General features: G+C 68.5%; 59 protein-coding genes (2 of these 59 only partly in view). 36 read left to right on the top strand and 23 right to left on the bottom strand.

Going from position 1 to position 54,911, the window contains the following annotated elements:
• From SFC76_RS15895 to SFC76_RS15845, 11 genes are all read right to left on the bottom strand, one after another.
• A protein-coding gene (locus SFC76_RS15895; RefSeq protein ID WP_322850385.1) for an NADPH:quinone oxidoreductase family protein crosses the window boundary here: on the bottom strand, window positions 1-70 show its start. It extends 929 nt beyond the left edge of the window; the window shows 70 of its 999 coding nt (coding positions 1-70); it begins with the start codon at window positions 68-70; the stop codon falls past the left edge of the window.
• Window positions 33-662, bottom strand: coding sequence for a 3-isopropylmalate dehydratase small subunit (leuD, locus tag SFC76_RS15890; RefSeq protein ID WP_322850384.1), 630 nt, complete (start codon window positions 660-662; stop codon window positions 33-35). Before leuD ends, SFC76_RS15895 begins: the two co-directional genes overlap by 38 nt.
• Window positions 663-780: 118 nt before the next feature.
• Window positions 781-2,220 carry a 3-isopropylmalate dehydratase large subunit gene (leuC, locus tag SFC76_RS15885; RefSeq protein WP_322850383.1) on the bottom strand — a complete coding sequence of 480 codons (1,440 nt, stop codon included), beginning with the start codon at window positions 2,218-2,220 and terminating at the stop codon, window positions 781-783.
• A 67-nt stretch (window positions 2,221-2,287) separates the two neighbouring features.
• The gene (locus SFC76_RS15880) at window positions 2,288-2,974 is read right to left on the bottom strand and encodes a glutathione S-transferase family protein (protein WP_322850382.1); all 687 of its coding nucleotides are present in this window, start codon (window positions 2,972-2,974) and stop codon (window positions 2,288-2,290) included.
• 3 nt (window positions 2,975-2,977) lie between these two features.
• On the bottom strand, window positions 2,978-3,628 hold the full coding sequence (locus SFC76_RS15875) for a CoA transferase subunit B (RefSeq protein WP_322850381.1): 651 nt from the start codon (window positions 3,626-3,628) through the stop codon (window positions 2,978-2,980).
• Window positions 3,628-3,951 carry a DUF5076 domain-containing protein gene (locus SFC76_RS15870; RefSeq protein ID WP_322850380.1) on the bottom strand — a complete coding sequence of 108 codons (324 nt, stop codon included), beginning with the start codon at window positions 3,949-3,951 and terminating at the stop codon, window positions 3,628-3,630. Before SFC76_RS15870 ends, SFC76_RS15875 begins: the two co-directional genes overlap by 1 nt.
• Window positions 3,948-4,895 carry an HAD family acid phosphatase gene (locus tag SFC76_RS15865; RefSeq protein ID WP_416222434.1) on the bottom strand — a complete coding sequence of 316 codons (948 nt, stop codon included), beginning with the start codon at window positions 4,893-4,895 and terminating at the stop codon, window positions 3,948-3,950. The genes SFC76_RS15870 and SFC76_RS15865 overlap by 4 nt, the downstream gene beginning before the upstream one ends.
• Window positions 4,892-5,599 carry a CoA transferase subunit A gene (locus tag SFC76_RS15860; RefSeq protein ID WP_322850378.1) on the bottom strand — a complete coding sequence of 236 codons (708 nt, stop codon included), beginning with the start codon at window positions 5,597-5,599 and terminating at the stop codon, window positions 4,892-4,894. The genes SFC76_RS15865 and SFC76_RS15860 overlap by 4 nt, the downstream gene beginning before the upstream one ends.
• Window positions 5,600-5,786: 187 nt before the next feature.
• Complete coding sequence (gene ppdK, locus SFC76_RS15855; RefSeq protein WP_322850377.1) at window positions 5,787-8,444, bottom strand: pyruvate, phosphate dikinase; 2,658 nt, start codon at window positions 8,442-8,444, stop codon at window positions 5,787-5,789.
• Between the two features lie 75 nt (window positions 8,445-8,519).
• Complete coding sequence (gene glyS, locus SFC76_RS15850; RefSeq protein WP_322850376.1) at window positions 8,520-10,685, bottom strand: glycine--tRNA ligase subunit beta; 2,166 nt, start codon at window positions 10,683-10,685, stop codon at window positions 8,520-8,522.
• Window positions 10,686-10,856: 171 nt separating this feature from the next.
• Complete coding sequence (locus SFC76_RS15845) at window positions 10,857-11,726, bottom strand: glycine--tRNA ligase subunit alpha (RefSeq protein WP_322850375.1); 870 nt, start codon at window positions 11,724-11,726, stop codon at window positions 10,857-10,859.
• A 95-nt stretch (window positions 11,727-11,821) separates the two neighbouring features.
• Between SFC76_RS15845 and SFC76_RS15840 the strand changes: the two genes are divergently transcribed.
• From SFC76_RS15840 to SFC76_RS15805, 8 genes are all read left to right on the top strand, one after another.
• Complete coding sequence (locus SFC76_RS15840) at window positions 11,822-12,742, top strand: TraB/GumN family protein (RefSeq protein ID WP_322850374.1); 921 nt, start codon at window positions 11,822-11,824, stop codon at window positions 12,740-12,742.
• A gap of 389 nt (window positions 12,743-13,131) precedes the next feature.
• A complete protein-coding gene (locus SFC76_RS15835) occupies window positions 13,132-13,815 on the top strand; it encodes a 50S ribosomal protein L25/general stress protein Ctc (RefSeq protein ID WP_322850373.1) in 684 nt (227 codons plus the stop codon).
• A 254-nt stretch (window positions 13,816-14,069) separates the two neighbouring features.
• Window positions 14,070-14,636 (top strand): aminoacyl-tRNA hydrolase, encoded by a 567-nt coding sequence (gene pth, locus SFC76_RS15830; RefSeq protein WP_322850372.1) that lies wholly within the window; start codon window positions 14,070-14,072, stop codon window positions 14,634-14,636.
• A 13-nt stretch (window positions 14,637-14,649) separates the two neighbouring features.
• Window positions 14,650-15,252: a TIGR02466 family protein gene (locus tag SFC76_RS15825; RefSeq protein ID WP_322850371.1), complete on the top strand. Its 603-nt coding sequence runs from the start codon at window positions 14,650-14,652 to the stop codon at window positions 15,250-15,252.
• Between the two features lie 57 nt (window positions 15,253-15,309).
• On the top strand, window positions 15,310-15,636 hold the full coding sequence (locus SFC76_RS15820) for a 5'-nucleotidase (protein ID WP_322850370.1): 327 nt from the start codon (window positions 15,310-15,312) through the stop codon (window positions 15,634-15,636).
• Between the two features lie 58 nt (window positions 15,637-15,694).
• Complete coding sequence (locus SFC76_RS15815; RefSeq protein ID WP_322850369.1) at window positions 15,695-15,847, top strand: hypothetical protein; 153 nt, start codon at window positions 15,695-15,697, stop codon at window positions 15,845-15,847.
• 85 nt (window positions 15,848-15,932) lie between these two features.
• A complete protein-coding gene (locus SFC76_RS15810; RefSeq protein ID WP_038662836.1) occupies window positions 15,933-16,238 on the top strand; it encodes a glycine zipper 2TM domain-containing protein in 306 nt (101 codons plus the stop codon).
• Window positions 16,239-16,336: 98 nt separating this feature from the next.
• Window positions 16,337-16,762, top strand: coding sequence for an OsmC family protein (locus tag SFC76_RS15805; RefSeq protein ID WP_322850463.1), 426 nt, complete (start codon window positions 16,337-16,339; stop codon window positions 16,760-16,762).
• Window positions 16,763-16,825: 63 nt separating this feature from the next.
• Here SFC76_RS15805 and SFC76_RS15800 read toward each other — a convergent pair whose 3' ends face one another.
• Entirely contained in the window at window positions 16,826-17,047 is a 222-nt protein-coding gene (locus SFC76_RS15800; RefSeq protein ID WP_038662840.1) for a hypothetical protein, read from the bottom strand.
• Window positions 17,048-17,156: 109 nt separating this feature from the next.
• Between SFC76_RS15800 and SFC76_RS15795 the strand changes: the two genes are divergently transcribed.
• From SFC76_RS15795 to SFC76_RS15765, 7 genes are all read left to right on the top strand, one after another.
• Window positions 17,157-17,876, top strand: coding sequence for a hypothetical protein (locus SFC76_RS15795; RefSeq protein ID WP_322850368.1), 720 nt, complete (start codon window positions 17,157-17,159; stop codon window positions 17,874-17,876).
• A 253-nt stretch (window positions 17,877-18,129) separates the two neighbouring features.
• Window positions 18,130-19,206 (top strand): PHB depolymerase family esterase, encoded by a 1,077-nt coding sequence (locus SFC76_RS15790; protein WP_322850367.1) that lies wholly within the window; start codon window positions 18,130-18,132, stop codon window positions 19,204-19,206.
• Window positions 19,207-19,284: 78 nt separating this feature from the next.
• Window positions 19,285-19,674 carry a fluoride efflux transporter CrcB gene (gene crcB / locus SFC76_RS15785; protein WP_322850366.1) on the top strand — a complete coding sequence of 130 codons (390 nt, stop codon included), beginning with the start codon at window positions 19,285-19,287 and terminating at the stop codon, window positions 19,672-19,674.
• On the top strand, window positions 19,671-20,798 hold the full coding sequence (locus SFC76_RS15780; protein WP_322850365.1) for an RluA family pseudouridine synthase: 1,128 nt from the start codon (window positions 19,671-19,673) through the stop codon (window positions 20,796-20,798). Before crcB ends, SFC76_RS15780 begins: the two co-directional genes overlap by 4 nt.
• A 438-nt stretch (window positions 20,799-21,236) precedes the next feature.
• Window positions 21,237-21,890 (top strand): HAD-IA family hydrolase, encoded by a 654-nt coding sequence (locus SFC76_RS15775; protein ID WP_322850364.1) that lies wholly within the window; start codon window positions 21,237-21,239, stop codon window positions 21,888-21,890.
• A complete protein-coding gene (locus SFC76_RS15770) occupies window positions 21,887-22,105 on the top strand; it encodes a hypothetical protein (RefSeq protein ID WP_322850363.1) in 219 nt (72 codons plus the stop codon). The genes SFC76_RS15775 and SFC76_RS15770 overlap by 4 nt, the downstream gene beginning before the upstream one ends.
• Window positions 22,102-22,794 (top strand): ATP12 family chaperone protein, encoded by a 693-nt coding sequence (locus tag SFC76_RS15765; protein WP_322850362.1) that lies wholly within the window; start codon window positions 22,102-22,104, stop codon window positions 22,792-22,794. The genes SFC76_RS15770 and SFC76_RS15765 overlap by 4 nt, the downstream gene beginning before the upstream one ends.
• On the opposite strand, the gene gmk is transcribed toward SFC76_RS15765, so the two are convergent.
• From gmk to SFC76_RS15735, 6 genes are all read right to left on the bottom strand, one after another.
• On the bottom strand, window positions 22,778-23,434 hold the full coding sequence (gene gmk, locus SFC76_RS15760) for a guanylate kinase (protein WP_322850361.1): 657 nt from the start codon (window positions 23,432-23,434) through the stop codon (window positions 22,778-22,780). The genes SFC76_RS15765 and gmk overlap by 17 nt on opposite strands.
• A 100-nt stretch (window positions 23,435-23,534) precedes the next feature.
• Complete coding sequence (locus SFC76_RS15755; protein WP_322850360.1) at window positions 23,535-23,732, bottom strand: hypothetical protein; 198 nt, start codon at window positions 23,730-23,732, stop codon at window positions 23,535-23,537.
• A complete protein-coding gene (locus tag SFC76_RS15750; protein ID WP_322850359.1) occupies window positions 23,729-23,944 on the bottom strand; it encodes a hypothetical protein in 216 nt (71 codons plus the stop codon). Before SFC76_RS15750 ends, SFC76_RS15755 begins: the two co-directional genes overlap by 4 nt.
• A 95-nt stretch (window positions 23,945-24,039) precedes the next feature.
• Complete coding sequence (gene fumC / locus SFC76_RS15745; RefSeq protein ID WP_322850358.1) at window positions 24,040-25,428, bottom strand: class II fumarate hydratase; 1,389 nt, start codon at window positions 25,426-25,428, stop codon at window positions 24,040-24,042.
• Window positions 25,429-25,504: 76 nt separating this feature from the next.
• Window positions 25,505-25,918, bottom strand: coding sequence for a GNAT family N-acetyltransferase (locus SFC76_RS15740; protein ID WP_322850357.1), 414 nt, complete (start codon window positions 25,916-25,918; stop codon window positions 25,505-25,507).
• Between the two features lie 2 nt (window positions 25,919-25,920).
• Window positions 25,921-26,406: an SspB family protein gene (locus SFC76_RS15735; RefSeq protein ID WP_322850356.1), complete on the bottom strand. Its 486-nt coding sequence runs from the start codon at window positions 26,404-26,406 to the stop codon at window positions 25,921-25,923.
• Window positions 26,407-26,481: 75 nt separating this feature from the next.
• Here SFC76_RS15735 and hisB point away from each other — a divergent pair, with 75 nt between their 5' ends.
• From hisB to SFC76_RS15690, 9 genes are all read left to right on the top strand, one after another.
• Window positions 26,482-27,069: an imidazoleglycerol-phosphate dehydratase HisB gene (gene hisB, locus SFC76_RS15730; protein WP_137899362.1), complete on the top strand. Its 588-nt coding sequence runs from the start codon at window positions 26,482-26,484 to the stop codon at window positions 27,067-27,069.
• Window positions 27,066-27,383 (top strand): YciI family protein, encoded by a 318-nt coding sequence (locus tag SFC76_RS15725; RefSeq protein WP_322850355.1) that lies wholly within the window; start codon window positions 27,066-27,068, stop codon window positions 27,381-27,383. The genes hisB and SFC76_RS15725 overlap by 4 nt, the downstream gene beginning before the upstream one ends.
• The gene (hisH, locus tag SFC76_RS15720; RefSeq protein ID WP_322850354.1) at window positions 27,380-27,985 is read left to right on the top strand and encodes an imidazole glycerol phosphate synthase subunit HisH; all 606 of its coding nucleotides are present in this window, start codon (window positions 27,380-27,382) and stop codon (window positions 27,983-27,985) included. Before SFC76_RS15725 ends, hisH begins: the two co-directional genes overlap by 4 nt.
• A 147-nt stretch (window positions 27,986-28,132) precedes the next feature.
• The gene (hisA, locus tag SFC76_RS15715; protein WP_322850353.1) at window positions 28,133-28,870 is read left to right on the top strand and encodes a 1-(5-phosphoribosyl)-5-[(5-phosphoribosylamino)methylideneamino]imidazole-4-carboxamide isomerase; all 738 of its coding nucleotides are present in this window, start codon (window positions 28,133-28,135) and stop codon (window positions 28,868-28,870) included.
• Between the two features lie 166 nt (window positions 28,871-29,036).
• On the top strand, window positions 29,037-29,807 hold the full coding sequence (gene hisF, locus SFC76_RS15710; protein ID WP_322850352.1) for an imidazole glycerol phosphate synthase subunit HisF: 771 nt from the start codon (window positions 29,037-29,039) through the stop codon (window positions 29,805-29,807).
• A complete protein-coding gene (locus SFC76_RS15705; protein ID WP_322850351.1) occupies window positions 29,804-29,959 on the top strand; it encodes a hypothetical protein in 156 nt (51 codons plus the stop codon). Before hisF ends, SFC76_RS15705 begins: the two co-directional genes overlap by 4 nt.
• A 32-nt stretch (window positions 29,960-29,991) precedes the next feature.
• On the top strand, window positions 29,992-30,300 hold the full coding sequence (locus SFC76_RS15700; RefSeq protein WP_322850350.1) for a phosphoribosyl-ATP diphosphatase: 309 nt from the start codon (window positions 29,992-29,994) through the stop codon (window positions 30,298-30,300).
• Between the two features lie 8 nt (window positions 30,301-30,308).
• Window positions 30,309-30,686: a histidine triad nucleotide-binding protein gene (locus SFC76_RS15695; protein ID WP_322850349.1), complete on the top strand. Its 378-nt coding sequence runs from the start codon at window positions 30,309-30,311 to the stop codon at window positions 30,684-30,686.
• A gap of 148 nt (window positions 30,687-30,834) precedes the next feature.
• The gene (locus SFC76_RS15690) at window positions 30,835-32,427 is read left to right on the top strand and encodes an amino acid permease (RefSeq protein ID WP_322850348.1); all 1,593 of its coding nucleotides are present in this window, start codon (window positions 30,835-30,837) and stop codon (window positions 32,425-32,427) included.
• Window positions 32,428-32,544: 117 nt separating this feature from the next.
• On the opposite strand, the gene SFC76_RS15685 is transcribed toward SFC76_RS15690, so the two are convergent.
• Complete coding sequence (locus tag SFC76_RS15685) at window positions 32,545-33,543, bottom strand: adenosine kinase (protein ID WP_322850347.1); 999 nt, start codon at window positions 33,541-33,543, stop codon at window positions 32,545-32,547.
• A gap of 106 nt (window positions 33,544-33,649) precedes the next feature.
• Here SFC76_RS15685 and SFC76_RS15680 point away from each other — a divergent pair, with 106 nt between their 5' ends.
• The 3 genes from SFC76_RS15680 to SFC76_RS15670 all read left to right on the top strand — a co-directional run bounded on the left by SFC76_RS15680 (window position 33,650) and on the right by SFC76_RS15670 (window position 35,534).
• Complete coding sequence (locus tag SFC76_RS15680) at window positions 33,650-34,339, top strand: EI24 domain-containing protein (RefSeq protein WP_322850462.1); 690 nt, start codon at window positions 33,650-33,652, stop codon at window positions 34,337-34,339.
• Complete coding sequence (locus SFC76_RS15675) at window positions 34,336-34,701, top strand: hypothetical protein (protein WP_322850346.1); 366 nt, start codon at window positions 34,336-34,338, stop codon at window positions 34,699-34,701. The genes SFC76_RS15680 and SFC76_RS15675 overlap by 4 nt, the downstream gene beginning before the upstream one ends.
• Before the next feature lie 521 nt (window positions 34,702-35,222).
• Window positions 35,223-35,534, top strand: a complete 312-nt coding sequence (locus SFC76_RS15670) for a hypothetical protein (protein WP_322850345.1) — start codon at window positions 35,223-35,225, stop codon at window positions 35,532-35,534.
• Between the two features lie 6 nt (window positions 35,535-35,540).
• On the opposite strand, the gene queG is transcribed toward SFC76_RS15670, so the two are convergent.
• Window positions 35,541-36,599: a tRNA epoxyqueuosine(34) reductase QueG gene (gene queG / locus SFC76_RS15665; protein WP_322850344.1), complete on the bottom strand. Its 1,059-nt coding sequence runs from the start codon at window positions 36,597-36,599 to the stop codon at window positions 35,541-35,543.
• A 49-nt stretch (window positions 36,600-36,648) separates the two neighbouring features.
• Here queG and SFC76_RS15660 point away from each other — a divergent pair, with 49 nt between their 5' ends.
• The 4 genes from SFC76_RS15660 to msrB all read left to right on the top strand — a co-directional run bounded on the left by SFC76_RS15660 (window position 36,649) and on the right by msrB (window position 40,741).
• Complete coding sequence (locus tag SFC76_RS15660; RefSeq protein WP_416222433.1) at window positions 36,649-37,623, top strand: ABC transporter ATP-binding protein; 975 nt, start codon at window positions 36,649-36,651, stop codon at window positions 37,621-37,623.
• Entirely contained in the window at window positions 37,620-38,846 is a 1,227-nt protein-coding gene (locus SFC76_RS15655) for an ABC transporter permease (protein WP_322850342.1), read from the top strand. The genes SFC76_RS15660 and SFC76_RS15655 overlap by 4 nt, the downstream gene beginning before the upstream one ends.
• A gap of 161 nt (window positions 38,847-39,007) precedes the next feature.
• The gene (locus SFC76_RS15650; RefSeq protein ID WP_322850341.1) at window positions 39,008-40,009 is read left to right on the top strand and encodes an endonuclease/exonuclease/phosphatase family protein; all 1,002 of its coding nucleotides are present in this window, start codon (window positions 39,008-39,010) and stop codon (window positions 40,007-40,009) included.
• A 237-nt stretch (window positions 40,010-40,246) separates the two neighbouring features.
• The gene (msrB, locus tag SFC76_RS15645; protein WP_322850340.1) at window positions 40,247-40,741 is read left to right on the top strand and encodes a peptide-methionine (R)-S-oxide reductase MsrB; all 495 of its coding nucleotides are present in this window, start codon (window positions 40,247-40,249) and stop codon (window positions 40,739-40,741) included.
• A 140-nt stretch (window positions 40,742-40,881) separates the two neighbouring features.
• Here the strand turns inward: msrB and SFC76_RS15640 are convergent, their stop codons facing one another.
• On the bottom strand, window positions 40,882-41,442 hold the full coding sequence (locus tag SFC76_RS15640) for a CHAP domain-containing protein (protein WP_322850339.1): 561 nt from the start codon (window positions 41,440-41,442) through the stop codon (window positions 40,882-40,884).
• 509 nt (window positions 41,443-41,951) lie between these two features.
• On the opposite strand from SFC76_RS15640, the gene SFC76_RS15635 reads away from it, so the two are divergent.
• Both SFC76_RS15635 and SFC76_RS15630 read left to right on the top strand, forming a co-directional pair.
• Window positions 41,952-43,097, top strand: a complete 1,146-nt coding sequence (locus SFC76_RS15635; protein WP_322850338.1) for an acyl-CoA dehydrogenase family protein — start codon at window positions 41,952-41,954, stop codon at window positions 43,095-43,097.
• A 51-nt stretch (window positions 43,098-43,148) separates the two neighbouring features.
• Window positions 43,149-43,937: an SDR family oxidoreductase gene (locus SFC76_RS15630; RefSeq protein ID WP_322850337.1), complete on the top strand. Its 789-nt coding sequence runs from the start codon at window positions 43,149-43,151 to the stop codon at window positions 43,935-43,937.
• 123 nt (window positions 43,938-44,060) lie between these two features.
• Here the strand turns inward: SFC76_RS15630 and SFC76_RS15625 are convergent, their stop codons facing one another.
• Complete coding sequence (locus SFC76_RS15625; protein WP_322850336.1) at window positions 44,061-46,319, bottom strand: NADP-dependent malic enzyme; 2,259 nt, start codon at window positions 46,317-46,319, stop codon at window positions 44,061-44,063.
• Between the two features lie 282 nt (window positions 46,320-46,601).
• Here SFC76_RS15625 and SFC76_RS15620 point away from each other — a divergent pair, with 282 nt between their 5' ends.
• From SFC76_RS15620 to SFC76_RS15610, 3 genes are all read left to right on the top strand, one after another.
• The gene (locus tag SFC76_RS15620; protein WP_322850335.1) at window positions 46,602-46,871 is read left to right on the top strand and encodes a type II toxin-antitoxin system RelE/ParE family toxin; all 270 of its coding nucleotides are present in this window, start codon (window positions 46,602-46,604) and stop codon (window positions 46,869-46,871) included.
• A gap of 29 nt (window positions 46,872-46,900) precedes the next feature.
• A complete protein-coding gene (mutS, locus tag SFC76_RS15615; protein WP_322850461.1) occupies window positions 46,901-49,480 on the top strand; it encodes a DNA mismatch repair protein MutS in 2,580 nt (859 codons plus the stop codon).
• A gap of 218 nt (window positions 49,481-49,698) precedes the next feature.
• Complete coding sequence (locus SFC76_RS15610; protein ID WP_322850334.1) at window positions 49,699-52,443, top strand: [protein-PII] uridylyltransferase; 2,745 nt, start codon at window positions 49,699-49,701, stop codon at window positions 52,441-52,443.
• 81 nt (window positions 52,444-52,524) lie between these two features.
• On the opposite strand, the gene SFC76_RS15605 is transcribed toward SFC76_RS15610, so the two are convergent.
• A protein-coding gene (locus SFC76_RS15605; RefSeq protein ID WP_322850333.1) for a TonB-dependent receptor crosses the window boundary here: on the bottom strand, window positions 52,525-54,911 show its 3' portion. Its footprint extends 448 nt past the window's final position; the window shows 2,387 of its 2,835 coding nt (coding positions 449-2,835); the start codon falls outside the window, past its right edge — the gene reads right to left on this strand; it ends in the stop codon at window positions 52,525-52,527.

Here is a 54,911-nt window from a genome sequence, read left to right as displayed (position 1 = left end):
CCGGATCGGGTAGCTCGGTTAGTTCTAGAGTGTCAGGTCCGCCCGGCGCCGTCGATAGCAATGCCCGCATAACCGCTCCTGCTCCCGATCCAGGGGCGATGCTGATCCACCGCACCCTCGAATTTCGAAATCGCGGTATCTCTTGCCATCGTCAGACCGATCTCGTCCAGCCCCTCCATCAGGCACTGGCGGCGGAACGGGTCGAGGTCGAAGGAAAAGCGGTCCTGATACGGCGTCGTCACCGTCATCGTCTCGAGGTCGACGGTGACCGGCTGGTCCTTCGCCACCTCGACCAGCCGGTCCACCGCCTCCTGCGGCAGCACCACCGGCACGATGCCGTTCTTGAACGCGTTCCCCGAGAAGATGTCGGAGAAGCTGGGCGCGATCACCGCGCGCACCCCCATGTCGGCAAGCGCCCAGGCGGCATGTTCGCGGCTCGACCCGCAGCCGAAATTGTCGCCGGCGATCAGGATCGGCGCACCGGCATAGCGCGGGTCGTCGAACACGTTCCCCGGCTGCGCGCGCACCGTCTCGAACGCGCCGCGCGCCAGTCCCGAGCGCGAAATGGTCTTGAGCCAATGCGCCGGGATGATGATATCGGTGTCGATATTCTTGGCGCCCCAGGGATATGCGATCCCGGAGACGGTGGTGACGGCCTGCATGCGATATCGAGCCCTTAGCGTTCGGTCTTGACCGGATGCGCGAGCACGCGCGCCCCCGCCACATAAGCGGCGACGCCGCTCATCATCGCACCGGCCACCAGCAGCACCAGAACCTTCTTCATCGTGTCGCTCCCATCACGTCGCGGACGTCGGCGAGCCGCCCGGTCACCGCCGCTGCCGCCGCCATTGCTGGCGACAGCAAATGTGTGCGTGCGCCAGGCCCCTGTCGACCCACGAAATTCCGGTTCGACGTGGACGCACACCGTTCCCCCGCAGGCACCTTGTCGGGGTTCATCGCCAGGCACATCGAACAGCCCGGCTCGCGCCATTCGAAGCCCGCCTGCACGAACACGCGGTCGAGGCCCTCGGCCTCCGCCTGTCGCTTGACCAGCCCCGATCCGGGCACGACCATCGCGCGCACGCCATCGGCGACATGGCGCCCCTCGGCGACCGCGGCGGCGGCGCGCAGATCCTCGATCCGGCTGTTGGTGCAACTGCCGATGAAGACGTGCTGGACCGCGACGTCCTGCATCGCCGTCCCCGGCGTCAGCCCCATATAATCGAGGCTACGCTGTGCCGCGGCGCGCTTGGCGGGATCGGCGAAACTGTCGGGCTCCGGCACGACGCCGGTGATCGGCACGACGTCTTCGGGGCTCGTCCCCCAGGTCAGCGCCGGCGCGATGTCGGTCGCATCGAGCGCGACGCTCTTGTCATAGGTCGCGGCAGGATCGGTGGCGAGGCTGCGCCACCAGGCGACGGCCTTGTCCCACGCCTCGCCCTGCGGCGCCATCGGCCGCCCCTTCAGATAGGCGAAGGTCAGATCGTCGGGCGCGACCAGCCCGGCGCGCGCGCCGCCCTCGATCGACATGTTGGCGACGGTCATCCGCCCCTCGATCGACATCGCGCGGATCACCTCGCCGGTATATTCGATGACGTGGCCGGTGCCGCCCGCCGCGCCGATCCTGCCCATGATCGCGAGGATCACGTCCTTGGGGCTGACACCGAAACCGAGCGTGCCGTCGACGCGCACCTCCATCGTCTTCGACTGGCTGAGCAGCAGCGTCTGCGTCGCGAGCACATGCTCGACCTCGCTGGTGCCGATGCCGAAGGCCAGCGCGCCCAGCGCGCCGTGCGTCGAGGTATGGCTGTCGCCGCACACCAGGGTCGTGCCGGGCAAGGTGAAGCCCAGTTCCGGCCCGACGACATGGACGATGCCCTGCTCCGCCGCGGTCGCATCGATATAGTCGACGCCGAACTCGGCGGTGTTGCGGCGCAGCGCATCGAGCTGTTGCGCGCTCTCGGGATCGGCGATCGGCAGCATCCGCCCGGCGGCATCGACGCGCGGCGTCGTCGGCAGATTGTGATCGGGCACCGCGAGCGTCAGCTCGGGCCGCCGGACGCGCCGCCCGGCGACGCGAAGCCCCTCGAACGCCTGCGGGCTGGTCACCTCATGGACGAGGTGCCGGTCGATATAGATGAGGCAGGTGCCGTCGTCGCGCCGTTCGACGACATGAGCAGCCCAGATCTTTTCGTACAGCGTTTGCGGTCGGGAAGCCATGATGGCGGCCAGTTAACGCAAATGATGCGCCGGCGAAAGCCTCCACGACAGAATGTTGCCCGCGACGTTAAGTGGCGCGATTGTCTTCGATGATCGTACCACAGGCGCGCATCTCCTCTTCGTGCGCGTCTTCACGCCACGTTTCCGCCAGCGCCGCCGCCTCCCAAGCCTTGATCGCAGGATGCGCGAAAAGGCTTTCGCACCAACGTCTTCCCGCCTCGCCTACGTCGATGCCGAAGGTCCGAACGCGAAACGCGACCGGCGCATAGAAGGCATCGACCGCGGTGAAGCGATCGCCTGCCAGCCATGGACCGCCGAAGCGATCCAGCCCCTCCGCCCACAATTCGGCGATCCTCGCGATATCGCGATCCAGTGCGGTCGACGCCGGATGCGGTGTCGCGCGGACGCCGATGTTCATCATCCGCTCGTTGCGCAGCGCTGCAAATCCCCCGTGCATCTCGGTCACCGCGCACATCGCCCATGCCCGCGCCGCCTCGTCCTGCGGCCAGACGCCCGCATGCCGCTCGGCGAGATACAGTGCGATGCCCAGCGAGTCCCAGATCGTGCGATCGCCATCGATCAGCACCGGCACCTGCCCGCTCGGCGAAAAGGCGCGGAACGCCGTCCAGTTGTTCGCCGCCGTAAAGGGTTCGATCCGGTCCTCGAACGCAATGCCGAGCGCCGTCATCAACGCCCACGGCCGCAGCGACCAACTGGAATAATTGCGATTGGCGGTGATCAGCACGTAACCCATGGCTTACGCCTCGTACGCCGCCGTCGTCTTCGCCGCGACCTCGTCCGCGGTCACGCCCGGCGCCAGCTCGACCAGCCGGAACCGCGACTGGTGATCCGCCCGCTGGAACACCGCGAGGTCGGTGACGATCATGTCGACCACGTTCTTGCCAGTCAGCGGCAGCGTGCAGGACGGGATGAACTTGGGGCTGCCGTCCTTGGCATTGTGGTCCATCACGACGATGATCTGCTTGACCCCGGCGACGAGGTCCATCGCGCCGCCCATGCCCTTGATCATCTTGCCGGGGATCATCCAGTTGGCGATGTCGCCGCCCTCGCTGACCTCCATCGCGCCGAGCACCGTCAGGTCGATATGGCCGCCGCGGATCATCGCGAAGCTCTGTTCGCTGCCGAAATAGGCGCTTTGCGGCAATTCGCTGATCGTCTGCTTGCCGGCGTTGATCAGGTCGGGATCGACCTCGTCGTCATAGGGGAACGGCCCGATGCCGAGCATGCCGTTCTCCGACTGCAAGGTCACCGTGATCCCGGCGGGGATGTTGTTCGCGACCAAGGTCGGGATGCCGATGCCGAGATTGACGTAATAGCCGTCGCGCAGCTCCTGCGCGGCGCGCGCCGCCATCTGGTTGCGATCCCAGCCCTTCATCTGCGTGGCCATCAGTTCAGTCCTCCGGGATGGTTGGCGATCTCAGCGACGGCGTCGGGATCGAGTTCGGGGCGGGCGCCGTCGAGGCCGCGCCAGATCAGCGCCGCCGCTTCCTCTTCGGTCATGCCGAGCGCCTGCGCGTGCGCCTTGGCGGCATGGCCGATCGTGTCGGCCATCAGCACGCCGAACATCTCGGCATCGGCCAGCACGCCGGCATCGATCACCACGGTCGAGCCCGACCGGTCGGTGATCCAAATCCGCGCGACCTCGGCCGATTTGGCGCCGAGATTGGGAATGGCGGACAAAGGGATGGCACGGGGTTTCGACAGCTTCACGGCGTATCGCTCCAGCGTTTGTCGGCGGGGAACACCTCGTCGAACCCGCCCTTCAGCCCGGTGCCGTAGACCGGGTTGGGCAGCACGAACCAGCCATTGCCCCACAGATCGGCGACCGCGCCGCTGTCGGCGACGCGGCGGCGCTCCGCGGCGGAGGGGATCGCGTTGAACAGGTCGCTGAAATCGCCGAGCTGGTCACCCGCCATCGCGACGACGCAATAGCGCGCCGCGATCGCGCTGCGGCGCGCGTCCTTGCCGCTCGGCCCGTCGCGCAGGAACAGGTCGGTGCCGGGCGTGAAATCGCCCAGTCCCACCGCCTTCAGCCCGGCGATCGTACCGGCGGCGGTGGCGGCTCCGCGGTTGCTGTTGATGATGACCGTGATGTCTGCGGCGCGCAGCGCGGCGAACGCCTCGACCGCGCCCGGCACCGGCGCGACCGCCTTGGCGCCGGTCCGCTCCCAGCGCGCCCATTGCGCCGGATCGAACGGCGCGGCGGGATCGCGCGCCGCCAGCGCCTCGATACCGAGGTTGAGCACCACCGTCTCGTCGGCGTCGAATACCGCCGCGCGCGGCTTGCCCTCGCACGACTGCCATTGCGGCGCGGCGAGCGTCGCGCCCGGCCTGAGCACGACACTGTCGCCCGCCGCGCGGCGATAGCTGGCGTAGGACACGAGCGCGCGGAACGCCTGCCGGCTGAGCGCCGCCGCCTCCGCCGAGCCGTAGAGATATTGATATTGCGGCGGCACCGCCCGCGTATCCGCAGCCGCACCAGCAACCGCCCCGCTCGGCGGCGGCAGCGCGGTCAGGCCGGTGATCCGCACCAGCTTGCCGTCGGCGGTATAGGTCTGGCCCGGCGCCGGCAGCGTCGCGACATGCGTCCGCTTGCCGCCGCATCCCGCGAGCAGCGCCGCCGCCGCCAGCGCGAACCCCGCCCGCCGCATCACGCCGCCTCGCGCTCCCGCACCGTGCGGAACTCGATCTTCTTGTCGTAAGGGCTGCCGACGATCATCCGCTTCACATAGATGCCGGGCAGATGGATGTGATCGGGATCGAGGCTGCCGACCGGCACCACCTCCTCGACCTCGGCGACGCAGACCTTGCCCGCGGTCGCCATCGGCTGGTTGAAGTTGCGCGCGGTCTTGCGGAAGATGAGGTTGCCGCTCTCGTCCGCCTTCCAGCCCTTGATGATGCTGAGGTCGGCGCGGATGCCGCGTTCGAGGATATAATCCTCGCCATCGAAGCTCTTCACCTCCTTGCCCTCGGCCACCAACGTGCCGACGCCGGTCTTCGTATAGAAGCCGGGGATGCCCGCGCCGCCGGCGCGGCAGCGCTCGGCGAGCGTCCCCTGCGGGCAGAATTCCACCTCAAGCTCGCCGCTCAGATATTGCCGCTCGAATTCCTTGTTCTCGCCGACATAGCTGGAGATCATCTTCTTGACCTGCCGCGTGCGCAGCAGCTTGCCGAGCCCTTCGCCGTCGATCCCGGCATTGTTGCTGGCGATGGTCAGGCCCGTGACGCCCGATGCCTGGATCGCGTCGATCAGCCGTTCGGGGATGCCGCACAGGCCGAAGCCGCCCGCGCAGATCGTCATGCCGTCGTGCAGCAGGCCGTCGAGCGCCGCCGCCGCATCGGGATAGAGCTTGTTCATCGCCCGTGACTCTCCTGTCTTTGCCGCGGCGATAGCGGGACGGGCGCCGCAGCGTCAAATGGAAGTGCCCCGCCGGTCCGCCCCATCCGCACCGTCACCCCGGACTTGATCCGGGGTCCCGCTTTTACGCGGAATCGACGGGCGGTCAGAGAAGCGGGACCCCGGCTCGAGGCCGGGGTGACGAGCCTTACTTCAGCGCCGCCTGCGCCGCCGCCAGCCGCGCGATCGGCACGCGGTACGGCGAGGCCGAGACGTAATCGAGGCCGACCTTCTCGCAGAAGGCGATGCTCGCGGGATCGCCGCCATGTTCGCCGCAGATGCCGAGCTTGATGTCCGGCCGGGTCGCGCGGCCGCGATCCGCCGCCATCTGCACCAGCTCGCCGACGCCCTCGATATCGAGGCTGACGAACGGGTCCTTGGCGTAGATGCCCTGTTCGACATAGGCGCCCAGGAAGCGCGCCGCATCGTCGCGGCTGACGCCCAAGGTCGTCTGGGTCAGGTCGTTGGTGCCGAACGAGAAGAACTCGCCCGTCTCGGCGATCTCGCCCGCCTTCAGCGCCGCGCGCGGCAGCTCGATCATCGTCCCGACCAGATAGTCGATCGTCTTGCCACGCTCGGCGAACACCACCTGCGCCGCCTTGTCGACCACCGCCTTCATCAGGTCGAGCTCGCGCTTGGTCGCGACCAGCGGGATCATCACCTCGGGGATCGGTGCCTTCCCCGATTTCTCCGCGACGTCGAGCGCCGCCTCGAAGATCGCCCGCGCCTGCGTCTCGTAGATCTCCGGATAGGTCACGCCCAGCCGGCAGCCGCGATGACCCAGCATCGGGTTGAATTCGTGCAGCTCGGTGGCGCGGCGCTTCAATTCGTCGATATCGACCCCCGCCGCCGCGGCGACCTCGGCGAATTCATTCTCCTCGTGCGGCAGGAATTCGTGTAGCGGCGGATCGAGCAGCCGCACCGTCACCGGCAGGCCCGCCATCACCTCGAAGATCGCGGTGAAGTCGCTGCGCTGCGCCGGCAGCAGCTTGTCGAGCGCAGCGCGGCGGCCCTTCTCGTCCTGCGCGAGGATCATCTGGCGCACCGCGGTGATCCGGTCGGCGTCGAAGAACATATGTTCGGTGCGGCACAGGCCGACGCCCTCGGCGCCGAAATCGCGCGCGGTCTGGCAGTCGAGCGGCGTCTCGGCATTGGCGCGGACCTTGAGCCGGCGGACGCCGTCGGCCCATTCCATCAGCACGCCGAAATCGCCGGCGAGCTCGGGCTGCACGGTCGCGACCGATCCGAACATCACCTCGCCGCTGGTGCCGTCGATCGTGATCGTATCGCCCTCGCGCACCTCGCGGCCCGCGACCTTCATCACCTTGTCCTTGGCCGAGATCGACAGCGACCCCGCGCCCGAGACGCACGGCCGGCCCATGCCGCGCGCCACCACCGCGGCGTGGCTGGTCATGCCGCCGCGCGCGGTGAGGATGCCGGTCGCGGCATGCATGCCGTGGATGTCCTCCGGGCTGGTCTCGACGCGGACGAGGATGACCGATTCGCCCGCCGCCTTGCGCTTCTCGGCAGTGTCGGCGTCGAACACGACGGTGCCCGAGGCGGCACCCGGCGAGGCGGGCAGGCCCTTGGCGATGACGTCGCGCGGCGCTTCGGGGTCGAGCGTCGGGTGGAGGAGCTGGTCAAGCGCCATCGGATCGACGCGCAGGATCGCCTCGTTGCGGGTGATGAGCCCCTCGTTCGCCATATCAACCGCGATCTTCAGCGCCGCCTTGGCGGTCCGCTTGCCCGAGCGCGTCTGGAGCATCCAGAGCTTGCCCTGCTCGACGGTGAACTCGATGTCCTGCATGTCGCGATAATGCGTTTCGAGCCGGTCGAACACCGCCGCCAGCTCGGCATAGACTTCGGGCATCGCCTCTTCCATCGACGCGGGCTTGGCGCCCGCCTCCTCGCGCGCTGCCTTGGTCAGATATTGCGGCGTGCGGATCCCTGCGACGACATCCTCGCCCTGCGCGTTGATCAGGAACTCGCCGTAATAAGCGCGGTCGCCCTTCGACGGATCGCGCGTGAAGGCGACGCCGGTCGCCGACGTCTCGCCCATATTGCCGAACACCATCGCCTGGACGTTGACCGCGGTTCCCCAGTCGGCGGGAATGTCGTTCAGGCGGCGATAGACCTTCGCCCGCTCCGATTGCCACGAGCCGAACACCGCGCCCACCGCGCCCCATAATTGGTCGTGGACGTCCTGCGGGAAGGGCTTGCCCCATTCCTTCTCGACCAGCCCCTTATATTCGGCGACCAGCGCCTTGAGGTCGGTCGCGCTCAGCTCGGTATCCAGCGTGAAGCCGTTGTCTTCCTTGGCGATCTCCAGCGCTTCCTCGAACGCGCCGTGATCGAGTTCGAGCACCACGTCGGCATACATCTGGATGAAGCGGCGATAGCTGTCCCACGCGAACCGCTCGTCGCCCGATTTGGCGGCGAGCCCCTCGACCGTCGCATCGTTGAGCCCGAGGTTGAGGACGGTGTCCATCATCCCCGGCATCGACACGCGCGCGCCCGAGCGCACCGAGACGAGCAACGGATTGCCCGCATCGCCGAAGGTCTTGCCGGTGATCCCCTCGATATGCGCGATCCCCTGCGCCACCTCGTCGCGCAGGCTCTGTGGGAATTGCTCGCCCTCGTCGTAATAGGTCGTGCACATCGCGGTCGAGATGGTGAAGCCCGGCGGCACCGGCAGCCCGATCGACGCCATCTCGGCAAGGTTCGAGCCCTTGCCGCCGAGCAGATTCTTGTCGCCCTTCCCGCCGTCCGAAACGCCGCCACCGAAACGGTACACGTATTGGGTCATCGCTGGTCCTTAGCTACGGTATGATGCCTGCCCCGGGGAGGATGGTAAGCTATCGTACGCCTGAGAAAGGTGTCGCTATCCCTCGATCTTCGAAAAATCGGCGACGGCATGCACCGCCGCACGCACCCGGTCGAGCAAAGCGAGCCGGGCGGCGCGCTTGGCGGGATCGGGATCGTTGACGATCACGCCCTCGAAGAACGCATCGATCGGCGCACGCAGCGACGCGAGCGCCGCCATCGCCCCCGCGAAATTCTCCGCCGCCACCGCCGCGGCGGCGGCAGGCTCGGCCGCATCGAGCGCGGCGATCAGCGCCGCCTCGGCGGGTTCGGGGGTGTAGGCGAGCGGTTGCGCGACGCCATCGCCGCCGGCCGCATAGCCTTCCTTCTTGAGGATATTGGCCGCACGCTTGTAGCCGGCGAGCAAATTGGCGCCGTCCTCGGTCGCGACGAACGCCTGCAACGCGTGAACGCGCGCCAGCAGCCGGACGAGATCGTCCTCGCCACCGAGCGCGAACACCGCGTCGATCAGATCGTGACGGACGCCCGCCTCGCGCTGCTGGACCTTGAGGCGATCGGCGAAGAAGTCGAGCACCGCACGATCCGCCACGCGGCCGAGTGGAAAGCGCAGACCATTGTCGAGGATCAGCGCGACCACGCCGAGCGCCGACCGCCGTAGCGCGAACGGATCCTTCGACCCGCTCGGCCGCAGGTCGGCGGCGAAGAATTGCGTGATGCTGTCGAGCTTGTCCGCCAGCGACACCGCCACCGTTACCGGCGCGGTCGGCACGTCGTCGCCCTGCCCGACCGGCTTGTAATGATCACGCACCGCCTCGGCGACCGCACGCGGCTCGCCCTGCGCGGCGGCGTAATAGCCGCCGATCAGCCCCTGCAATTCCGGAAATTCGCCGACCATGCCGGTGACGAGGTCCGCCTTGGCGAGCCGCGCCGCCCGCTCCGCCATATCGGCGAGCGTCATTCCCTCTCCCCTTGTGGGAGAGGGAGGGAGCGCCGAAGGCGCGGAAGGGTGAGGGGCAGTGGTCAGGGATGCGCTATCCCCCTCACCCTTCCCACTCGCTGACGCGAGCGGGCCCCTTCCCTCTCCCACAAGGGGAGAGGGAGATGGGATTATTCCCTCCTCCACCAGCCATCGCGCCAGCTTCGCCACGCGGTCGACCTTGTCGGCCACCGTGCCGAGCTTCTCGTGGAAGACGATGTTCGCCAGCTTACCCGCCTGCGCTTCGAGCGGCGTCTTGAGATCGGTCTCGTAGAAGAAGCGCGCATCGGACAGCCGCGCCGCGAGCACCTTGCGATTGCCCTCGACGATCTGCGCGCCGCCGTCGGTCGCCGCGATATTGGCGGTGCAGACGAAGGCATTGGCCAGCGCCCCGTCCGCATCGCGGCAGACGAAATATTTCTGGTTCACCCGCGCGGTGAGCTGGATCACCTCGGGCGGCACGGTGAGGAAGTCCGCATCGAAGCGGCCGAGCAACGGCACCGGCCATTCGGTCAGCCCGGCATTCTCCGCAACCAGCCCCTCGTCCTCGACCAGCACCAGCCCCGCCTCGGCGGCGAGCGCGGTGGCGCGTTCGCGGATCAGCGCGCGGCGCTCGTCCTGATCGACGATGACGTGGCAGGCGCGCAATTTCTCGACGTAATCCGCCGCCGAGCCGATCGTGATCTGCCCCGGATGGTGGAAGCGATGCCCGAAGGTCGCGAAGCCCGAGCGGATCCCGGCGATCTCGACCTCGACCAGTTCCTCGCCGAACAACGCGACGATGCCGTGCAGCGGCCGCACCCAGCGCAGCGATTCGGTCGAGGCGGAGGCAGCCCCCCAGCGCATCGATTTGGGCCACGGAAAGCCGCGGATGATCGCCGGGATCGCCTCGCCGAGCACCGCGGTCGTCGCGCGTCCGGGCTTGTCGGTCACCGCATAGAGCACGCCGTCGCGCTCGACGAGCTGCTCGCGGGTCAGCCCCGTCTTGCGCAGGAAGCCATCCAGCGCCTGCGGCGGTGCGCTCGCCTTGGGGCCTTTCAGCTCCTCGGACACCGCCTGCGTCTCGGCGGGCAGGTCGCGCGCGATCAGCACCAGCCGCCGCGGCGTCGCATAGGTGACGAGCGATCCGGCGGCGAGCCCCGCCTTGCCCAGCTCGGCAGCGAACAGCCGCGCGAGATCGTCACGCGCCTTGTCCTGCATCCGCGCAGGGATTTCTTCGGAACGAAGTTCGAGCAGGAAATCGGTCATGATCTTCTCATTCCTCCCCCGCCAGGGGGAGGTGGCAGCCGTCAGGCTGACGGAGGGGGAGGAAAGGGTGGAGCGCAGTTGGAGAAGACACCGTCGTCCTCCCCCTCCACCACCACGCTGACGCGTGGCGGTCCCCCTCCCCCTTGCGGGGGAGGAATGCGACAAACCCGCTCACGCCGCCCATCCGTTCTTGTCCATCCACGCCGCGCAGGCGCCCTTGGCGAGGTCGCGGACGCGGCCGATGTACGCCTGCCGCTCGGCGACCGAGATCACGCCGCGCGCCTGCAACAGGTTGAACGTGTGGCTCGCCTTGATCGCCTGTTCATAGGCCGGGATCGGCAGCCCGGCGGCGAGGCTGTTCTCGCATTCCGCCGCGGCCTTCTTGAACAGGTCGAACAGCGCCGCGGTATCGGCGACCTCGAAATTCCATTTCGACATCTGCCGCTCGTTCTCGAGGAAGACGTCGCCATAGCTCACGCCGCTGTCGTTGAACGCCAGGTCGTAGACGTTGTCGACGTCCTGGATATACATCGCCAGCCGTTCGAGCCCGTAGGTCAGCTCGCCCGCGACCGGCTTCATGTCGAACCCGCCCATCTGCTGGAAATAGGTGAATTGCGTCACCTCCATCCCGTCGCACCAGACCTCCCAGCCCAGCCCCCAGGCGCCCAGCGTCGGCGATTCCCAATCATCCTCGACGAAGCGGATGTCGTGGCGCGTCATGTCGACGCCGATCGCCGCGAGGCTGCCGAGGTACAGCTCCTGCAGGTCGGGCGGCGACGGCTTCATAATCACCTGATATTGGTAATAATGCTGCAGCCGGTTGGGGTTCTCGCCGTAGCGGCCGTCGGTCGGCCGGCGGCTGGGCTGGACGAAGGCGGCGTTCCACGTATCGGGACCGAGCGCGCGCAGCGTCGTCGCCGGGTGGAACGTCCCCGCGCCCATTTCCATGTCATACGGTTGCAGGATCAGACATCCCCGGTCGCTCCAGTAATCGTGGAGCGTCAGGATCATCTTCTGGAAGGAAAGCGGTGTGGCGGCCATCGTCCCGAGGCTTTGGCCGATGAGGCCGCGTCTAGCAAGTGGTGCGGCGCGGCATTAGCTAGGCCCTCACCTTAGTCATGGATGAGCGTCCCCGCATGATACCAATTCTTCGGCAGGCCCTTCGACCCGCGCTGTCGGCGCTCGCGCTCTGCCTGTCGCTCCCCGCCTGCGCGCAGCAGCCCGCCCAGCCGGCGCGCGCCGCCAACGACGCCGATCCGGCGCTCTGGGTGGTCAGGGACAAGGACACGACCGTCTATCTGTTCGGGACGATCCACGTGCTCAAGCCGGGCCTCACCTGGTTCGACGAGGCGGTGAAGACCGCGTTCGACCGGTCGGACGAGGTCAAGCTGGAGATCGTCATGCCCGACGCCGCCGCGATGCAGGGGCTGGTGCAGGCGACCGGCGTCGCCGCGCCCGGCACCCCGCCGCTGACGCAGCGCCTGCCCGAGGCCAAGCGCGCCGCCTTCACCAAGGCGGTGACCGACCTCGGCCTGCCCGCGAACGCGCTCGACAAGTTCAAGCCGTGGCTGGCGGCGACGCAGCTCTCGGTCGCGCCTTTGTCGAAGCTCGGCTACGACAGCGACAACGGCCCCGAACAGGTCATCACCGCCGCCGCGAAACAGGCCAACAAGCCGCTCACCGGACTGGAGACGCCCGAACAGCAATTGGGCTTCTTCGGCAGCCTGTCGGACAAGGCGCAGCTCGACTTCCTCGTCAGCACGGTCGACGAACTGCCCAAGCTCGACGACCAGATGGCCTCGATGGTCGACGATTGGGCGAAGGGCGACCCCGACGCCTTGGCACGCGAGATGAACGACGAACTGAAAAGCTCGCCCGAGGTCGCCAAGGTCCTCCTCACCGACCGCAACGCGCGCTGGGCGACGTGGATCAAGCAACGCATGGCGCGGCCGGGGACGGTGTTCATCGCGGTCGGCGCGGGGCACCTCGCGGGACCGGAGTCGGTGCAGGCGCAATTGGCGAAACTGGGCGTGAAGGCCGAACGGGTGAAATACTGATACCACAATTCCTCCCCCGCCAGGGAGTGCCGGGTTGAACGGCCCCCCGGCCGTTCAAGGTCATGCCGGGGGCATGACCGACCCGGCACTGTGGCAGTGCGAAGCACTGACGGAGGGGGAGGATACGGCGAACTTGGTCGTTCGCGGAGACGCCCCCTCCACCACCGGCCTGCGGCCGGCGGTCCCCAGCGCAGGGTCGATCATGCCCCCGGCATGATCTTGGATTGCCGGGGGCAATCCAACCCTGCGCTCCCGCTGCGCGAGGGAGGAATTTACCCCACCTTGTCTTTCCCACCCTCATCGGCTAAGCGCCGCCGCTTCCAGCCATGGTCATCCCTGGAGGCGTGGCGCGGAAAAGACACTTTAGCACGTTTCGGAAGGTTATCTGCATGAGCGACTCCATTACGCTCGCAGCCGAGACGCGCGACCGGGTTGGCAAGGGAGCCTCCCGGGCGCTGCGTCGTGACGGCCGCGTCCCCGCTGTAATTTACGGCCAGAACAAAGAACCCACCTCGATCCACCTCGAGGAAAAGGCGCTGATGAAGGCGCTGATGACCGGTCATTTCATGACCTCGGTGATCATGATCGACGGCCAGCGCACGCTGCCCAAGGACGTGACCTTCCACCCCGTCACCGATCGCCCGATCCACGTCGATTTCCTGCGCATCGGCGAGCACACCGAAGTCACCGTCGCGGTGCCGATCGTGTTCACCGACGAAGACGATGCCCCCGGCATCAAGCGCGGTAACGGCGTGCTCAACATCACGCGCCACGAGATCGAGCTGGTCGTCGACGCCGCCGACATCCCCAGCGAGATCACCATCTCGCTGAAGGGCCTCGAGATCGGCGATTCGATCCACATCAGCGACGTGAAGCTGCCCAAGGGCGCGACGCCGGCGATCGACGACCGCGATTTCGCGATCGCCACGATCGTGCCGCCGACCGTCCCGACCGCGCAGGACGAGGCGCTCGACGCCGAGGTCGCCGAGACCCAGGCCGCCGAGGCTGCTGCCGAAGCCGAGCCGAACGACGACGACAACGACGACGACAAGATCACCACCCAGAAGAACTAAGCTGGGTGCCGCTCCGGCGGCGTCGGAACCGGGGCAGGTGGGCGGCAACGCTCCCCTGCCCTTTTTCGTGTGGCCGCCCGAGATGCCCCCTGCCCCCCATTTCGTCATCCCGGCGAACGCCGGGACCCACGGACGCGGGCGGCTGATGGTATCCGCACCACCAGCGTCCCGAAATTAGCGTCCCGGCGTTCGCCGGGATGACGAGGGTGGGGTAGCCGCCTATCTCCGCCAAGAGCGAACAAGGACCACACGTCATGCAGATCTGGGCCGGGCTCGGCAATCCGGGGCCGCAATATGCGATGCACCGGCACAATGTCGGCTTCATGGCGGTCGACCTGATCGCCGACATGCACGGCTTCGCGCCGGTCCGGAAGCAGTTCCAGGGCTGGACGCAGGAAGGCCGCGTCGGCAACCAGAAGGTGCTCCTCCTCAAGCCCGCCACCTTCATGAACGAGAGCGGCCGCGCGATCGGCGAGGCGCTGCGCTTCTACAAGCTCGGCCCCGACGCGCTCACCGTCTTCCACGACGAGCTCGACCTCGCGCCGTTCAAGGTCAAGGTGAAGCGCGGCGGCGGCACCGCCGGGCATAACGGGCTGCGCTCGACCGACCAGCATCTCGGCCCCGATTTCCGCCGCGTGCGGATCGGCATCGGCCATCCCGGCCACAAGGACCGCGTCACCGGCTATGTGCTGGGCAATTACGCCAAGGCCGAACTCGATCCGCTCGCCGACATGCTCGGCGCGATCGGGGCCGAGGCGCCGTGGCTCGCCGCGGACGACGACGTCCGCTTCATGAACGACGTCGCCCTAAGACTAGTATAGCAAGGCTCGCACAATGACCGTCCGCACCCTGTTCGCCACCCGCTTCTACGAGGACGATCTCGGCGACGCCGCGCTGCTCGAAGAGCTGGAGGACGCCTGCCTCGACCTCGCGCGCGAGGATCGCGCCGGCGTCGCCTGGTCGAAGGCGCATGGCTATCGCGGCTATACCTCCTACGCCTCGCTCAACGATCTGCCGTCGCGCGACCCGCGCTTCGCCGACCTCGTCAAGCTGCTCAACAAGCATGTCGCGCGCTTCGCCGATGCCTGCGCCTTCGATCTCGGCGGCCGCAAGCTCAAGCTCGACAGCCTGTGGGTCAACGTCCTCAAGCCCGGCGGCACTCATTCGGGCCATATCCATCCGCACAGCGCGGTCAGCGGCACGATCTATGTCGCGACGCCGCCGGGCGCGGGCGCGCTCAAGCTGGAGGATCCGCGGCTGCCGATGATGATGGCCGCCCCCACCCGCCGCGCCGATGCCGACGAGAGCCACGCCACCTTCGTCTATGCCGAGCCCAGGCCGGGCAGCGTCTTCCTGTGGGAAAGCTGGCTGCGCCACGAGGTCGTCCCCAATGCCGCCAAGGGCGAGCGGATCAGCATCAGCTTCAATTATCGCTGAGCCGTCACGCGGCTGCCGCAATTGCCCGGCAGCTTCGCCGCATCGGGAGGCGACACGATGCGGCTGGCGATCATGATGGCTTTGCAGGCGGCACCGGTAGCGGGACCGCCGCTGCCCGCCGAGCTCCGCCCGGTCAAACCCGCATCGACGCCGGATGCCGTTCCCTGCGGCACCCCCGACCGGCGTGGCGACATCGTCGTCTGCGGCCGTGCGGCGGGCGCCGACCGCCTGCAACGGCTCGACGAAACCCGCTACGCCGAACGCCCGATCCGCGCCGCCACGACGCTCGGCAAGACCCGCCTCTCGGCCGAAGCGGAACAAGGCAGCCTGCCCGGCGGCCAGAGCGCGCCGCGGGCGATGCTCCGCCTCAAGATGCCGTTCTGACGGCGCGCGCGTTCGCGCCCTCATTCACCGTTCATCTCCTGCCGCTACCATCGTCCCCATGCGGTTCACCAAACAGCAGATCGGCCTCGCTGCCGTCGTCCTGCTCGCCCCCGGCGGCTTCGTCCTGGGCGCGACGCTTATCGCCAACCGCTACCGCAAGCGTCTGGCGGCGAAGGCGGGCGAGCCCCCCGAACCCCCGATCGTTTCCTGAACGGAACGTTGTTTCAGGTTCATGCAACCGCGCCTAACAAGATGACGTTGATGCAACACGATTTTCACAGAACGGGAGTGTAACAATGCGGAATCTGATGCTTGCGATGGGCTGTGCGGCGATGGTGGTGCCGGCGACGATGATCGTGCCGGTGTCGAAGGCCGATGCGCAGCGGCATAAGTATCGCGAATGGCGCGACGATCGCGGCCGCATCCGCTGCCGCAAGCCCGACGGCACCACCGGTGCCGTGGTCGGCGCGGTCGGCGGTGCATTGCTCGGCCGGACGATCGACACCCGCGGCGACCGGACGGTCGGCACGCTGGGTGGCGCGGTCGCCGGTGGCCTGCTCGGTCGCGAGATCGATCGCGGCGGCAAGCGTCGCTGCCGCTGAGCCGAGACCTTTTTAGGTCGACGGGGGCGTCGCGAGGCAACTCGCGGCGCCCCTTTTGCGTATCCCCTGCGACCTACCCCGATATGGAGATCGATCAGATGGTAACGCGCAGCGCTTCGGCGAGCTACGATGGCCTCGGCAAGGACGGCAAGGGCAAGATCACGACCCAGTCGGGCGTGCTGTCCGATTCGCAATACGGCTTCAACACCCGCTTCGAGGATGGCGCCGGCACCAATCCGGAAGAACTGATCGCCGCCGCGCATGCCGGCTGCTTCACGATGGCGCTCGCCTTCGCGCTGGCGGGTGCGGGCCACAGCCAGGGCAATCTCAAGACCGACGCCAAGGTGACGCTCGACAAGGACGGCGACGGCTTCACCATCACCAGATCGGCGCTGACCCTCACCGGCCACGTCGAGGGCATCGACCAGGCCGAGTTCGAGCGGATCGCCAACGAGGCCAAGGCCGGCTGCCCCGTCTCCAAGGTGCTGACCTGCGAGATCACGCTCGCCACCACCTTCGGCTGATCCCGGCCCGTCCCCCGGCTACGGCCGGGGGACGCGGCGACCGTGGCAAGGGCTAGGCGCCGGTCAGAAGATCCCGCCGCCCAGGCTCAGCCGGATCGCGAAGATCACGATCAACACCAGATTGAGGTTGCGCCCGCCGTTCGACGACGACAGCGCGCCGAACGCGGCGCCGACGATGCCGATCGGAATGACGAGCCAGTTCATCCAGCCGAGCAGCGGGATGAACGCGACCAGCCCGAGCACCAAAGTGACGAACCCGATCGCGATGGAGACGATATTGAGCATCGCCCGGATATGGCCCCCGTCCCCGCACGGGACAAGCCGGGCCGGCGTGACGTAGTGTTAACCAGAATCGCCGGTGGCGCCTTAACGGCACCTGCGCCATGTCATTGCGGTGACTGCGATTCGCCCCCTTCTCCTGCTCGCTTTGGCGCTGACCGCGTGTAGCAAGCAGCCTGCCTCGCAGCAGGATCTCGACAGCCTCGACCAGGAACTCACCGCCGCCGGCCCCGGCAACCAGCGCGATCCCGCGCTGACCGCGGCGTTGCGCGACCAGATCATGGTCGATCCGGCGCTGACGCAGAGCGCCAACACCAACGTCGTCCGCCCGCCGAGCCGCCCCGATCCGCTGTCCGCGCCGCCCGAACCGGTGATCGCCACCCCCGACCATGTCGCCGCCGCCGACCTCAAGCCGACCCCCGCCGCCAAGGCCGACTGCCCCGCCTGCCGCAAGGCGGATGGCGCGCTGACGCTCGGCGAACTCGCCAGGCGGCAATCGGTGGCCGGCGCGCCCTGCGCCGCACGCTTCACCTATTCGGCGGGCTGGGCCAACCGCCTGCCCGCGGCGGTGCCGCTCTACCCCGACGCCCGCGTCCGCGAGGCGGCGGGCAACGACGCCTGCGGCCTGCGCGTCGTCAGCTTCGCAAGCAGCGCCCCGGTCGGCCGTATCCTCGACTGGTATAACGCGCGCGTCACCCGCGCCGGCTATTCGGCCGAGCATCAGGCATCGGGCGCGCAACACGTCCTCGGCGGCACCCGCGGCGACGCCGCCTATGTCGTCTACGTCAGCCCCGACCCCGCCGGCGGCAGCCAGGTCGACCTCATCGTCCGGTAGGCGTGATCGACATTCTGCCTAGGCGGGATCGACCTTCATCGTCGTAATGTAAGTCCTCCCCCGCCAGGGGAAGGAATTGTCATCGTCCGCGAGCTGAACGTCGATCCCGCCTAGATCGCCCCTCCTCCGACAGGAGCGGCCGAGGATGGGACGGCAACGCACCTGCCGGCTTGCTATCCCACCCCGCCCGACCATATTGTGCAATGCAGCATCACACGCTTGGTGGCGGTCCTGTCCCTTTCGGAGTGCGCGCATGCGACGTTTGTCAGACACGATCAGCCGGCTCGCCGCGGCGCAGGGCCAGCAGCAGCCGTGGACGGGCGGCGGCGATCGCCTCGGCCAGCTCACCGGCTTCGGCCGCAATCCCGGCAATCTGCTCGCGCGCACCTATGTCCCCGGATCGGTGACGGCGAAGCCGGCATTGGTCGTCGTGCTGCACGGCTGCACGCAGACCGCCGCGGGTTACGACGCCGGTGCCGGCTGGTCGCAGCTCGCCGACGAACACGGCTTCGTCCTGCTCTTCCCGGAACAGCAGCGCGCCAACAACCCCAATCTCTGCTTCAACTGGTTCGCGCCCGAGGATGTCAGCCACGACCATGGCGAGGCCTTCTCGATCCGCGAGATGATCGCGGCGATGATCGACGCGCACGACGTCGACCCCGCCCGCGTCTTCGTCAACGGCCTGTCCGCGGGCGGCGCGATGACCGCGGTGATGCTGGCGACCTATCCTGAGCTGTTCGCCGGTGGCGCGATCCTCGGCGGCCTGCCTTATGGCACCGCGAGCGGCGTGATGCAGGCGCTCGACCGGATGCGCGGCCACAACATGCCAGACGCCGCCGCGCTCGGCACGCTGGCGCGCGACGCCTCGGCGCATCGCGGCGCCTGGCCGACGCTATCGATCTGGCACGGCGACGCCGACGCGACGGTCGACCAGACCAATGCCGAGGCGCTGCTGACGCAATGGCGCGCGCTGCATCAGGTCGCCGCGCGGCCCGACGTCGAGGCGACGCAGGACAACCACGCCTATCGCGGCTGGCAGGACGGCGCCGGCCGGGTGGTGATCGAGGATCACCGCATCCACGGCATGGGCCACGGCACCCCGATCGCCGCCCACGGGCCGGAGGCGTGCGGCACGCCGGGTCCGTTCATGCTCGACGTCGGCCTGTCCTCGACCCGCCGCATCGCCGCCTTCTGGGGCATCGCCCCGGCGATCGCAGCCCCGTCGCGCGGCAACGCCAGACTGACCCGGATCGCCACGCCGTCGCGCGAACCGGCCGGCGTCGCCGGCGTCATCAACGACGCGCTCCGCGCCGCCGGATTGCTGCGCTAGGGCGCCCCCACGCCCCACAGCGCGCGACACCAAACCCCCGCATTCCCTTGTACCCAATAGTCCTCTAGGGCTGGCATCATGCCTCTTCTGTTCGTCATGATCGGCGGTGCCCTCGGCTCCGCCGCGCGTTATCTCACCGGCCGCGCCGCGCTCACCGCGCTTGGGCCGGACTTTCCCTACGGCACATTGGCCGTCAATCTCGTCGGCGGACTGCTGATGGGCGTGCTCACCGCGATCCTCGCCCGCGCCGGCGGCCTCGCCGAGCCGTGGCGCCTGTTCCTCGGCGTCGGCGTGCTCGGCGGCTTCACCACCTTCTCCAGCTTCAGCCTCGACGCCGTGACGATGATCGAGCGTGGCGCGCTCGCCCCCGCCTTCGGCTATGTGCTGGTGTCGGTGATCGGTTCGATCGTCGCGCTGTTCGCCGGCCTCGCCGCGACCCGCGCCCTGCTCGCCGGAGCCAGCGCATGAGCGACGCCAAGAACGACACTCGCGACGGTGTCCGCCAGTTCAACGTCGGCTATGACGACGACGGCATCCGCCTCGACCGCTGGTTCAAGCGCCACCTGCCCGAAACGAGCTTCACCACCGTCGCCAAATGGGCGCGCACCGGCCAGCTGCGCGTCGACGGCTCGCGCGTCACGCCGGGCGACCGGATCAAGGCCGGCCAGACGCTGCGCGTGCCGCCGCCCGAACCGGTGATCGAGGATACGCCCGACGCCCCCCGTCCCAAGCGCGAACGCCCGCCGCTGAGCGAGGAGCAGATCGCCTATGCGCGCGAGATGGTGATCCACAAGGATCTCCAGGCGCTCGTGCTGAACAAGCCGCCCGGCCTCGCGACGCAGGGCGGCACCAAGACGTCCGAGCATGTCGACGGCCTGCTCGACGCGCTGCAATATGATGCGGAGGGGCGGCCGAAGCTCGTCCACCGGCTCGACAAGGATACGTCGGGCGCGCTTCTCGTCGCGCGCACCAGCCGCGCCGCCGCCTTCTTCGCCAAGGCCTTCTCGGGCCGCACCGCGCGGAAGGTCTATTGGGCGCTGGTCGTCGGCGTGCCGTCGATCGACGACGGCATGGTCGACCTGCCGATCGGCAAGCAGCCCGGCACCGGCGGCGAGAAGATGCACGTCGACGAGGAGAACGGCCAGGCCGCGCGCAGCCGCTATCGCGTCGTCGAGCGCGCCGGCAACCGCTGCGCCTGGGTCGAGCTGCAACCCTTCACCGGCCGCACCCACCAGCTTCGCGTCCATATGGCGGCGATCGGCCATCCGATCGTCGGCGACGGCAAATACGGCGGCGCCGCGGCGTTCCTGACCGGCGGCGTCAGCCGCAAGATGCACCTGCACAGCCGCCGCATCCGCGTCGACCACCCCGACGGCGGCAGCATCGACGAGACCGCGGACCTGCCGACGCATTTTGCCGAAAGCCTCGCCACGCTGGGTTTCGACATCGCCAAGGGCGACGCCATGCCCTTCGAGGAACCGAAAAAAGGCCCGCCCCCCAAGGCGGTGCTCAAGCAGCGCGCCAAGGCGCATGCCAAATCGATGCGCAAGGAACACCGCGGCGAACGCCGCCGCCGCGGCAGCCCGGACTAAGCCGGGGCGCGCTACCGACGAAGCGCGCCCCCTCACCCCGTCACCGGTGACGAGTCGGGACACCTGCGATCGTCATCCCATTACCCGTAAGCCTGTACCCCGGCGAAGGCCGGGGCCCAGTTGGGAGGGCCGTCGTACGTGTCGGACACCGTTCCAAATGTCCACGGCCTACCAAGCCGCTCGCATAGAACGATAAACACGAACGTCTGTCCTACACCCCGTCGACCGGCGTATGCCCGAACCATGCACGCCCCGCCCGCCCTCATCGTCCCGCCCGCGTGGCAGCACGAAGGCCCCGTCACGCCTCTGGGATATCCCGCCCCCTTCATATCAAAAACGGAAACGATACCCCTCGATCGTTTCCGTTAAGGTGTCCATGTTGTCCATGTCGCCCAACACCCTCTTCACCGCTCCACCGGCGCCCGCTACGGCGATGCGATGACCAAACTCGCCGTATTCGACTGCGACGGCACGCTCGTCGATAGCCAGGCCAACATCTGCCAGGCTATGGAGGCGACGTTCCGCATCGCCGACCTGCCCGCGCCGCCGCGCGCGGCGATCCGCCGCATCGTCGGGCTGAGCCTGGTCGAGGCGGTCCGCGCCTTGCTGCCCGACGCCGACGACGCACTCCACCGCAAGATGGCGGCCGATTACAAGGAGGCGTTCTTCGAGCTGCGCACCAGCGGCGCGATGACCGAAGAGCCGCTGTTCGAGGGCATCGCCGCGGTGATCGAGACGCTGGCGGCGCGCGGCTGGCAGCTCGGCGTGGCGACCGGCAAGTCGGATCGCGGCCTCGCCCGCGTGCTCGACCACCACGGCCTCACCGATCGCTTCGTCACCCTCCAGACCGCCGACCGCCACCCCTCCAAGCCCGATCCGGCGATGCTGCTCGCCGCGATGGCGGAGGTCGACGCGACGCCCGCGCAGACCGCGATGATCGGCGACACCAGCTTCGACATGGCGATGGCCAAGGCCGCCGGCGCGCGCGCGGTCGGCGTCGCCTGGGGCTATCACGACGTCCACGATCTGGTCCGCGGCGGCGCGCAGGTCGTCGCGACGCGCACCGCGGCGCTGCTGGAGATCCTGGCGTGACCCCCGACGACACGCGCGCGCGCAAGCGCTGGCTGGCGATGGTCGGCAGCCGGCTGGCGGGCAGCGCCGGCGCGGTGTTCGGGCTGGTGCTCGCCGCCCGCTCGCACGACTGGCCGATCAAGGTGCTCGGCGTCGCGATCACGCTGTCCGCGCTCGCGGTGATCGCGATCGTGCCGGCGAGCCTCGCCCACCGCTGGCGGACGCCCAGGCCATGAAGCGCTTCTGGACCGAAGTGACGATCGATGCCGACCGCGTCGTCACGCTCGACGGCCGGCCTGTGCGCACCCCCGGCCGCGTGCCGCTCGCGTTGCCGACCGATGCGCTCGCCGCCGCGGTCGCCGACGAATGGCGCGCGGTGGCGGAGACGATCGATCCGCGCGCGATGCCGTTGACCGGCCTCGCCAACGCCGCGATCGACCGGGTCGCGCCCGATCCCGCCAGCTTCGCCGCCGGCCTCGCCGCCTATGGCGAGAGCGACCTGCTCTATTATCGTGCGCTGTCGCCCGATGCGCTGATCGCGCGGCAGCAGGCGGCGTGGGACCCGTGGCTGGACTGGGCGCGCGCGCGCTACGACGTGCATTTCGAGACGACCGCCGGCGTCATGCACCGGGCACAGCCGCCCGCGACGCTGGCCCGGCTCGGCGAGGCGGTGGCGGCGCTCGATCCCTTCCGCCTCGCCGGCCTGTCGCCGGTGGTGACGATCACCGGATCGCTCATCCTCGCGCTGGCGCTGGTCGAGCAGGCCGGCGACCCCGACACCTTGTGGACCGCGGCGAATATCGACGAGGATTTCCAGGCCGAACTCTGGGGCGCGGATTCGCTCGCGGTCCAGGCTCTGGCCAACAAGCGGCGCGACTATGACGCCGCGGTCGCCTTTCTCGCCGCGCTCAGGCCGTCCGGGTGAGCTTGCGGATGAAGCCGATCAGCCCGGTCTGCCGCGACCGCTTCAGCCGCTCGGCGGCCAGGATCGTCTTCACCCCCTGGAAGCATTGCTCGACATCGTCGTTGACCAGCACGTAATCGTAGCCGTCCCAATGGCTTACCTCATTGGCGGCGCGCGCCATCCGCGCCTCGATCACCTGGGCGGTATCCGTGTTGCGGTTGGTCAGCCGCGCGCGCAGCTCCTCCATCGAGGGCGGGAAGATGAACACCCGCACCACGTCGCCGCCGGCGATCTGGAACAATTGCTGCGCGCCCTGCCAGTCGATGTCGAACAGCACGTCCTTGCCCGCGGCGAGCAGCGTCTCGATCTGCGCCCGCGGCGTGCCGTAGCGGTGGTCGAAGACGTGCGCCCATTCCAGGAACTCGTCCGCCGCGACCATGCGGCGGAATTCCTCGATATCGACGAAATGATAATCCTTGCCGTCGACCTCGCCGGGCCGCATCGCGCGCGTCGTCACCGACACCGACATGCCGAGTTCGGGTTCGTCGGCGAGCAATTTGCGCGCGATGGTCGACTTGCCCGCACCCGATGGCGAGGACAGCACGAACAGGACGCCACGACGGCGAAAATGGTGCGGGTCGGCGGAATGGGTCGTCGGCATGCGCGCTAGTGGCGTCTGCCGGGGCCGGGCGTCAAGCGCAGCCGGCTGAAAAGTCGAGAAAGCGGACGTCCCCCCGCGCCGGGCGCGGGAGGATCACCGATCAGATGTCGCGCGACTGACGGCGCCGGTCATAGGCCTTCTTGGCGACATAGCCGCCGCCGATCAGCAGGCCGAGCGGCCCCATGCGCCGCATCGCACCCATCGACAATGCGCCGATCGCCGCACCCTTCAGGCCGTTCTGGCCCTCGCGCCGACCCATTTCACGCCCGACGAGCGCACCGATAATCTTGCCGATCATGCTTCCACCTTTCCGAAAATCTGGTCTTTCAGTTCCGCTGCGCCGCGCAGCACGGCCCAGCCCACCGCGTAAGTGACGGCGAGCGGCAGCACGACCTTCAGCACATTGGCGGTCACCGCACCGATGATCGCGCCGTCGGCGACGCCATCGTCGTCACCAGACATCGAATCGATCGCGGCGCCAATCAGCGCGCCCGTGGTGGTGGTGCTCACGTCCGTCCCCTCTTAGCGTTGCGGCCATGGAAGCGCGCGAACGCCGGGGAAGTTCCTCGTAACGGGACCGTTCCGGTACTTACCCGCGGACGGGGTCAGCACCCGATCATCGTCTCCGGTCGCACCAGCCGATCGAACGTCGCCTCGTCGACCAGCCCCAGTTCGAGCCCCGCCTGTTTCAGCGTCTGCCCCTTCTGATGCGCATGCTTGGCGATCTTGGCGGCATTGTCATAGCCGACCTCGGGCGCGAGCGCGGTGACGAGCATCAGCGATTGCTCGACCAATTGCCCGATCCGCTCGCGATTCGCCTTCAGCCCGTCGACGGTCCGCTCGGCGAAGCTCTGCATCCCGACGCTGAGCAGCGCGATCGACCGCAACACGTTGGCGCCGATCAGCGGCTTGAAGACGTTGAGCTCCATATGCCCCTGCAACCCGCCGACGGTGACCGCGACGTTGTTGCCCATCACCTGCGCGGCGACCATCGTCAGCATCTCGGCCTGCGTCGGATTGACCTTGCCCGGCATGATCGAGCTACCCGGCTCGTTGGCTGGCAATTCCAATTCGCCCAGGCCCGATCGCGGCCCCGAACCAAGCAGGCGGATATCGTTGGCGATCTTGGTCAGCGCCACCGCGAGCACGTTGAGCGTGCCATGCAGATCGACCAGCCCGTCGTTCGATGCCAGCGCCTCGAACTTGTTGGGCGCGGTGATGAACGGCAGGCCGGTGAGCGCCGCGATCTCCGCCGCCACGTCTTCGGCGAAGCCCTCGGGGGCGTTCAGCCCGGTCCCGACCGCGGTGCCCCCCTGCGCAAGCGGCATGATGTTGCGCTCCAGCGTGCCCGCGATTCGGTCGCGGGCGTTGGCGAGCTGCTGGACATAGCCGGAGAATTCCTGCCCCAGCGTCAGCGGCGTCGCATCCTGAAGATGCGTGCGGCCGATCTTGACCAGATCGTTCCATTCCCGTGCCTTGGCGGCCAGCGCAGCGTGCAACCGGTCGAGCGCGGGATAAAGCTGCCGCGTTACCGCCAGCGCCGCTGCGACGTGGAGCGCCGTGGGGAAACTGTCGTTGGACGACTGGCCGCGATTGACGTCGTCATTGGGATGAACCGGCGTCTTGCCGCCGCGCGTGCCGGCGAGCTGCTCGTTGGCGCGGCCGGCGATCACCTCGTTGACGTTCATGTTCGACTGCGTGCCGCTGCCGGTCTGCCAGATGACCAGCGGGAATTGGTCGTCGAGCCTGCCCGCGGCGATCTCCTCGGCCGCATCCTCGATCGCGTCCGCCTTCTCGGCGGCGAGGCCATGCCGCCGGTTCACCCGCGCCGCCGCCTGCTTCACGATCGCCAGCGCATGGACGATCTCGACCGGCATCCGCTCGCGCGGCCCGAACGGGAAGTTCTCGAGACTACGCTCGGTCTGTGCGCCCCAATAGGCGTCGGCGGGAACGTCGATCGGGCCGATCGAATCGGTTTCGGTGCGGGTGCTCATGCGACGTAATATCAAATGCGGGGTCGCTCGATTCAAGGGCGTGTGACACGCCTCTGGCAAGTACACCGATGCCGGGTCAGGCGATCCGCTTCGACAGGAAGAACCGTGCCTCACCGGGCGGATAGTCGTCGATCTGACCGAAGCAGCGATAGCCCAACTTCTCGTAAAAGCCCCGCGCCTGAAAACTGAACGTGTCGAGCCACAGGCCGACGCAATCGAGCCGCTTCGCCTCGGACTCGGCGGCGAGCATCAACGCGCTGCCGTGCCCGTGCCCCCGCATCGATGCCGGCACCACTAGATATTGCACGAACAGCCAGCGATAGCTCGCCATGCCCCATAGGCCGCCAGCGATCGCGCCATCGTCGCTGCGGATGACGATCGCGACAGGATGGCGTTCGGTAGGGCCGACCGCGGCATCGTTGAACGCGACCAGCGGCGCGAGGATCGCGTCGCGCTCCGTATCTCCGGGCACGGCGACGACCTCGATCATGCTCACTTCTTCCGCTTGAAGTCCACGCTCACCACGTTCGAGCCGTCCGCCGCCGGCGTCGCGGTGGGGCCGTCGTTCTCGGCCTCGTCATGTGGTTCCGGCCCGTCGCTCGGGTCTTCGGTCGCCTGGAAGCGCAGCTCGAAATTGACCGCCGGATCGTGGAAGCCGGTAATCGCCGAATAGGGAATGACCAGCTTCGAGGGCACCTGGTTGAAGCTCAGGCCGACCGAGAACTTCCGTTCGTCGACCAGCAGGTCCCAATAGCGGTTCTGCAGGACGATCGTCATCTCGTCCGGGAAGCGTTCGATCAGCCGCTGCGGGATGTCGACGCCGGGCGCCTGCGTCTTGAAGGTGATGTAGAAATGATGCTCGCCGGGCAGGCCGCCCGATTCGGCGACGGAGCCGAGCACGCGGCCCACCACGGCACGCAGCGCCTCCTGGACGATCTCGTCATACGGGATAAGGCTATCGGGAAGGCCGTCGGTCATGCCCCTTGGGTAGCGTATCGCCCGGTCGGGTCAAGATTGTGCGTGACGACGCACGCTCCTATGGGACGAGCCGACATGCGCATCGCCACGATCAACCGCTCCACCGCCGAAACGCGGATCGACGTCACCGTCAACCTCGACGGAACCGGCGTCTATTCGATCAAGACCGGCATCGGCTTCCTCGACCATATGGTCGAACAGCTCAGCCGCCACGGCCTGATCGACATCGACCTCAAGGTCGACGGCGACCTCCACATCGACGGCCACCACACCGTCGAGGATTCGGCGCTGGCGCTGGGGCAGGCGGTGGCGCAGGCGCTCGGCGACAAGCGCGGCATCCGCCGCTACGGCGACGCGCTTTCGCCGATGGACGAGACGCTGACCCGGGTGGCGCTCGACATTTCGGGGCGGCCGTGGCTGGTATGGAAGACCGCCTTCACCGTCTCGCGGCTCGGCGAGCTCGACACCGAGCTGATCGAACATTGGTTCCACAGCTTCGCGCAGACGGCGGGGATCACGCTCCACGTCGAGACGCTGTACGGCAGCAACAACCATCATATCGTCGAGGCGGCATACAAGGGCCTCGCCCGCGCGCTGCGTACCGCGGTCGAGATCGACCCGCGCAAGGCGGATGCTATCCCCTCGACCAAGGGCGTGTTGTGAGCGAGCCCTTCGTCCGCCCCGGCACCAGCATGTGCGTCGTGTCGCTGACCTATGGCGACGATCTCGACGCGATCGACGCGGCGATGAGCGATCACGTCGACTGGCTTTCGGATGCCTACGCCAATGGCCTGCTGCTCGCTTCCGGCCGCAAACAGCCGCGCACCGGCGGCATCATCATCGCGATCGGCGGGAAGAAAGTGACCGAGGAGCTGATCGCCAAGGACCCGTTCGTATCGCGCGGGCTCGCGACGGCGGAGATCATCCCCTTCACCGCCAGCATGGCGGCGACGCCGCTCGCCGACCTGCTGTCATGACCATCGCGCTGATCGATTACGGCGCGGGCAATCTCCATTCGGTCGAGAATGCGCTGCGCGCAGCGGGGGCGATTGATCTGACCGTCACCGCGGATGCCGATGTGGTGGCGAAGGCCGACCGTATCGTGCTGCCCGGCGTCGGCGCGTTCGGCGCCTGCGCCACTGCGTTGCGCGGCGTACCCGGCATGGTCGAGGCGATGGAGCGCCGCGTCCGGCAGGAGGGCGTGCCGTTCCTCGGCGTCTGCGTCGGGATGCAGCTGATGGCGGACGTGGGCGAAGAGATGGGCCAGCATCGCGGGCTCGGCTGGGTGCGCGGGCGCGTGCGACGGCTCGAACCCGGCACGATGGACGCCAAGGTGCCGCATATGGGCTGGAACGATGTCGTGCCGACCGGCGAGCATCCGCTAGTGCCGGCGGGCGAGGCCTATTTCCTGCACAGCTATGCCTATGAGGGCGAGGACGTGATCGCGACCAGCGACCATGCCGGTCCGGTTACCGCGGCGATCGCGCGCGACACGATGCTCGGCGTGCAGTTCCACCCCGAAAAGAGCCAGCGTTACGGGCTGGCGATGCTTGAAAGGTTTCTCGCATGGCGGCCATGACTTCAGTCCTCCCCCGCCAGGGGGAGGTGGCAGCGAAGCTGACGGAGGGGGAGGATACGGTAAGGTCCGCGGTTGCGGAAACGCCCCCTCCACCACCGGCCTACGGCCGGCGGTCCCCCTCCCCCGCTAAAGCGAGGGAGGAATGATATGAGCCTCATCGTCTTCCCCGCCATTGACCTCAAGGGCGGTCAGGTCGTGCGCCTCGCCGAGGGCGATATGGATCGTGCCACCGTCTATGGCGACGATCCCGCCGCACAGGCGATGCTGTTCGCCGAAGCCGGTGCGCAGCATCTCCACGTCGTCGACCTCGACGGCGCCTTCGCCGGCGAATCGATCAACGGCGAGGCGGTACGCGGCATCGTCGAGCGCTTCCCCGGCCACGTCCAGCTCGGCGGCGGCATCCGCAACCGCGCCAGCGTCGAACGCTGGTTCGACCTCGGCGTGTCGCGCGTCGTGATCGGCACCGCGGCGCTCGAGGACCCCGAGTTCGTCCGCGGCGCGGCACGCGACTTCCCCGGCGGCGTCGTCGTCGCGGTCGATGCGCGCGACGGCATGGTCGCGACCAAGGGCTGGGCGGACGTCTCGACAACCAGCGTCGTCGATCTCGCGCGGCGGTTCGAGGATGCGGGGGTGGCGTCGCTCCTGTTCACCGACGTCGGCCGCGACGGGCTGCTCAAGGGCTGCAACGTCGAGGCGACGGTCGATCTCGCCCGCTCAGTGTCGATCCCGGTGATCGCCAGCGGCGGCGTCAAGGGCATCGCCGAAATCCACGTCCTCGCGCTCCACGTCCGCGACGGCGTCGAGGGCGTCATCACCGGCCGCGCGCTCTACGACGGGCGGCTCGATCTCGCCGCCGCGCTGAGCGTCGCGCAGGGAGCGGAATGATGATCGCGCGAAGACGCGAAGACGCGACGATGTCCGGTGTACGGAAGCGCTGGCCTGCCATCGCCGAAGGCAGAATATGGTCTGCCGACCGCCAGCGCCTGCTTGGGGTACGCCCTCTTCGCGTCTTCGCGTCTTCGCGTGAACCAACCTACTCGAGGGCTGCCGCATGACCGTTCGCGCCCGCGTGATCCCCTGTCTCGACGTCGCCAACGGTCGCGTCGTCAAGGGCGTCAATTTCGTCGAGCTGCGCGACGCCGGCGATCCGGTCGAACAGGCGCGCGCCTATGACGCCGCCGGTGCCGACGAACTCTGCTTCCTCGACATCACCGCCAGCCACGAGGATCGCGGGACGATCCTCGACGTCGTGCGGCGCACCGCGGCGGTATGCTTCATGCCGCTGACCGTCGGAGGCGGCGTGCGCAGCGCCGAGGATGCGCGCGCGCTGCTGCTCGCCGGTGCGGACAAGGTCGCGGTCAATTCCGCCGCGGTCGCGCGGCCCGAGGTCGTCGCCGACATCGCCGAGCGGTTCGGCAGCCAATGCTGCGTCGCCTCGGTCGACGCACGCCGCGTCGGGGAGCGCTGGGAGGTGTTCACCCACGGCGGCCGTCGGCCGACCGGGCTCGACGCGATCGACCATGCGCTGCACCTCGCCGAGCTGGGTGCGGGCGAGTTGCTGGTCACCTCGATGGACCGCGACGGCACGCGCAGCGGTTACGACCTCGCCTTGGTCCGCGCGATCGCCGACCGGGTCAGCGTACCGGTGGTGGCGAGCGGCGGCGTCGGCGGGCTCGACGATCTCGTCGCCGGCATCCGCGACGGCCATGCCAGCGCGGTGCTCGCCGCGTCGATCTTCCACTTCGGCGAGGCGAGCGTCGCCGATGCGCACGACGCGCTGGCGGCGGCGGGGATTCCGGTGCGCCGCCCGCTCGCGGCATGATCCCGCTCCTCTCGGTCGCGGGCGGCCATTCCGGCATCGTCCATCGCAAGACCGGTCCCGAATGGTCGGACCTCGCGCTGTTCGTCGTCGCGGCGGTCGGCGTTTGGCTCGTCCGGCGGGCGTTGCGGCGACGGTTCACCAGGAAGGATTGACCCGGACCCTCCTCCCGCGCCAAGCGGGGGCCATGGACCCGCTCGACCGCCTGGAAGCCACCATCCGCGCCCGCCGCGACGCCGCCGAACCCGGCAGCTCCTATGTCGCCAGCCTGTTCGCCAAGGGACGGCCGAAGATCGCGCAGAAGGTCGGCGAGGAAGCCACCGAGACGGTGATCGCGGCGCTCGCCGAACCCGATACACTCGCGTCGGAAGCCGCGGACCTCGTCTTCCATCTGCTGGTCCTGCTCGCCGATGCCGGACTGGGGCTGGACGACGTCCGCGCCGAACTCGCCCGCCGCGAAGGCGTGTCGGGCCATGACGAGAAAGCCTCGCGCTAGGAGGATCTATGCCGATCGACGCTACCCTGCCCTATGACGACCAGAACGTCTTCGCCAAGATCCTGCGCGACGAGATTCCGTCGAAGCGGGTGTATGAGGACGATAATGCGGTGGCCTTCCACGACATCGCGCCGGTCGCGCCGGTCCATATCCTGGTGATCCCGCGCGGGCCGTACGTGTCGTGGGACGATTTCGGCGCACGCGCATCGGAGGCGGAAATCGCCGGCTTCGTCCGCGCGATCGGTCATGTCGCGCGCGAACACGGTCTCGTCGCGCCGGGCTATCGCTTGCTCGCCAATATCGGCGGCGACGCCGGGCAGGAAGTGCCGCACCTCCACGTCCATCTGTTCGGCGGCAAGCCGCTGGGACCGATGCTGGCGGGTTGAGCCCGCCGCGCGCCCGTCCCCGCCACGGACGCCTTCCGGGGTGCCTTGCCGAGATAAGGGATTGCACCTGTCCCATTTGGGGTTAGCATCGGCTGCTTCACCATGCGGCGGCGATCAACGACCGTGCGCATATGGGGGGAAGAGCTGCATGATTTTCGGGCGCGTCAAACCACTCGACGCCATTCTCGCCACCGCCGAAAAACGCGGGCTGCACCGCTCGCTCGGCGCGTTCCAGTTGACCATGTTGGGGATCGGCGCCGTCATCGGCACCGGTATCTTCGTTCTCACCTCGGAAGCCGCGCAGAAGGCCGGCCCGGGCATGTTGCTGTCGTTCGTCGTCGCCGGCTTCGTCTGCGCGGTCGCGGCGCTCTGCTATTCCGAGCTCGCCTCGATGGTGCCGGTGTCGGGATCGGCCTATACCTATTCCTATGCGGTCGTCGGTGAATTGCTCGCCTGGATGGTCGGCTGGGCGCTGATCCTCGAATATGCGGTCGGCGCGAGCGCGGTCGCGGTCGGCTGGTCGAACCATGCGGTCGGCCTGTTGCGGGGTCTCGGCGTCGCCTTCCCCGCATCGATCAGCAATGCCGATGCGCTGATGGCGCACATGCAGGTCGCGTTCGGCGCGACGCCGAACGTCGATCTGCAGACCGCGATGGCGGTCGGCGGCTGGGTCAACGTGCCCGCGGTGATCGTCGTCGGCTTCGTCACCTGGCTGCTGATCATCGGCACGACCGAGAGCGCGCGGGTCAATTCGGTGCTGGTGCTGATCAAGATCGCCGCGCTCACCGCCTTCGTCGCCCTGACCATCCCGGTCGCCAAGGCGACCAACTTCGATCCGTTCCTGCCGACCGGTGGCGTCGGCGTGTTCGGCGCCGCGGCGTCGATCTTCTTCGCGTATGTCGGCTTCGACGCGGTCTCGACTGCCGCCGAGGAAACCAAGAACCCGCAGCGCAACGTGCCGATCGGCCTGATCGGCAGCCTCATCATCTGCACCATCTTCTATCTGCTCGTCGCCAGCGGCGCGATCGGCGCGATCGGCGCGCAGCCGGTGATGACCGCCGGCCAGGTGCTCGCCCCCGGATCGGCCGAGATGGCCGGCCGTTGCGCATCGATCGTCGCCACCGGCGCGATCGAGCCGCTGGTCTGTTCGAAGGAGGCGCTGGTCCATGTCCTCGACACGATCGGCTGGCCGGCGATCGGCCGGCTCGTCGGCCTCGCCGCGGTGCTGGCGTTGCCGTCGGTGGTGTTGATGATGATGTTCGGCCAGACGCGCATCTTCTTCACCATGGCGCGCGACGGCCTGCTGCCCGAGAAACTGGCGTCGGTGCACCCCAAGTTCCGCACGCCCCACGTCGTCACGGTCGTCACCGGCATCGCCGCGGCGGTCGCGGCGGCGGTGCTGCCGGTCGGTAAGCTCGCCGATTATTCCAACGCGGGGACGCTGTTCGCGTTCTTCATGGTGGCGGTGTCGGTGATGGTGCTGCGCCGGACCGATCCGGGTCGCAAGCGGCCGTTCCGCACGCCGGCGGTGTTCATCGTCGCGCCGCTGGCGATCATCGGCTGCGTCGGCCTCTATCTGTCGCTGCCGCTGACCGCCAAGCTGGTCCTGCCCTGCTGGGGGCTGATCGGGCTGGTGATCTATTTCGGGTACAGCCGCAGCCGGTCGTACGTCGGCCGCGGGATCTTCGACACGGTCGACGATCCGGCGATGCAGCCGGAGCTGGCCAAGCCGGTCGACTGATCGGGGTCGCTTTCACATACCGGGCCGGGGGAGCGATCCCCCGGCCTTTTTCATGCGCGCGAAGGCGCGGAAGCGCGCCGTCCGCTCCCCCTCCCGTCGGAAGAAGGAGCGCGGGCCTCAGCCGAGCTTGGCGGCGGCGAGGGCTTTCATGTCGACGTTGGGGCGGGCGCCGAAGTGGCTGATGATCTCCGCCGCGCAGATCGCGCCGAGCTTGAGCGACTGTTCCAGCCCCTTGCCCTGCGCCTGGCCGTGGAGGAAGCCCGCCGCGAACAGGTCGCCCGCGCCGGTCGTGTCGACCACCTTGGCGATCGGCTCCGCGGTCACCTCGGCGCGGGTGCCGTGCTGGATCGCGCAGGCGCCCGCCTCGCCGCGGGTCACGACCAGGGTCGGCACCTGCGCCGAGAGCCTGGCGACCGCCGCGTCGAAATCCTCGGTCTCGGCGAGCGCGGTCAGTTCGCCCTCGTTGGCGAACAGGATGTCGATCAGGCCGTCGGCGATCAGCTGGCGGAAGTCGCCGCCGTGACGGCCGATGCAGAACACGTCGGACAGCGTGAAGGCGACCTTGCGGCCCGCCTTGCGCGCCGCCTCGATCGCCGCCCGCATCGCGGCGCGGGGCTCCTCGGGGTCCCAGAGATAGCCTTCGAGATACAGGATCGCCGCATCCTCGATCACCGACAGGTCGAGCGCGCTCTCGGGCAGGAATTGCGAGGCGCCGAGATAGGTGTTCATCGTCCGCTGGCCGTCGGGCGTGACGAAGATCAGGCAGCGCGCGGTGGTCGGCTGGCCGGGGCGGACCGCGGTGGCGAAATCGACGCCGGCGGCGCGGATGTCGTGCGCGAAGACCTCGCCGAGCTGGTCGTCGGCGACCTGACCGATGAACGCGGTGCGGCCGCCGAGTGCCGCGATCCCCGCGACGGTGTTCGCCGCCGATCCACCCGACACCTCGCGCCCCGGCCCCATCTTGGCGTAGAGCGCGTCGGCATCCTCGGGCGAGAACATCAATTGCATCGAGCCCTTGGCGACGCCGATCGAATCGATGAAGGCGTCGTCGGCCTGGGAAAGCACGTCGACGATCGCATTGCCGATCGCGACCACGTCATATTTGGGCTGGGACAAGGATAGGGCTCCGGGGAAAACGTAAAGGCCGTCCCTAGGGCCAGCCGCCCCCCCACGCAACGTGGCGGTGGTTGACGCGCGCGCCGCCGCCCGCCACCCCGGCGCGATGCTGCGCGCCCTCACCCTCTCGATCGGCCAGCTCGGCCAGCCCGCCATATTGCGCGTGCTCGGCAAGTCGCTGCTGGTGACGCTGGCGATCTTCGCCGCGCTGGGCGCCGCGCTCTATGCGGGGCTGCGGACGCTGTTCGCGGCGTGGGTCGGCGACGGATATGGCGGTGGCCTCGCCGGTGCGGCGGTGGTGGTGCTGCTGGTGCTCGGCGCATGGCTGCTGTTCCGGGTGATCGCGGTGGCGGTGCTCGGCGTGTTCGGCGACGAGGTGGTCGCCGCGGTCGAGGCGCGCCATTATCCCGCCGCGCATGCCGCGGCGCGGCCGGTACGCCTCGCGCGGTCGCTGCGCATGGGGCTCGGCTCGGCAGGGCGCGCGGTGGCGCTCAACCTGCTGATGGTGCCGGTCTATCTCGCGCTGCTGTTCACCGCGATCGGGCCGGCGATCGCCTTCTTCCTGGTCAATGCGGTGCTGCTCGGCCGCGACCTCGGCGAGATGGTGGCGAGCCGGCATATGGACGATGCGACGATGCGGGGCTGGCGCGGGGCGACGCGCGCGCAGCGTTTCGTGCTGGGGCTTGTCGGCACCGGGCTGTTCGTGGTTCCGCTCGTCAATCTGGTCGCGCCGATCCTCGGCGCGGCGATGGCGACGCATCTGTTCCACGCGTCGCAACGGGGGACGCGCGCATGAAGGCACTGGCGGCATTGGGACTGGCGCTGTTCGCGGCCGCCTGCGCCGCGCCGGGCGCGGTCGCACCGGCGGTGGTGAGCCGCCCCGTCGTCCCCTACACCAGCGCCGGGCTGGAACGCGTGATCGGCCAGGACGAGGCGGGGCTGGTGACGCTGTTCGGCAAGCCCGACGCCGACATCCGCGAGGGCGCCGCGCGCAAGCTCCAGTTCGCCGGGCCGATCTGCGTGCTCGACGCCTATCTCTACCCCGAGGGATCGGAAGCGCCGCGCGTCACCTATCTCGACGCGCGCGAGCCCGACGGCAGCACGATCGACCGCGCGAGCTGCGTCGCCGCACTGACCCGCCGCGACGGCGGAAAATAGGTCAGCCTGCGTTCGACTTGGACAAGATGGACACCTTAATGGAAACGATCACCCCCTGATCGTTTCCGTTTCTGCACCGATGAGACAGAGCGGGTTTCCGATTCGCCGATAGCATGTCGAAGCACTGTAGGACAGGACGGCCAACATGATCGGGGGCCGTCAGCATGTTACCACCGATATCGCACGCTTTCGCTGCGTCGGTACGGCATCCGCATCTACTTCAATCCTGCCGCGATATCGTCGCGATGGCGATGTGCGTCTTGATACAGGCCGCCCCGTCATTCGGGTAGCCAGTCGATCCGGCCCCGATGGCAGACCTTCCGGATACCATTGAAATGGCGGCAAATGACGGTGAGGATCGTCGCTGCGTCATGGGCGTGGCACTGCCGAATTAATCGCTGTCGTCGAAATGATCGTCGGCGAAAACTTCACCGGCTATAATCGATGTGCGATACCATTGCCTTCCCGAGTCGGAACCACGTCGCGGTTCCAGCGTCCTGTATCTGTCGGATCGGAGAACGATGATGAAACGGATCGTCACCCTGCTTGGCCTTCTTGTCGCGATGCCCGTCGCGGCGCAGACCCAGCCCAATCCCGGAGTGGCCGGCGCCGCCGGCAACATGCAGTTCGGCGGCGTTTCGCGGATCATTGATAACGGTGTGTTCGGCTCGTGGAACGCGGATGACACGCCGACGATGCGCCGGCAACGCATCGCCTGGGCCACGGCGATCCGCGATCAGGCACGCCAATTCCAGGCGGAGGACGGCGGAACCCTGTCCGACCATCACGCGCGCTATCTCCGCCGCCGGATCAACCGCCTCCTTCTTCGCTGATTCAGGTTACCCCAGCGTACGCAGTCGATCCGCCGCCCAGCCCGCGGCTTCCGCCACCACCGGGTCGTCGTCGCCGCACAGTCGCTCCAGCACCGGCAGCAATGCCGGCTCACCGCTGTTACCGGCGGCGATCGCGGCGTTGCGGACCATGCGGCCCCGGCCGATGCGCTTGATCGGGGAGCCGGCGAAGACCTGGCGGAAGTCGGCGTCGTCGAGCGCGAGCAGGTCGGCGAGCGCGGGGGTGGTGAGTTCGGCGCGGGGGTGGAAGGCGATGTTCGCCGCCGCGGTCGCCGCGAACTTGTTCCACGGGCAGACCGCGAGGCAATCGTCGCAGCCGTAGATGCGGTTGCCGATCGCGGCGCGGAATTCGTGCGGGATCGGGCCGGCATGCTCGATCGTCAGGTAGGAGATGCAGCGGCGCGCATCGAGCCGATAGGGCGTCGGAAAGGCGTCGGTCGGGCAGGCGCGCTGGCAGGCGTCGCACGAGCCGCAACTGTCGCGGCCGGGCACGTCGGGCACGAGGTCGAGCGTCGTGTAGATCGCGCCGAGGAACAGCCAGCTGCCATGCGCGCGGCTGACCAGATTGGTGTGCTTGCCCTGCCAGCCGAGCCCGGCCGCCTCCGACAAAGGCTTTTCCATCACCGGCGCGGTGTCGACGAAGACCTTGAGGTCGCAGCCCGCCTCCTGCGCCAGCCAGCGGCCGAGCGCCTTCAGCGCCTTCTTGATGACGTCGTGATAATCGCCGCCCTGCGCATAGACCGAGATGCGGCCACGCTCGCCCTCCCCGGCCAGCCGCAGCGGGTCGGCGGCGGGGGCGTAGCTCATGCCGAGCGCGACGATGCTGCGCACCTCGGGCCATAGCCCGGCGGGCGAGCCGCGGTGATGCGCGCGCTCCTCCATCCAGATCATGTCGCCGTGGCGCCCTTCGTCCAGCCATTCGCGTAAGCGCCCGGCGGTCCGCGGCGCGGCATCGGCGCGCGCGATGCCGCAGGCGACGAAGCCGAGTTCGGCCGCCTTCGCCTTGATCCGGCGTTCGATTTCGGCTTGCTGCTTGTGTTGGGACACCTCCGCCCGCTACCACAAGCGCCACGGCAACACACGCATCGCGTTCGGGATGCGTGGCGCAGCCTGGGGTCGGACGGGGGACGGGTGTTTGGCTGACGATCTGGCGGTGTTCGCCGAGCATCTGGTGAAGCGCTTCGGCGAGCGGCGCGTCGTCGACGGTATCGATCTGGCGGTGCCGCGCGGCGCGATCTACGGCGTGCTCGGCCCCAATGGCGCGGGCAAGACGACGACGCTGCGCACTTTGCTCGGCATCATCGAGCCCGACGAGGGACGGCGTTCGGTGCTCGGCCATTTTGCGCCGCGCGAGGCGAGCGACCGGGTGGGCTATCTGCCCGAGGAGCGCGGCCTGTATCCGTCGATGAAGGCGCGCGACGCGATCGCTTTCATGGGCGCGTTGCGCGGACTCGACCGGCGGACGGGGCGTGCGCGCGCCGCCGAGCTGATGGAGGCGGCGGGGCTCGGCCATGCGGTCGACGAGAAGATCAAGAAATTGTCCAAGGGCATGGCGCAGCTAGTGCAATTGCTCGGCTCGGTGGTGCATCGGCCCGATCTGCTGGTGCTCGACGAGCCGTTTTCGGGGCTCGATCCGGTCAATCAGGAAAAGCTGGAGGCGCTGATCCTCGCCGAGCGCGACCGCGGCGCGACGGTGCTGTTCTCGACGCATATCATGGCGCATGCCGAGCGCGTCTGCGACCGGCTGGCGATCATCGCCGGCGGCAAGCGGCGGTTCGAGGGGACAGTGGACGACGCGCGCGGCACGCTGCCGAGCCGGGTACGCTATCTGCCGACGCACCCCGATGCGGCCATCGCCGAGGTGCTGCCGCATGACGCGGTGGCGGACGCTGGGGTGCAGGGCGGGGCCGGCTGGCGTTTCCAGCTTCCGGCGGAGGGGATCGAGGGGTTGCTGGTGACGCTGATCGATCGCGGTTACGGTATCGGCGGACTGTCGATCGAGCGACCCGGGCTGCACGACGCCTTCGTCCGCATCGTCGGCAAGGCGACCGACGCGGGAGAGGCGGCATGAGCAATGCGGTTCGCACCTTCCGCCAGGCGCTGACGATCGCGCGGCGCGATTTCGTCGCGACCGTGTTCACGCCCGTCTTCCTGCTGTTCCTGCTCGCGCCGGTGCTGCTCGGTTCGTTCTCGGCGATCGGCGGCATCGGCGCGGCGAGCGTCGCGAACAGCCGCGCCGACAAGTCGCGGATCGTCGCGATTCTGCCCGATGCCACGGCGCGGACGATGGCGGCGGCGGACACGCGGCTGCGCACCGCCTTCCGCCGCGACGACGAGGCGCCGCCGGTGCTCGTCACGCAGCGGCCCGATCGCGATCCCGCCGCACAGGCGCACGCCGCCTTCGCCAGCGACGCGTTCGAGGCGAGCGCGGTGCTTTACGGCCCGCTCGACCGGCCGCAGGTGCTGTACGGGCCGCGCGGCGGGCGCGCCGCGGATTATCTCGCGCTGCTCGCCGCCGAGACGATCGCGGCGGAGCGGCTGGGCGGCACGCCGACGCGGATCACCGCGACCAAGACGCCGACCGAACGGCCGCGGGGATCGGCGGGCAATCGCCGCCAGTCCGCCTCGTTCGCGGTGTTCGGCGTGTTCCTGCTCAACCTCTTCCTCGCCAGCCAGGTGGTCGGCACGATGGCCGAGGAGCGCAACAACAAGGTGATCGAGGTGCTCGCCGCCGCGGTGCCGCTGGAGAGCGTGTTCCTCGGCAAGCTGCTCGGCATGTTCGGGGTCGCGGTGCTGTTCGTCGTGTTCTGGGGGACGATCATCTCGCGGCTCGGCATGCTGCTGCCGCCCGAGGTGGCGTCGTCGCTGGCGATCCAGGCGGCGGTCGGCATGCCGGCGTTCGTCGCGCTGTTCCTCGTCTATTTCACGATGGCCTATCTGCTGCTCGGTTCGGCCTTTCTGGTGGTCGGCGCGCAGGCCTCGACGCCGCGCGAGATCCAGATGCTCGCGCTGCCGATCTCGATCGTGCAGATGGGGATGCTGGCGCTGGCGCTCGCCGGCACCAGCCGGCCGGACAGTTGGGTCGCCACCGCGGCGCAGCTGTTCCCGCTGTCGTCGCCGTTCGCGATGGCCGGGCGTGCCGCGACCTCGCCGGACTGGTGGCCGCATGTCGCGGCGATCGCGTGGCAATTGCTGTGGGTGACGATCTTCATCACCCTCGGCGCGCGCCTGTTCCGCCGCGGCGTGCTGCAATCGGGCAGCGCCAAGCCGTTCTGGAAGCGCCGGGCGGGCTGATCGCGTCGCCCCGGAACGGGTATCGACGGGGCTCGCGAACGAACGGTCGGGAGCGACGCCGCAAGAATAATTCCGCAGATGACGCGCTTGTCATCGCGCCTACGTCACCGCGTCACACGCTCGAGCCTAGATAAGGTTCCAGCATGAGGGGAGTGGCGACGATGCGGCGGATACCTGGGGTGGTGATGTTGGCGACGGTGCTGCTCGTCACCGGTCTCGCCGAGCCCAGGCCGGTGATGGCGGTGGAGCGTAACGTGCTCCACGCCGCCCCCGCCGCCGGACCGGTCACCTTGCTGTCCTACAATGTCGAGGGCCTGCCCTGGCCGCTGACCCACGGCCGCGGCGCCGCCGCCGCGTCGATCGCCGCCGAGCTGCGCGCGATGCACGATCGCGGCGACGGGCCGCAGGTGGTCGCGGTGCAGGAGGCGTTCGGCGACGCGCAGAAGGCGATCGGCACCAACGCCGGTTACCGCTACGTCGCCTACGGCCCCAGCGCCGACGAAGCGGGCGCCCCGGCGACGACCCCGGCCGAACGCGCCTTCGTCGCCAGGGCCAGCCTGTGGCATGGCGAGACCGAGGGCGCGCGCGAGGACAGCGGCCTCGCCATCTTCTCCGACTATCCGATCCTCTGGGCCAAGCGCGTCGCCTATCCGCGCTTCGCCTGCGCGGGCTACGACTGCCTCGCCAACAAGGGGATGCTGGCGGTGGCGCTGCGCGTGCCCGGCCGCGCCGCGCCGCTGGTGGTGGTCGACACGCATCTCAACGCGCGCGCCGCCTCGGGCGTCGGCAACGACCGCAGCCTGTTCGCCTATCAGCGCCAGGCCGATGCGCTGCGCGCGTTCATCGGCGCGGTCGGCGGCGGTGGCGCATCGGTGGTGCTCGCCGGCGACTTCAACGTCGGCAACGATCCCGCGCGTCAGGCCTATCTGGCGCAGGCGCTGGTCGCCGGCGACGGCCTGACGATCGCCGCGTCGGAAACCGCCTGTGGCGCGTCGTGCCGGGCGATCGCGCCGACGCCGACGCTCGCGCATGCCAAGACCGTCGTCGCCTATCGCGGCACGATCGCCGCCGAGGGCCAGACGCGCAGCTTCGGAACGCTCGCCGATGGCGACCGGCTGTCGGACCATATCGGCGTGATGCGCAGCTTCGGCCTCGGCGCCTGATTCCGACCCCGGTCGGGTGGGGTCCGGGCGGTTAGCCACAGCGCTTCGTCACCCCGGACCCGTTCCGGGGTCCACCGGGCCACAGGTCCGCGGCCGGAGCCTCGGGCCGCCCTCCCCGCCGCAAAGTGGACCTCCGAACCAGTCCGGGGTGACGGAACGGGGGTAATGGCTCCCGCGCCCCACTGTCCCGCCCGTGCGGGGGATGCGGGGGACCGTGCGGATATCTATATCACGGTAATGGTTCACGATCCTTCCCGCCGCTCGCTTCTGTCGTTCGCTGCCGCCGGTATCGCCGGGGCGGCCTTATGGGGCTGCCGCAGCGCGCCTGCCGCCGCGGCCGAGCGCTTCCCCGTCGCGATGAGCGATGCCGCGTGGCGCAAGAAGCTCGGCGATCAGGCATGGGCGGTGCTGCGTCACGAGAGCACCGAGCGTCCGTTCAGCAGCCCGCTCAACGACGAGCATCGCGCCGGGCGCTTCGCGTGCAAGGGCTGTGCGCTGCCGCTGTTCGCCTCGCAGACCAAGTTCGACAGCGGTACGGGCTGGCCGAGTTTCTACGCACCACTGCCGCATGCGGTGGCGACGCGCACCGACGGGTCGCTGATGATGCAACGGGTCGAGGTGCATTGCCGCCAGTGCGGCGGGCATCTGGGCCATGTCTTCGACGACGGGCCGAAGCCGACCGGCAAACGCTATTGCATGAACGGCGTGGCGATGACGTTCCGCGCGGGTTGAGGGAGCCGCCGGCCCCTCGTCATCCCGGCGGATGCCGGGACTCATGGTTGCGGTGATCGCCGTTGTTTCGCGCTCCGTCGCGCCGACCGTGTCCGTGGGTCCCGGCATTCGCCGGGATGACGATCGGAGGGGCGTTGCGCTTACTGCCCCGAGACGGGCACCACCGGAACGGCGGCGGCGGTGGCGATGATGCTGGTGTCGATGGCGGGGGCGGCTGCCGGTGCGGCGTCCGTATCGGCGGCGGGGGCGTGGCCCGAATAAATGAAGCCGTTGGTCGGATAGCTCGACGTGCCGAGGCCGCCGTTGGGACCGTACCAGACCTTGACTTCGCTCCAGTCGCCGGCGGCGGAGACGTCGACGGCGCGGACGTTGCGCTCGATGCCGCCGGGGCGCGACCAATTGGCGTGGGTGAGCAGCACTTCGCGGTCGCTGACGACCTGCGACACCATCGCGACATGGCCGACGCGCATGCGGTGGGTGGACTGGAAGGCGAGCACCGCGCCGACCTTGGGCGCATGGCCCCGCTCGTAGCGGCCGGCGGCCTGGCCCCACCAGGTATTGGCATTGCCGTGCAAATCGATGCCGGAGATCTCACGGGCATAAGGCGCGCACTGCCAGAATTGTGCCATCGCCGGGGTGGCAGTCATCAGGCCGCACGAAATCACCAGCGCAACACGCGCTGCCCACGTCTTTACAGTCATTTGCTGACCCCCCGGTCGAAAACCCGTTTGTCGAGGATGTCGCTACAAGCGACTTTGCTTTTCTCCAATGGCCGCGGGAACCATAAGAGACGAACGGTGTTGCGGCGCCGACGAGACGACGAACCGTGTCCGCAGCCCTGTCCCTTTCTGGCGGATGAACGACCTAAAGACGCGGAATCGGGGTGGTTTCCTGTCGTTCTCGCTGCTGGTGACAGCGCGGCGCAAGAGCGGCGGCCCTGGGGCGCGATCGATCGCTTCTACTGCCCCGTCACCCCGGACTGGTTCCGGGGTCCACCCCGCGGCGAGGAGAATGGCTGGAGGCACGGGCCATATGCCCGCGGCCCGGTGTACCCCGGAACCAGTCCAGGGTGACGGGGTAGGCTGGATCACTCGCAACCATTCCAGTATGGCCTCTATCAAGAGTGTGCGTGCGACTTTTAGAATTTCGGGTTTGCAGCGTCCGTCGCATCGCATTACCTCTCGGCCGATCAAATGGCAGTGGAAGCGACATGGCCCTCGACCCCGATACCTTCGAAGCGCTGATCGACACCGTCCGGCGGTTCGTCGCCGAACGGCTCCGCCCGCTGGAGGCGGAGGTCGAGGCGGCGGATGCGATTCCGGAGGGGATCGTCGCCGAGATGAAGGACATGGGCCTGTTCGGCCTGTCGATCGCCGAGGACTATGGCGGGCTCGGCCTCGACATGGTCGAGGAATGCCGCGTCGCGATCGAGATGGGGCGGACGACCCCCGCCTTCCGCTCGACCTTCGGCACCAACGTCGGCATCGGCAGCCAGGGGCTGGTGATGGCCGGCACCCCCGAACAGAAGGCGCTGTGGCTGCCGAAGATTGCCAGCGGCGAGATCGTCACCAGCTTCGCGCTGACCGAACCCGATGTCGGCAGCGATTCGGGATCGGTGAAGACGCGCGCGGTCAAGGACGGCGACGTCTACCGGCTGACCGGCACCAAGCGCTACATCACCAATGCCGATCGCGCGCAGCTGTTCACGGTGATGGCGCGCACCGGCGAAGAGAAAGGCGGTCGCGGTGTCTCGGCCTTTCTGGTGCCCAAGGACCTGCCCGGCATCAGCATCGGCGAACCCGAGAAGAAGATGGGGCAGAAAGGCGCGAAGGTCGCCGACGTGCATTTCGACGACGTCCCCGTCCCCGCCGCCAACCGATTGGGCGCCGAGGGCGAGGGCTTCAAGATCGCGATGCGCGTGCTCGATCGCGGCCGGCTCCACATCAGCGCGGTGTGCGTCGGCGTCGCCGAGCGGCTGATCGCCGACAGCGTCGCTTATGCCGGCAGCCGCACGCAATTCGGCCAGCCGATCGCCAGCCACCAGCTCATCCAGGGCATGATCGCCGACATGAAGACCGAGGCGCTGGTCGCTCGGGCGATGGTGATGGAGACCGCCGCGGCGAAGGATCGCGGCGACGATGTCGTGCTCGAATCGGCGGCGGCGAAATATTTCGCCAGCGAGATGGTCGGCCGCGTCGCCGACAAGGCGGTGCAGATCTACGGCGGCGCCGGCTATATCGCCGATTACGGTATCGAGCGGCTGTATCGCGACGTCCGCCTGTTCCGCATCTACGAAGGCACCAGCCAGATCCAGCAGGTCATCATCGCCCGCGAGACGATGAAGCGCGGCGGGTGAACATCCGTCACCCCGGCCTCGAGCCGGGGTGACGACAAAGGAGAGAGACATATGGACACCAACACCCTCTTCCGGCTCGACGGCCGGGTCGCGCTCGTCACCGGCGGCAGTCGCGGTATCGGCAAGATGATCGCGGCGGGCTTCGTCGCGCAGGGGGCGAAGGTCTATATCTCCTCGCGCAAGGCCGACATCTGCGAGGCCGCCGCCGCCGAACTCGGACCGGATTGCATCGCGCTGCCGCAGGACGTCAGCACCGTTGCCGGCTGCAAGGCGCTTGCCGCACAGCTCGGCGAGCGGGAGGAGCGGCTCGACATCCTCGTCAACAATGCCGGCGCCGCCTGGGGCGTGCCGTTCGAGGAATTTCCCGAGGCCGGCTGGGACAAGGTGATGGACCTCAACGTCAAATCCCCCTTCTTCCTGACGCAGGCGCTGTACGGGCTGCTCAAGGCGGCGGGAACGCCGGCGCGGCCCGCCAAGGTGATCAACATCACCTCGATCGACGGCCAGCGGCTCAATCCGTGGGAGACGTACAGCTATCACGCGTCGAAATCGGCGCTGATCTATCTCACCAAGCGGATGGCGGCGCGACTGGTGCGCGATGCGATCAACGTCACCTCGATCGCGCCGGGCGCCTTCCCAAGTGACATGAACAAGGCCGCCCGCGACCACGGCGACACGATCGCGCGCGGTATTCCCGCCGGCCGCATCGGGGTGGACGAGGATATGGCGGGCGCGGCGATCTATCTCGCCAGCCGCGCGGGCGATTATGTCGTCGGCGAGACGATCACCGTCGACGGCGGGCTGGTCCACGCCGCGGTGGGGACCAGCATCGACGCCTAGGCGCGACCAACGCGCATCACCCTCACCCTCCCGGCGCTTCGCGCCTCCTTCCCTCTCCCGGCGGGAGAGGGAAAAGACGCCGAAGGGGCGAAGGGTGAGGCCGAGCCGCACCCCGCCCCCGGACTAGCGCGCGATGCCGCCCGCCGCCAGCACCGCGAGCGTCACCAGCTCGCTGGCGGTCGAGGTCATCGGCGCGATCTGCACCGGCTTTTCCATGCCGATCAGCATCGGGCCGATGACGCTGTCGCCGCCCAGCTCGCGGAGCAATTTGGCGGAGATATGCGCCGATTGCAGCCCCGGCATGATCAGGATGTTGGCCGGCCCGGACAGGCGCGCGAACGGATAATTGGCGAGCTGGCGCGGGTTGAGCGCGACGTCGGGCGGCATCTCGCCTTCGTATTCGAAGCCGACCTTGCGCTGGTCGAGCACGCCCACCGCCTCGCGGATATTGTCGACCCAGGCGCCCTTGGGATTGCCGAAGGTCGAATAGCTCAGCATCGCGACGCGCGGTTCGTGGCCCATGCGGCGCGCGACCTGCGCGGTCTGTTCGGCGAAGTCGGCGAGCTGTTCGCCGGTCGGCCGCTCGTTGACCGTAGTGTCGGCGATGAACACCGTGTGGCTCTGGCCGACGAGGACGTGGATGCCGAACGGGGTACGCCCCGCCTCGGGATCGATCACGCGCTTCACCTGGCGCATCGATTCGGCCCAGGTGCGGGTGATGCCGGTGATCATCACGTCGGCCTCGCCCAATTGCAGCAGCGCCGCACCGAAGACGTTGCGATCCTGGTTGATCATCCGCTCGACGTCGCGGCGCAGATAGCCGCGGCGCTGCAACCGGCCGTAGACGAAGTCGACCATCTTCGGGACCAGCGGCGAATGCCGGCTGTTGTGAACCTCATACTCCTGCGGATTGGCGACGCCGAGCGCCTTCAACCGGTCGTAGACGTCGTCGCGGCCGACCAGCACCGGCGTGCCATAGCCGCCTTCCTTGAACGAGATCGCGGCGCGCAGCACCACCTCTTCCTCGCCCTCGGCGAACAGCACGCGCTTCGGCCGCGCCCGTGCACCCTCATAAGCGAGGCTGAGCACCGAGGTGGTCGGGTTGAGCCGCGCGCGCAGCGTCTGGCGATAGGCGTCCATGTCGAGGATCGGCTTGATCGCCACGCCCGAATCCATCGCCGCCTTGGCGACCGCGGACGGCACCAATTCCATCAGCCGCGGGTCGAACGGGGACGGGATGATATATTCGGGGCCGAAGCTGTGCTGCACGCCGTAAGCGACCGCCACTTCCTCGGGCACGCGCTGGCGCGCCAGTTCGGCGATCGCATTGGCGGCGGCGATCTTCATCGCATCGTTGATGCCGGTCGCCCGCACGTCGAGCGCGCCGCGGAAGATGAAGGGAAAACAGATCACGTTGTTGACCTGGTTCGGATAGTCCGACCGGCCGGTGGCGACGATCGCATCGGGGCGCGCCGCCTTGGCGAGTTCGGGGCGGATCTCCGGCTCAGGATTGGCCATCGCGAAGATGATCGGCGACGGCGCCATATGCGTGACCATCTCGGGCTTGAGCGCGCCTGCGGCGGACAGGCCGAGGAACACGTCCGCGCCCTCCAGCGCCTCGGTCAGCGTGCGCTTGGTGGTGTTGGCGGCATGCGCCGACTGCCATTGGTTCACGTCCTCGCGGCCCTGGTAGATGACGCCGGTCTTGTCGCACATGATGACGTTGTCGTGGCGCACGCCCATCGCCTTCATCAGCTCGGTACAGGCGATCGCCGCCGCACCCGCGCCGTTGACGACGAGCTTGACGTCCGACAGCCGGCGCCCGGTGAGCAGGCAGGCGTTGATCAGCCCCGCCGAAGCGATGATCGCGGTGCCGTGCTGGTCGTCATGGAAGACCGGGATGTTCATCCGCTCGCGCAGCGTCTGCTCGATGATGAAACATTCGGGCGCCTTGATATCCTCGAGGTTGATGCCGCCGAAGGTCGGCTCCATCAGCTCGACCGCGTCGATGAAGCGGTTGACGTCCTCGGTCTTCAGCTCGATGTCGATCGAATCGACGTCGGCGAAGCGCTTGAACAGCACCGCCTTGCCTTCCATCACCGGCTTCGACGCGAGCGCGCCGAGATTGCCCATGCCGAGGATCGCGGTGCCGTTCGAGATCACCGCGACCAGATTGCCCTTGGCGGTATAGTCATAGGCCATCGCGGGATCGTCGGCGATCGCCTGCACCGGCACCGCGACGCCGGGCGAATAGGCGAGCGCGAGGTCGCGCTGCGTCGCCATCGGTTTGGAGGCGATGATCTCGATCTTGCCGGGACGCCCCTCCGAATGGAACAGCAGCGCCTCGCGCTCGGAGAATTGGACGGACGCTTCGTCGGACATGGGGACCTCTCTGACGGGCTGACGCTACGGCTCTTGACCGGTTCGGGCCGGGCTTTCAACCCGCGGCGGTAGGGGTTATGATATCAGGATGAGGTCCGAGGCTCACATCCTGCCGCGCCGTCCGCGTCTACCGACGCGCGAAGATTTCGCTGAAGCGAAGGCTGGTTACGCGTCGGGATATGGCGTGGACCATATCGTTGTCGGTCGATGGCTGCTGACCTGGGGCACGCCCGGGTTCAAGGATTTTCCGGAGTGGCTCGCCGAGCAGGATAGCTAGGCCCGATGGTTAACGTGGTCTGGGGAACCGGAGCCATTGACGATATTCGGGGGATCATCCGCTACATCAACGATCACGATCCCATCGCCGCCCAAGACATTGCCATCCGACTGTTCAATCTGGGCGATAGCCTCGCCACCTTCCCACGGCGTGGCCGCCCCAAAGGCGGCATCCGTGAGATGACATCCGTTCCGCCATATATCCTACGCTACGCCGTCGAAGGCGACACCGTCTTCATCCTGTCGGTTCACCACGGCGCTCGCCATCTGGAATAATATCACCTGCCATGACCACCCCCACCCCGATGATGGCGCAATATCTCGCGCTGAAGGCCGAGGCGGAGGATTGCCTCCTCTTCTATCGCATGGGCGATTTCTTCGAATTGTTCTTCGACGATGCGCGCATCGCCAGCGGCGTGCTCGACATCGCGCTGACCTCGCGCGGCGAGCATGACGGCGAGAAGATCCCGATGTGCGGCGTGCCGATCCATGCCGCGACCGCCTATCTGCAACGCCTCATCAAGGCGGGCCATCGTGTCGCGATCGCCGAACAGACCGAGACGCCCGCCGAGGCCAAGGCGCGCGGCGGCTACAAGGCCTTGGTATCGCGCGGTATCGTCCGCGTCGTCACCGCCGGCACGCTGACCGAGGAGGCATTGCTCGATTCGCGCAGCGACAATTGGTGCGTCGCGATCGGCGAAGCGGCGGGGGCGGTGGCGCTCGCCGCCGCCGATGTCTCGACCGGACGGTTCGAGGTGATCGATTGCTCGCTCGATGCGCTCGGTGCCGAGCTGGCACGGCTCGGTGCGGCGGAGGTGGTCGCATCGGAGGCGGCCGAACAGGCGGAGGCGGCGACGACGTTGCGGCCGAAGCAGACGTTCGACAGCGGCAGCGGCGAGACGCGGCTGAAGACGCTGTTCGGCGTCGCGACGCTCGACGGCTTCGGCCAGTTCAGCCGCGCCGGGCTCGCCGCGGCGGGCGGGCTGATCGCCTATCTGGAGCATACCGCCAAGGGCGCCCTGCCCTTCCTGCGCCCGCCGCGCCTCAGCCAGGCCGCCGAGACGATGGCGATCGACGCCGCGACGCGCGAAAGCCTCGAACTGACCTGCACCACCGGCGGCCAGCGCAAGGGCAGCCTGCTCGACTGTATCGACCGGACGGTGACGGGCGCCGGCGCGCGGCTGCTGGCGAGCGACCTCGGCGCGCCGCTGATGGACAAGGCCGCGATCGATGCGCGGCTCGACCTCGTCCAGCATTTCCACGACGCCACCGGCCAGCGCGAGCAGGTCCGTGCGGCGCTGCGGGCGCTCCCCGATATCGGTCGCGCGCTCGGCCGGCTCGCGGCGGGGCGCGGGTCACCGCGTGATCTGGGGCAGCTTCGCGACGGGCTCGACGGCGCATGGCATCTCGGCGAACGGCTGGCGCAGATCGACGCGCCGCTGGCGCTGCTGGAGCGGGTGATGCCGCGGCTGCGTGGCCACGGCGCGATGATCGACCTGCTCAAGCGGGCGCTCGTCGCCGCGCCGCCGATCGAGGCGAGCGACGGCGGCTATATCGCCGCGGGCTATGACGTCGCGCTCGACGAACTGCGCGATACCGGCGCCGGCGGCCGCCGCGCGATCGCCGCGCTGGAGGCCGAGATGAAGGCGGCGACCGGCATCGCGACGCTCAAGATCCGCCACAACAACGTGCTCGGCTATCACGTCGAGGTGCCGGCGCGGTCCGCCGATCCGCTGATGAAGCCCGACAGCGGTTTCACCCATCGCCAGACGCTGGCCGGCGTCGTCCGCTTCAACACGCCCGCGCTGCACGAGGTCGCCGCGCGCGTGTCGCAGGCGGGTGCGCATGCGCTCGCCGCCGAGGCCGCGCACCTCGAGGAGCTGACCGCCGCCGCACTCGCCCACCGCGAGGCGATCGCCGCCACCGCCGATGCGCTCGCCCGGATCGACGTCGCCGCGGCGCTCGCCGAGCGTGCCGCGGAAGGGCAATGGGCGCGGCCGGCGCTCGCCGACCATCCCTGTTTCGACGTCGTCGGCGGACGGCATCCGGTGGTCGAGGCGGCGGTGGCGAAATCGGGCGACCGGTTCGTCGCCAACGACTGTACGCTCACCCCCGATTCGCGGCTGTGGCTGGTGACGGGGCCGAACATGGGCGGCAAGTCGACCTTCCTGCGCCAGAATGCGCTGATCGCGGTGCTCGCGCAGACCGGCAGCTACGTTCCCGCCACGAAGGCGACGCTGGGCATGGTCGACCGGTTGTTCAGCCGCGTCGGCGCGTCGGACAATCTTGCGCGCGGCCGGTCGACCTTCATGGTCGAGATGGTCGAGACCGCGGCGATCCTTGCGCAGGCGACGCCCAACAGCTTCGTCATCCTCGACGAGGTCGGTCGCGGCACCTCGACCTACGACGGACTCGCCATCGCCTGGGCGGTGGTCGAGGCGATCCATGAGGACAATCGCTGCCGCTGCCTGTTCGCGACGCATTACCACGAGCTGACCCGGCTGGCGGAGCGCTGCGAGGCGCTGACGCTGCACCACGTCCGCGCACGCGAGTGGAAGGGCGAGCTGGTGCTGCTCCACGAGCTCAGCACCGGGCCGGCGGACCGGAGCTACGGCCTAGCCGTCGCGCGGCTGGCGGGGATGCCGCCGGCGACGGTGGCGCGCGCGAAGGCGGTGCTGGCCAAGCTGGAGGCGGGCCGCGCCAAGACCGGCGGGCTGGCGGCGGGGCTCGACGACCTGCCGCTGTTCGCCGCGGCGCAGGTGGCGGAGGAGCAGACGTGCGACGCGATCCGCGCGGAGGTGGAATCGCTCGACGTCGACGCGCTGACCCCGCGCGAGGCGCTCGACACGCTGTATCGGCTGAAGGCACTGGCGCGGGAGGGGTAAGCCCAAGTCCTCCCCCGCAAGGGGGAGGGGGACCGCTCGGCGTAAGCCGAGTGGTGGAGGGGGAGGATGGGGCGGGAGCCTGATTATGACTCTCCCGCCCTGTCCTCCCCCTCCGTCACGCCTTCGGCGTGCCACCTCCCCCTGGCGGGGGAGGACTTTGGGTTCCCTCCCCCAAACCCCATGTCCCCTTAACCCTCTCGCCGTTATACCCCCCCGCCATGCAGCGCCGTTTCGACCACCTCCCCAACCGCCGCGCGATCGTCGATCGTCGCGCGCTCGCCGAACGGATCGCCGCGATCGAGGGCGGCGGCATCGGTCTGCGCACCCAGGCAACCGCGATCCTCAAGGAGGCGCTCGCCGAGGGACGCGCCGAGATCCAGCGCCGGCTCGCGACGCATCCGTCGCGCGGGCTGGAGGCGTCGAACGCGCAGGCCTATCTCACCGACCAGTTGCTGCGCCTGCTGTTCGATCTCGCGACGCAGCGCCTCCACCCGCTGCCCAATCCCACGACGGGCGAGCGGCTGACGCTGATCGCGGTCGGCGGCTACGGCCGGGCCGAGATGGCGCCCTTTTCCGATATCGACATCGGCTTCCTGACCCCGGGCAAGCAGACGCCATGGGCGGAGCAGGTCATCGAATCGATGTTGTACGCCTTGTGGGACCTCGCGCTGAAGGTCGGCCATTCCAGCCGTTCGCTCGACGAGATGGTGCGGCAGGCGAAGGGCGACGTGACGATCCGCACCGCCCTGCTCGAGGCCCGCTACGTCACCGGCGACGTCACGCTCTACGACGAGGCGGCGAAGCGCTTCAAGGCGGAGGTGCAGCATGGCACCGAACGCCAGTTCATCGCCGACAAGCTCGCCGAGCGCGACGCGCGCCACCGCAAGATGGGCGACACCCGCTATGTCGTCGAACCCAACGTCAAAGAGGGCAAGGGCGGGCTGCGCGACCTCCACACCTTGTTCTGGATCGGCAAGTACATCCACGACGTCCAGCGCGGGGCCGATCTGGTCGAGGTCGGCCTGCTGACCAAGGCGGAATATCGCCTGTTCCACCGTGCCGACAATTTCCTGCAGGCGGTGCGCTGCCATTTGCACAGCGTCTCGCGCCGCGCCGAGGACCGGCTGACCTTCGACGTCCAGCGCGAGATCGCGACGCGGATGCGCTTCTCGGACCGGCCCGGCAAGCCGGCGGTCGAGCGCTTCATGCAATATTACTTCCTCCAGGCGAAGACGGTCGGCAACCTCACCGGCGTGTTCCTCGCGCATCTCGACGAGCGGTTCGCGGCGCGCGGGCGGCGGTTCGGGCTGCCGACGATCCGGCGGCGGCCGGACAAATTGCACGGCTTCGTGCTCGACCGCGGCCGGCTGGCGTTGCCGCGCGACGACTATTTCAGCGAAGACCCGGTGCGGCTGATCGAGATCTTCCAGCTCGCCGACCTGCACGGCGTCGAGATCCATCCGCTCGCCATGCGCGCCGCGGCGCGCGACGCCAAGCTGATCGCGCGCCACCGCCGCGATCCCCGCGCCAATGCGCTGTTCCTCGACGTGCTGACGTCCCCACGCGATCCCGAACTGGTGCTGCGCTGGATGAACGAGGCGGGCGTGTTCGGCCGGTTCGTGCCCGATTTCGGCCGCGTCGTCGCGCAGATGCAGTTCGACATGTACCACCATTACACCGTCGACGAACACACGATCCGCGCGATCGGGCTGCTGGCGCGGATCGACCAGGGCGAGCTCAGGGACGACCACCCGCTCGCCTCGGCGATCATCAAGCATATCGTGTCGCGGCGCGTGCTCTATGTCGCGGTGCTGCTGCACGACATCGCCAAGGGGCGCGACGGCGACCATTCGATCCTCGGCGCCGAGGTGGCGGAACGGCTCTGCCCGCGCTTCGGCCTGTCGCCCGCCGAGACCGAGACGGTGGCGTGGCTGGTGCGCTGGCATTTGCTGATGTCGGCGACCGCGTTCAAGCGCGATCTGTCGGATTTCAAGACGATCCTCGACTTCTGCGAGGTGGTGCAGAGCCCCGAGCGGCTGCGGCTGCTGCTGGTGCTGACCATCGTCGATATCCGCGCGGTCGGGCCGGGCACCTGGAACGGCTGGAAGCGCCAGTTGCTCGCCGACCTCTACGAGGGCGCGGAGGAGGTGCTGCGGCTCGGCCACAAGCAGCGCGGGCGCGCCGAGCGGATCGCGACGCGGCAGGAGACGCTACAGGCGACGCTGGGCTGGGAGCCGGAGCGGTTCGCAGCCTTCGTCCGCCGCTTCCCCGAGGCCTATTGGATCGCCGAGCCCGACGACGTGCTCGCGCACAACGCGCGTTTCATCGCCGCCGCGGGCGAGGCGCAATTGTCGATCGACGCGCAGGTCTATGCGACGCGCGGCGCAACGCTGGTGACGATCTACGCCGCCGATCATCCCGGCCTGTTCTACCGGATCGCCGGCGCGATCCATGTCGCGGGCGGCAACATCATCGACGCGCGCATCCACACCACGCGCGACGGCATGGCGATCGACAATTTCCTCGTCCAGGACCCGTTCGGGCGGCCGTTCGACGATCTCGACCAGCTGAAACGGCTCAAGATGGCGATCGAGGATGCGCTCGCCAATCGCGGCAAGCTGACCGACCGGCTCGTCGCCAAGCCGGCGGCGCGGACGCGCGCGGATGCGTTCGAGATCGAGCCCAACGTGCTGATCGACAATCACGCCTCGAACCGCTTCACGGTGATCGAGGTCAATGCGCGCGACCGGCCGGCGCTGCTCAACCAGCTCGCGCAGGCGCTGTTCCAATCGAAGGTGACGCTGCATTCGGCGCATGTCGCCACTTATGGCGAGCGCGCGGTCGACACGTTCTACGTCACCGACCTGACCGGCGACCGGATCACCGCCGCGGCGCGGTTGAAGACGCTGGAACGCCGGCTGCGCACCGCGGCGATCGGCGAGATGGTCGAGATGGCGGCGTAAAAAGGGCCGGCGCGCATCGCTGCGGCCGGCCCCCCCCGATAATGCGGGCGGCAACGGGCTATTCCCCGTTGCCGCTGCGGATCAGAAGCGTGCGCGGATCGTCGCGCCATAGGTGCGCGGCTCGGCGAGATATTGCGAGAAGAGCTGGCGACCGCCGGGATATTGCGGATCCTGGAACGCCGCATTCGCCGCGCCCTCCTGGAACGGCGAGTTGAACGCGACCTGCGCGTAATCGACGTTGGTCAGGTTCTGGCCCCAGAATTCAAGGCTGATCCGCTCGTCCGGCATGCGCAGGCCGATGCGGGCGTTGACGATGGCATAGCCGTCCTGCGCCTTTTGCGGGAACAGGTCGGACCCGGTGTTATAGTCGCTGGTCATGCGCGTATCGACGTAGAACAGCGCCGAATAGCCGCCGCCGAGCTGCGGCGTCCACGACGCCGACGAGGTCGCGACGATGTCCGCCGAGTTGGACAGCGTCCGCCCCGGCAGCAGGCGCAGCGCCTGGTCGAGCGGCGCGCCCGACGAACTGCCGAGCAGCTGGTTGCGGTATTTGGTGTCGGTGACGGTCAGGCCGAGACTGACGCGGAAGTCGCGTGCCGGGACCAGCGACGCCTCCAGCTCGACGCCCTTGGCGCGGACGCCATAACCGACGTCACCCGACGGGCAGACGCCGCTGCTGGTCGCCGCGGCATTGTAGTTGCTTGCCGCCGGGAATTTGCTCTGGTCGCGGTCGCCGCCGTTGAGGCTCGACGAACAGCCGTTGATGTTCTGCACGAGGAAGACCGTGCCGTTGAAGGTGTTGAGCTGGAAGTTGCTGAAGTCCTGGATGAATGCCGCGGCGGACAAGGTGAACGGGCCGGTGCCGTATTTCGCGCCGACCTCGAACGAATTGACCGTCTCGGGCGCGAACTGGAGGGAATTGGCGAGCGCCTGCGCGCCGCCGAGCTGCGCGAAGGTCTGCACCGGCTGTTTGAGCGCCGAACGATCGAGGTTGAAGCCGCCTGCTTTGTAGCCACGCGAATAGCTGCCGTAGAGCAGCAGGTCGTCGATCGGCTTCCACGACAGGATCGCGGTGCCGGTGAAACGGTCTTCCTTGCGCCGGCTGTTGATCGACACGCCGTTCAGCTCGGCGGTGTTGTTGCCTTGGCAGGCGAGACCGATGATGCCGGCGGCGGTCGCCGCCAGACCGGGGTTCGCCAGCAGCGGCAACAGCGAGTTCTGGGTGGTGACGCAACCGACGTTGTCGTTGGTGAAGCTCGCGTCGAACTTCTTGCGCTCGTTGGTGTAGCGCGCGCCGAGCGTCAGATCGACGGTGTCGGTGACGTGAAAGATATTGTGGGTGAAGATCGCCCAGTTGCGGCTGTTCTGGTTGTAGACGTCGCGGGTCGAGCCCTTGTCGTTGATGCCGTCGAGCGTGTCGATCGCACCCACGATCGTCCGCCCTGCCGCACCGAACGGCGAAGCGACGCCCGGCACGACGCCGCTGAGCACCGCGCGGCCGGTCGCGCTGAGGCAGCCCGTGTTGCCCGGCGCGTAGAATTGCGCGAGCGCGCTGCCCGAGACGAGACGGCAGGTGGCGAAACGGCCATATTGGCTGCCGAAGCGCAGGTTATCGAGAACGCGCAGATCCTCGTTGGCGAAGAAGCCGCCGACCAGCCAGTCGAGCTTCTCGCCGAACAGCGAGCCGTTGAGGCGCAGTTCCTGGGTGAAGGTGCGGAAGCGGCGCGCCGAATCGCCGTTGGCGGCGCGATAGAGGATGTCGACGCGGCTATAGTCGGTGTCCGATCCCTGATCCGAATCGTAATCGCGGTATGCGGTGATCGAGGTCAGCTTGGTGGTGCCGAAGGTCCAGTCGAGCTGACCGGAGACGCCCCAATCCTTGGTGATGCCGGCGAAGCTGCGGCCGGCGCTCACCGACACGTCTCGGCTGTAGCCGGGACTGGTGACCAGGCCGAGCGGCTGGCCGAGGTCGCGGATGACGTTGACGATGTTGTTGCCGTTGGCGCCCGCCGCGAGGCCGGCGTTGACCGATGCGGCGGGATTGTTGAGATTGCCCACCGCCTCGTTGACGCCGCGGTCGACATAGGTGGCGGCGCAGCATTTCTCGTCGCGATGCGTATAGTCGCCGATCAGGCGGAAGGTGACGTCGGTGCTCGGCTCGAACAGCAACTGGCCGCGCAGGAAGTAGCGGTTGCGGTCGTTGACGTCGGTGTTGTTGGTATAATCGCGATAGAAGCCGTCGCGCTTGACGTAGACGCCGTCGATCCGCGCCGCGATCGTCTTGCTGAGCGGCAGGTTGAGGTTGCCGGAGAAACGGTAGAAATCGTAATTGCCGTAGGTCGCCTCGGCACCGCCGCTGAAGCCCTGGAACGAGGGTGCCTTGCTGATGATGCTGATCAGGCCGGCGGAGGAGTTGCGGCCGCCGAGCGTGCCCTGCGGGCCGCGCAGCACCTCGACTCGGTCGATCT

The sequence above is a fragment of the Sphingomonas sp. CD22 genome (genome assembly GCF_034556155.1).
GTDB lineage: Bacteria > Pseudomonadota > Alphaproteobacteria > Sphingomonadales > Sphingomonadaceae > Sphingomonas.
This window is presented reverse-complemented; position numbering and strand designations above follow the sequence as displayed.

Excerpts from the sequence above, each read along its gene's own strand:
- leuD (WP_322850384.1), bottom strand. The coding sequence starts at position 662 with ATGCAGGCCGTCACCACCGTCTCCGGGATCGCATATCCCTGGGGCGCC.
- leuC (WP_322850383.1), bottom strand. The coding sequence starts at position 2,220 with ATGGCTTCCCGACCGCAAACGCTGTACGAAAAGATCTGGGCTGCTCAT.
- SFC76_RS15880 (WP_322850382.1), bottom strand. The coding sequence starts at position 2,974 with ATGGGTTACGTGCTGATCACCGCCAATCGCAATTATTCCAGTTGGTCG.
- SFC76_RS15875 (WP_322850381.1), bottom strand. The coding sequence starts at position 3,628 with ATGGCCACGCAGATGAAGGGCTGGGATCGCAACCAGATGGCGGCGCGC.
- SFC76_RS15860 (WP_322850378.1), bottom strand. The coding sequence starts at position 5,599 with ATGAACAAGCTCTATCCCGATGCGGCGGCGGCGCTCGACGGCCTGCTG.
- ppdK (WP_322850377.1), bottom strand. The coding sequence starts at position 8,444 with ATGACCCAATACGTGTACCGTTTCGGTGGCGGCGTTTCGGACGGCGGG.
- glyS (WP_322850376.1), bottom strand. The coding sequence starts at position 10,685 with ATGACCGATTTCCTGCTCGAACTTCGTTCCGAAGAAATCCCTGCGCGG.
- SFC76_RS15845 (WP_322850375.1), bottom strand. The coding sequence starts at position 11,726 with ATGGCCGCCACACCGCTTTCCTTCCAGAAGATGATCCTGACGCTCCAC.
- SFC76_RS15840 (WP_322850374.1), top strand. The coding sequence starts at position 11,822 with ATGATACCAATTCTTCGGCAGGCCCTTCGACCCGCGCTGTCGGCGCTC.
- SFC76_RS15835 (WP_322850373.1), top strand. The coding sequence starts at position 13,132 with ATGAGCGACTCCATTACGCTCGCAGCCGAGACGCGCGACCGGGTTGGC.
- pth (WP_322850372.1), top strand. The coding sequence starts at position 14,070 with ATGCAGATCTGGGCCGGGCTCGGCAATCCGGGGCCGCAATATGCGATG.
- SFC76_RS15825 (WP_322850371.1), top strand. The coding sequence starts at position 14,650 with ATGACCGTCCGCACCCTGTTCGCCACCCGCTTCTACGAGGACGATCTC.
- SFC76_RS15820 (WP_322850370.1), top strand. The coding sequence starts at position 15,310 with ATGCGGCTGGCGATCATGATGGCTTTGCAGGCGGCACCGGTAGCGGGA.
- SFC76_RS15815 (WP_322850369.1), top strand. The coding sequence starts at position 15,695 with ATGCGGTTCACCAAACAGCAGATCGGCCTCGCTGCCGTCGTCCTGCTC.
- SFC76_RS15810 (WP_038662836.1), top strand. The coding sequence starts at position 15,933 with ATGCGGAATCTGATGCTTGCGATGGGCTGTGCGGCGATGGTGGTGCCG.
- SFC76_RS15805 (WP_322850463.1), top strand. The coding sequence starts at position 16,337 with ATGGTAACGCGCAGCGCTTCGGCGAGCTACGATGGCCTCGGCAAGGAC.
- SFC76_RS15800 (WP_038662840.1), bottom strand. The coding sequence starts at position 17,047 with ATGCTCAATATCGTCTCCATCGCGATCGGGTTCGTCACTTTGGTGCTC.
- SFC76_RS15790 (WP_322850367.1), top strand. The coding sequence starts at position 18,130 with ATGCGACGTTTGTCAGACACGATCAGCCGGCTCGCCGCGGCGCAGGGC.
- crcB (WP_322850366.1), top strand. The coding sequence starts at position 19,285 with ATGCCTCTTCTGTTCGTCATGATCGGCGGTGCCCTCGGCTCCGCCGCG.
- SFC76_RS15780 (WP_322850365.1), top strand. The coding sequence starts at position 19,671 with ATGAGCGACGCCAAGAACGACACTCGCGACGGTGTCCGCCAGTTCAAC.
- SFC76_RS15775 (WP_322850364.1), top strand. The coding sequence starts at position 21,237 with ATGACCAAACTCGCCGTATTCGACTGCGACGGCACGCTCGTCGATAGC.
- SFC76_RS15765 (WP_322850362.1), top strand. The coding sequence starts at position 22,102 with ATGAAGCGCTTCTGGACCGAAGTGACGATCGATGCCGACCGCGTCGTC.
- gmk (WP_322850361.1), bottom strand. The coding sequence starts at position 23,434 with ATGCCGACGACCCATTCCGCCGACCCGCACCATTTTCGCCGTCGTGGC.
- SFC76_RS15755 (WP_322850360.1), bottom strand. The coding sequence starts at position 23,732 with ATGATCGGCAAGATTATCGGTGCGCTCGTCGGGCGTGAAATGGGTCGG.
- fumC (WP_322850358.1), bottom strand. The coding sequence starts at position 25,428 with ATGAGCACCCGCACCGAAACCGATTCGATCGGCCCGATCGACGTTCCC.
- SFC76_RS15740 (WP_322850357.1), bottom strand. The coding sequence starts at position 25,918 with ATGATCGAGGTCGTCGCCGTGCCCGGAGATACGGAGCGCGACGCGATC.
- SFC76_RS15735 (WP_322850356.1), bottom strand. The coding sequence starts at position 26,406 with ATGACCGACGGCCTTCCCGATAGCCTTATCCCGTATGACGAGATCGTC.
- hisB (WP_137899362.1), top strand. The coding sequence starts at position 26,482 with ATGCGCATCGCCACGATCAACCGCTCCACCGCCGAAACGCGGATCGAC.
- hisH (WP_322850354.1), top strand. The coding sequence starts at position 27,380 with ATGACCATCGCGCTGATCGATTACGGCGCGGGCAATCTCCATTCGGTC.
- hisA (WP_322850353.1), top strand. The coding sequence starts at position 28,133 with ATGAGCCTCATCGTCTTCCCCGCCATTGACCTCAAGGGCGGTCAGGTC.
- hisF (WP_322850352.1), top strand. The coding sequence starts at position 29,037 with ATGACCGTTCGCGCCCGCGTGATCCCCTGTCTCGACGTCGCCAACGGT.
- SFC76_RS15705 (WP_322850351.1), top strand. The coding sequence starts at position 29,804 with ATGATCCCGCTCCTCTCGGTCGCGGGCGGCCATTCCGGCATCGTCCAT.
- SFC76_RS15700 (WP_322850350.1), top strand. The coding sequence starts at position 29,992 with ATGGACCCGCTCGACCGCCTGGAAGCCACCATCCGCGCCCGCCGCGAC.
- SFC76_RS15695 (WP_322850349.1), top strand. The coding sequence starts at position 30,309 with ATGCCGATCGACGCTACCCTGCCCTATGACGACCAGAACGTCTTCGCC.
- SFC76_RS15690 (WP_322850348.1), top strand. The coding sequence starts at position 30,835 with ATGATTTTCGGGCGCGTCAAACCACTCGACGCCATTCTCGCCACCGCC.
- SFC76_RS15680 (WP_322850462.1), top strand. The coding sequence starts at position 33,650 with ATGCTGCGCGCCCTCACCCTCTCGATCGGCCAGCTCGGCCAGCCCGCC.
- SFC76_RS15675 (WP_322850346.1), top strand. The coding sequence starts at position 34,336 with ATGAAGGCACTGGCGGCATTGGGACTGGCGCTGTTCGCGGCCGCCTGC.
- SFC76_RS15670 (WP_322850345.1), top strand. The coding sequence starts at position 35,223 with ATGATGAAACGGATCGTCACCCTGCTTGGCCTTCTTGTCGCGATGCCC.
- SFC76_RS15660 (WP_416222433.1), top strand. The coding sequence starts at position 36,649 with ATGCGTGGCGCAGCCTGGGGTCGGACGGGGGACGGGTGTTTGGCTGAC.
- SFC76_RS15655 (WP_322850342.1), top strand. The coding sequence starts at position 37,620 with ATGAGCAATGCGGTTCGCACCTTCCGCCAGGCGCTGACGATCGCGCGG.
- SFC76_RS15650 (WP_322850341.1), top strand. The coding sequence starts at position 39,008 with ATGCGGCGGATACCTGGGGTGGTGATGTTGGCGACGGTGCTGCTCGTC.
- msrB (WP_322850340.1), top strand. The coding sequence starts at position 40,247 with ATGGTTCACGATCCTTCCCGCCGCTCGCTTCTGTCGTTCGCTGCCGCC.
- SFC76_RS15640 (WP_322850339.1), bottom strand. The coding sequence starts at position 41,442 with ATGACTGTAAAGACGTGGGCAGCGCGTGTTGCGCTGGTGATTTCGTGC.
- SFC76_RS15635 (WP_322850338.1), top strand. The coding sequence starts at position 41,952 with ATGGCCCTCGACCCCGATACCTTCGAAGCGCTGATCGACACCGTCCGG.
- SFC76_RS15630 (WP_322850337.1), top strand. The coding sequence starts at position 43,149 with ATGGACACCAACACCCTCTTCCGGCTCGACGGCCGGGTCGCGCTCGTC.
- SFC76_RS15625 (WP_322850336.1), bottom strand. The coding sequence starts at position 46,319 with ATGTCCGACGAAGCGTCCGTCCAATTCTCCGAGCGCGAGGCGCTGCTG.
- SFC76_RS15620 (WP_322850335.1), top strand. The coding sequence starts at position 46,602 with ATGGTTAACGTGGTCTGGGGAACCGGAGCCATTGACGATATTCGGGGG.
- mutS (WP_322850461.1), top strand. The coding sequence starts at position 46,901 with ATGATGGCGCAATATCTCGCGCTGAAGGCCGAGGCGGAGGATTGCCTC.
- SFC76_RS15610 (WP_322850334.1), top strand. The coding sequence starts at position 49,699 with ATGCAGCGCCGTTTCGACCACCTCCCCAACCGCCGCGCGATCGTCGAT.